Origin of the sequence: Bradyrhizobium sp. SSBR45G (genome assembly GCF_030159255.1) — a bacterium.
Taxonomy (GTDB): domain Bacteria; phylum Pseudomonadota; class Alphaproteobacteria; order Rhizobiales; family Xanthobacteraceae; genus Bradyrhizobium.
Genome location: NZ_BSCT01000007.1, coordinates 114876 through 172546, shown reverse-complemented (window position 1 = coordinate 172546; position 57671 = coordinate 114876). Strand labels below are relative to the sequence as shown.

The 57671-nt window shown below is 65.1% G+C and carries 50 protein-coding genes (2 of these 50 cut by a window edge); 25 read left to right on the top strand and 25 right to left on the bottom strand.

Annotated features, from left to right (window positions below):
- On the bottom strand, positions 1-709 hold the 5' portion of the coding sequence (locus QQL87_RS11870; protein ID WP_284418011.1) for a TRAP transporter substrate-binding protein. It extends 290 nt beyond the left edge of the window; 709 of the gene's 999 nt are visible here — the first part of the coding sequence; its start codon is at positions 707-709; the stop codon falls past the left edge of the window.
- A gap of 63 nt (positions 710-772) precedes the next feature.
- Positions 773-1459, bottom strand: coding sequence for a GntR family transcriptional regulator (locus QQL87_RS11865; RefSeq protein WP_284418170.1), 687 nt, complete (start codon positions 1457-1459; stop codon positions 773-775).
- 423 nt (positions 1460-1882) lie between these two features.
- Here QQL87_RS11865 and QQL87_RS11860 point away from each other — a divergent pair, with 423 nt between their 5' ends.
- The 6 genes from QQL87_RS11860 (at position 1883) to QQL87_RS11835 (ending at position 9836) form a co-directional block, all read left to right on the top strand.
- Positions 1883-3985: a molybdopterin oxidoreductase family protein gene (locus QQL87_RS11860; protein WP_284418012.1), complete on the top strand. Its 2103-nt coding sequence runs from the start codon at positions 1883-1885 to the stop codon at positions 3983-3985.
- Positions 3986-4163: 178 nt separating this feature from the next.
- A complete protein-coding gene (locus QQL87_RS11855) occupies positions 4164-4430 on the top strand; it encodes a hypothetical protein (RefSeq protein ID WP_284418013.1) in 267 nt (88 codons plus the stop codon).
- A gap of 103 nt (positions 4431-4533) precedes the next feature.
- A complete protein-coding gene (locus QQL87_RS11850; protein ID WP_284418014.1) occupies positions 4534-4710 on the top strand; it encodes a hypothetical protein in 177 nt (58 codons plus the stop codon).
- Between the two features lie 111 nt (positions 4711-4821).
- On the top strand, positions 4822-8247 hold the full coding sequence (locus QQL87_RS11845; protein WP_284418015.1) for an acyl-[ACP]--phospholipid O-acyltransferase: 3426 nt from the start codon (positions 4822-4824) through the stop codon (positions 8245-8247).
- Positions 8247-8984 carry an alpha/beta fold hydrolase gene (locus QQL87_RS11840; protein WP_284418016.1) on the top strand — a complete coding sequence of 246 codons (738 nt, stop codon included), beginning with the start codon at positions 8247-8249 and terminating at the stop codon, positions 8982-8984. Before QQL87_RS11845 ends, QQL87_RS11840 begins: the two co-directional genes overlap by 1 nt.
- Positions 8985-9056: 72 nt before the next feature.
- Positions 9057-9836, top strand: a complete 780-nt coding sequence (locus tag QQL87_RS11835; RefSeq protein ID WP_284418017.1) for an enoyl-CoA hydratase/isomerase family protein — start codon at positions 9057-9059, stop codon at positions 9834-9836.
- A 22-nt stretch (positions 9837-9858) separates the two neighbouring features.
- Here QQL87_RS11835 and QQL87_RS11830 read toward each other — a convergent pair whose 3' ends face one another.
- Positions 9859-11079 (bottom strand): DUF418 domain-containing protein, encoded by a 1221-nt coding sequence (locus QQL87_RS11830; RefSeq protein ID WP_284418019.1) that lies wholly within the window; start codon positions 11077-11079, stop codon positions 9859-9861.
- 137 nt (positions 11080-11216) lie between these two features.
- Here QQL87_RS11830 and QQL87_RS11825 point away from each other — a divergent pair, with 137 nt between their 5' ends.
- Positions 11217-12089 carry a GNAT family N-acetyltransferase gene (locus QQL87_RS11825; RefSeq protein WP_284418020.1) on the top strand — a complete coding sequence of 291 codons (873 nt, stop codon included), beginning with the start codon at positions 11217-11219 and terminating at the stop codon, positions 12087-12089.
- Between the two features lies 1 nt (position 12090).
- On the opposite strand, the gene QQL87_RS11820 is transcribed toward QQL87_RS11825, so the two are convergent.
- The 4 genes from QQL87_RS11820 to QQL87_RS11805 all read right to left on the bottom strand — a co-directional run bounded on the left by QQL87_RS11820 (position 12091) and on the right by QQL87_RS11805 (position 16977).
- Positions 12091-12453 (bottom strand): VOC family protein, encoded by a 363-nt coding sequence (locus tag QQL87_RS11820; RefSeq protein ID WP_284418021.1) that lies wholly within the window; start codon positions 12451-12453, stop codon positions 12091-12093.
- Between the two features lie 134 nt (positions 12454-12587).
- Complete coding sequence (locus tag QQL87_RS11815) at positions 12588-13016, bottom strand: GlcG/HbpS family heme-binding protein (protein WP_284418022.1); 429 nt, start codon at positions 13014-13016, stop codon at positions 12588-12590.
- Between the two features lie 121 nt (positions 13017-13137).
- Positions 13138-16092, bottom strand: coding sequence for an FAD-binding and (Fe-S)-binding domain-containing protein (locus QQL87_RS11810; protein WP_284418023.1), 2955 nt, complete (start codon positions 16090-16092; stop codon positions 13138-13140).
- 117 nt (positions 16093-16209) lie between these two features.
- Positions 16210-16977, bottom strand: coding sequence for a GntR family transcriptional regulator (locus tag QQL87_RS11805; protein ID WP_284418024.1), 768 nt, complete (start codon positions 16975-16977; stop codon positions 16210-16212).
- Positions 16978-17104: 127 nt separating this feature from the next.
- Between QQL87_RS11805 and QQL87_RS11800 the strand changes: the two genes are divergently transcribed.
- The 6 genes from QQL87_RS11800 to QQL87_RS11775 all read left to right on the top strand — a co-directional run bounded on the left by QQL87_RS11800 (position 17105) and on the right by QQL87_RS11775 (position 23853).
- Complete coding sequence (locus QQL87_RS11800) at positions 17105-18310, top strand: pyridoxal-phosphate-dependent aminotransferase family protein (protein WP_284418025.1); 1206 nt, start codon at positions 17105-17107, stop codon at positions 18308-18310.
- A 208-nt stretch (positions 18311-18518) separates the two neighbouring features.
- The gene (locus QQL87_RS11795; protein ID WP_284418026.1) at positions 18519-19712 is read left to right on the top strand and encodes a pyridoxal-phosphate-dependent aminotransferase family protein; all 1194 of its coding nucleotides are present in this window, start codon (positions 18519-18521) and stop codon (positions 19710-19712) included.
- A complete protein-coding gene (locus tag QQL87_RS11790) occupies positions 19712-20509 on the top strand; it encodes an enoyl-CoA hydratase/isomerase family protein (protein WP_284418027.1) in 798 nt (265 codons plus the stop codon). The genes QQL87_RS11795 and QQL87_RS11790 overlap by 1 nt, the downstream gene beginning before the upstream one ends.
- Before the next feature lie 132 nt (positions 20510-20641).
- Positions 20642-21628: a Bug family tripartite tricarboxylate transporter substrate binding protein gene (locus QQL87_RS11785; RefSeq protein ID WP_284418028.1), complete on the top strand. Its 987-nt coding sequence runs from the start codon at positions 20642-20644 to the stop codon at positions 21626-21628.
- A gap of 27 nt (positions 21629-21655) precedes the next feature.
- Positions 21656-22198 (top strand): tripartite tricarboxylate transporter TctB family protein, encoded by a 543-nt coding sequence (locus QQL87_RS11780; RefSeq protein WP_284418029.1) that lies wholly within the window; start codon positions 21656-21658, stop codon positions 22196-22198.
- Positions 22199-22332: 134 nt separating this feature from the next.
- A complete protein-coding gene (locus QQL87_RS11775; RefSeq protein WP_284418030.1) occupies positions 22333-23853 on the top strand; it encodes a tripartite tricarboxylate transporter permease in 1521 nt (506 codons plus the stop codon).
- Between the two features lie 217 nt (positions 23854-24070).
- On the opposite strand, the gene QQL87_RS11770 is transcribed toward QQL87_RS11775, so the two are convergent.
- From QQL87_RS11770 to QQL87_RS11725, 10 genes are all read right to left on the bottom strand, one after another.
- Positions 24071-28012, bottom strand: coding sequence for an autotransporter domain-containing protein (locus QQL87_RS11770; protein WP_284418031.1), 3942 nt, complete (start codon positions 28010-28012; stop codon positions 24071-24073).
- A gap of 561 nt (positions 28013-28573) precedes the next feature.
- Positions 28574-28735, bottom strand: coding sequence for a hypothetical protein (locus QQL87_RS11765; protein WP_284418033.1), 162 nt, complete (start codon positions 28733-28735; stop codon positions 28574-28576).
- A gap of 165 nt (positions 28736-28900) precedes the next feature.
- Entirely contained in the window at positions 28901-30091 is a 1191-nt protein-coding gene (locus QQL87_RS11760) for a CaiB/BaiF CoA transferase family protein (protein ID WP_284418034.1), read from the bottom strand.
- Positions 30092-30223: 132 nt separating this feature from the next.
- Complete coding sequence (locus QQL87_RS11755) at positions 30224-31447, bottom strand: phenylacetate--CoA ligase family protein (RefSeq protein WP_284418035.1); 1224 nt, start codon at positions 31445-31447, stop codon at positions 30224-30226.
- 191 nt (positions 31448-31638) lie between these two features.
- Positions 31639-32478 carry an ABC transporter ATP-binding protein gene (locus QQL87_RS11750; protein WP_284418036.1) on the bottom strand — a complete coding sequence of 280 codons (840 nt, stop codon included), beginning with the start codon at positions 32476-32478 and terminating at the stop codon, positions 31639-31641.
- 117 nt (positions 32479-32595) lie between these two features.
- On the bottom strand, positions 32596-33882 hold the full coding sequence (locus tag QQL87_RS11745) for an ABC transporter substrate-binding protein (protein ID WP_284418037.1): 1287 nt from the start codon (positions 33880-33882) through the stop codon (positions 32596-32598).
- 53 nt (positions 33883-33935) lie between these two features.
- Positions 33936-35009, bottom strand: a complete 1074-nt coding sequence (locus QQL87_RS11740) for a branched-chain amino acid ABC transporter permease (protein ID WP_284418038.1) — start codon at positions 35007-35009, stop codon at positions 33936-33938.
- Between the two features lie 3 nt (positions 35010-35012).
- Positions 35013-35906, bottom strand: coding sequence for a branched-chain amino acid ABC transporter permease (locus tag QQL87_RS11735; RefSeq protein ID WP_284418039.1), 894 nt, complete (start codon positions 35904-35906; stop codon positions 35013-35015).
- A gap of 328 nt (positions 35907-36234) precedes the next feature.
- A complete protein-coding gene (locus QQL87_RS11730; RefSeq protein ID WP_284418040.1) occupies positions 36235-38166 on the bottom strand; it encodes a long-chain fatty acid--CoA ligase in 1932 nt (643 codons plus the stop codon).
- Complete coding sequence (locus QQL87_RS11725) at positions 38163-39032, bottom strand: ABC transporter ATP-binding protein (protein ID WP_502871155.1); 870 nt, start codon at positions 39030-39032, stop codon at positions 38163-38165. The genes QQL87_RS11730 and QQL87_RS11725 overlap by 4 nt, the downstream gene beginning before the upstream one ends.
- A gap of 288 nt (positions 39033-39320) precedes the next feature.
- Between QQL87_RS11725 and QQL87_RS11720 the strand changes: the two genes are divergently transcribed.
- From QQL87_RS11720 to fcl, 3 genes are all read left to right on the top strand, one after another.
- Positions 39321-39995, top strand: coding sequence for a Crp/Fnr family transcriptional regulator (locus QQL87_RS11720; protein WP_284418043.1), 675 nt, complete (start codon positions 39321-39323; stop codon positions 39993-39995).
- 129 nt (positions 39996-40124) lie between these two features.
- Positions 40125-41210: a GDP-mannose 4,6-dehydratase gene (gmd, locus tag QQL87_RS11715; RefSeq protein ID WP_284418044.1), complete on the top strand. Its 1086-nt coding sequence runs from the start codon at positions 40125-40127 to the stop codon at positions 41208-41210.
- Complete coding sequence (gene fcl / locus QQL87_RS11710) at positions 41191-42147, top strand: GDP-L-fucose synthase (protein ID WP_284418046.1); 957 nt, start codon at positions 41191-41193, stop codon at positions 42145-42147. Before gmd ends, fcl begins: the two co-directional genes overlap by 20 nt.
- 130 nt (positions 42148-42277) lie before the next feature.
- Here the strand turns inward: fcl and QQL87_RS11705 are convergent, their stop codons facing one another.
- Positions 42278-43120, bottom strand: a complete 843-nt coding sequence (locus tag QQL87_RS11705) for a uroporphyrinogen-III synthase (RefSeq protein ID WP_284418047.1) — start codon at positions 43118-43120, stop codon at positions 42278-42280.
- A 154-nt stretch (positions 43121-43274) separates the two neighbouring features.
- Between QQL87_RS11705 and purU the strand changes: the two genes are divergently transcribed.
- Positions 43275-44138, top strand: coding sequence for a formyltetrahydrofolate deformylase (gene purU / locus QQL87_RS11700; protein WP_284418048.1), 864 nt, complete (start codon positions 43275-43277; stop codon positions 44136-44138).
- Positions 44139-44151: 13 nt separating this feature from the next.
- Here purU and QQL87_RS11695 read toward each other — a convergent pair whose 3' ends face one another.
- Positions 44152-44406 carry a hypothetical protein gene (locus QQL87_RS11695; protein ID WP_284418171.1) on the bottom strand — a complete coding sequence of 85 codons (255 nt, stop codon included), beginning with the start codon at positions 44404-44406 and terminating at the stop codon, positions 44152-44154.
- 321 nt (positions 44407-44727) lie between these two features.
- On the opposite strand from QQL87_RS11695, the gene QQL87_RS11690 reads away from it, so the two are divergent.
- The 6 genes from QQL87_RS11690 (at position 44728) to QQL87_RS11665 (ending at position 51117) form a co-directional block, all read left to right on the top strand.
- Entirely contained in the window at positions 44728-45909 is a 1182-nt protein-coding gene (locus QQL87_RS11690) for an ABC transporter substrate-binding protein (protein WP_284418049.1), read from the top strand.
- 242 nt (positions 45910-46151) lie between these two features.
- Complete coding sequence (locus QQL87_RS11685) at positions 46152-47021, top strand: branched-chain amino acid ABC transporter permease (protein ID WP_284418050.1); 870 nt, start codon at positions 46152-46154, stop codon at positions 47019-47021.
- Between the two features lie 7 nt (positions 47022-47028).
- The gene (locus QQL87_RS11680; RefSeq protein ID WP_284418051.1) at positions 47029-48066 is read left to right on the top strand and encodes a branched-chain amino acid ABC transporter permease; all 1038 of its coding nucleotides are present in this window, start codon (positions 47029-47031) and stop codon (positions 48064-48066) included.
- Positions 48063-48809 carry an ABC transporter ATP-binding protein gene (locus tag QQL87_RS11675; RefSeq protein ID WP_284418053.1) on the top strand — a complete coding sequence of 249 codons (747 nt, stop codon included), beginning with the start codon at positions 48063-48065 and terminating at the stop codon, positions 48807-48809. Before QQL87_RS11680 ends, QQL87_RS11675 begins: the two co-directional genes overlap by 4 nt.
- Positions 48809-49525: an ABC transporter ATP-binding protein gene (locus QQL87_RS11670; protein ID WP_284418055.1), complete on the top strand. Its 717-nt coding sequence runs from the start codon at positions 48809-48811 to the stop codon at positions 49523-49525. Before QQL87_RS11675 ends, QQL87_RS11670 begins: the two co-directional genes overlap by 1 nt.
- Before the next feature lie 473 nt (positions 49526-49998).
- Positions 49999-51117, top strand: coding sequence for a cobalamin-independent methionine synthase II family protein (locus QQL87_RS11665; protein ID WP_284418056.1), 1119 nt, complete (start codon positions 49999-50001; stop codon positions 51115-51117).
- Positions 51118-51211: 94 nt separating this feature from the next.
- Here QQL87_RS11665 and QQL87_RS11660 read toward each other — a convergent pair whose 3' ends face one another.
- The 5 genes from QQL87_RS11660 to QQL87_RS11640 all read right to left on the bottom strand — a co-directional run bounded on the left by QQL87_RS11660 (position 51212) and on the right by QQL87_RS11640 (position 54413).
- Entirely contained in the window at positions 51212-51679 is a 468-nt protein-coding gene (locus tag QQL87_RS11660; RefSeq protein ID WP_284418057.1) for a hypothetical protein, read from the bottom strand.
- 2 nt (positions 51680-51681) lie between these two features.
- A complete protein-coding gene (locus QQL87_RS11655; protein ID WP_284418058.1) occupies positions 51682-51981 on the bottom strand; it encodes a hypothetical protein in 300 nt (99 codons plus the stop codon).
- 71 nt (positions 51982-52052) lie between these two features.
- Positions 52053-53177 carry an acyltransferase family protein gene (locus QQL87_RS11650; RefSeq protein ID WP_284418059.1) on the bottom strand — a complete coding sequence of 375 codons (1125 nt, stop codon included), beginning with the start codon at positions 53175-53177 and terminating at the stop codon, positions 52053-52055.
- 107 nt (positions 53178-53284) lie between these two features.
- Positions 53285-53977: an SGNH/GDSL hydrolase family protein gene (locus QQL87_RS11645; protein ID WP_284418061.1), complete on the bottom strand. Its 693-nt coding sequence runs from the start codon at positions 53975-53977 to the stop codon at positions 53285-53287.
- 58 nt (positions 53978-54035) lie between these two features.
- Entirely contained in the window at positions 54036-54413 is a 378-nt protein-coding gene (locus QQL87_RS11640) for a DUF2147 domain-containing protein (protein ID WP_284418062.1), read from the bottom strand.
- Positions 54414-54631: 218 nt separating this feature from the next.
- On the opposite strand from QQL87_RS11640, the gene QQL87_RS11635 reads away from it, so the two are divergent.
- Positions 54632-55765 (top strand): class I SAM-dependent methyltransferase, encoded by a 1134-nt coding sequence (locus tag QQL87_RS11635; RefSeq protein ID WP_284418063.1) that lies wholly within the window; start codon positions 54632-54634, stop codon positions 55763-55765.
- Positions 55766-55817: 52 nt separating this feature from the next.
- Here the strand turns inward: QQL87_RS11635 and QQL87_RS11630 are convergent, their stop codons facing one another.
- Positions 55818-57476: a caspase family protein gene (locus tag QQL87_RS11630; protein ID WP_284418064.1), complete on the bottom strand. Its 1659-nt coding sequence runs from the start codon at positions 57474-57476 to the stop codon at positions 55818-55820.
- 155 nt (positions 57477-57631) lie between these two features.
- Here QQL87_RS11630 and QQL87_RS11625 point away from each other — a divergent pair, with 155 nt between their 5' ends.
- A protein-coding gene (locus tag QQL87_RS11625) for a hypothetical protein (RefSeq protein ID WP_284418065.1) crosses the window boundary here: on the top strand, positions 57632-57671 show its beginning. The gene runs 1310 nt beyond the window's last position; the window shows 40 of its 1350 coding nt (coding positions 1-40); it begins with the start codon at positions 57632-57634; its stop codon lies off the right edge, out of view.

Genomic DNA, 57671 nt, shown 5'->3' with positions numbered 1-57671 from the left:
TCAGCGAATAATATTTCGCAGCCGTATAGTGATTGCTGAAGACGTAGCTTGGAGGATTGTTCTCGGCTCCATCGATCACGCCGGTCTGCAGGGCGCTGAAGACCTGATCGTAGCCCATCGCCACGCCGTTGCCGCCGAGCGCGTTCATCATGTCGATGAAGATCGGATTCCCGATCACGCGGATCTTGAGGCCCTTGACGTCCTCGACCGTCCTGATTGGCTTCTTGGTGTTGTAGATGCTGCGCGCGCCGGAGTTCATCCAACAGAGTGCGACGAGGTTCGCATTGGCATTGGCACTCACGCGATCAAGCAGATCCTGCCCGATTGGACCGTCCATCATCTTTTCGGAGTGTTCGATGCTCTTGAACAGGAAAGGCATGTTGACGACGTTGACGTCGTCGACGATCGGGCCCAGCGCGCCGGCGCTGACGCGCAGCATCTGGATGGCGCCGATTTGAGTTTGCTCGATAGTCTCTTTCTCGCCGCCAAGCTGTGCGGACGGATACATCTGGATCGTCAGTCGGCCATTGGTGGCCGCTGCGAGCTTCTTGCCGAGGCTTTCGGTCGCTGCGACTGTCGGGTATCCGGGCGGTTGCACGTCGGATGCCTTGAAGACGGCCTTGGATTGTGCGAGCGCGGCCGAAAATGGCGGAAGTGCCGTTGCGCCGGCAATGCCTGCTGTCAATTTGATGAAATCACGTCTCTTCATGGCGTCCCTCCCACGGGCTATTGCCTGATCGTCAGACCGCAGTAGATGCCGCGGCTGTCGCTCCTAGGTTGGCTGGTCGAAATACTCTGGATTGAGCGTCTGAATCTCGGAAATGTCGTCGAGCAGTCGCTCCAGATGACTGGCCATGGCAGCGCGAGCGCCGTCCGGATTGCGCCGCTCGATTTCCGCCAGGATCGGCTCGTGCTCGGCGATGACTTCCGACATGCGTCCGATCTGAGGCAAGGTGAGGCGTCGATAACGGTCGACGTGAACCTTCACTTGCAGGATCAGCTTCCATATTCCAGGATAACCAGCCACCTCAGCGATGCCCGCATGAAACATCTCGTCCGCTTGGTGAAAGGCTTCGCGATCCTTCGCAGCGCACGCCTCGCGCTGTCGCTCGATGATCGCGTGCAGGGTGAGGAGTTGGCTGGACGTGGCGTGCTCTGCAGCCATCCGCGCGGTGGTCTCCTCGAGGGACTTGCGGATGATGATCGTTTCGGGGAGCGCGGCAACCGGAATGCGCGATACAAAAATGCCGGACTGAGGAAAGATCTCCACGAGCCCTTCATCCGACAGCTTGAGGATGGCCTCGCGGACCGGCGTTCGACTCACTCCATAGGCCGTTGCGATTTGTGCCTCCGAAATGGGCTCTCCAGGCCGGCGCACCAACGACACCAGTTCGGCCCTGAGATCTGCATAAATGCGCGACGCCGCTGTCGCGCCACGCGGCCGGCCATTGCGGCGCATGCGAGCGACGACGGGACGTGGCGCGGGGGCCAGTTTCCTTGGAGCGCGGCTGGGCATCTACGTTTCCTCAACTAATATACTAATATATGAATTTGCGTTGGCAACAGGAAATGCCGGTTACCCGAAGCTTTGTTATGGTGCGGTGCGAAGCCGAGTCGCTTGTTCGACGAAAGGTCAGGTTGAACCCGAAGACGTTCAACAACGAAGCCACACGCTTCACGTGAAGCTGCTCGATCAACGCGTGGTATTCTCTGGTGAACGCAATCTTGGGTCGGCGCGGATCGACGCACTCTTAGAATTTCCGCTTGTGATCGACGCTATCGAGATGATGGTGGGGCGGGGGCGGGGACTCACGCCGTTGTTTGTGCAAATGCCTCGCGAAGGCTCTCGGCTGCTGGGGCCTTTGATGGTACGAGTCAACGCATGATCCAGCAGCCTCGCGTCGATATTCGTCACTCCACCTGTCCGCACGATTGTCCGTCGGCGTGCGCGCTCGACATCGAAGTGATCGACCGGAACACAATCGGACGCGTTCGCGGCTCGAAGCGGCAGACCTATACGGCCGGGGTGATCTGCGCCAAGGTTGCCCGATATGCCGAGCGTATTCATCATCCCGAACGACTGACGCATCCGATGCGTCGCGTGGGATCGAAAGGCTCCGGGCGGTTTGCGCGCGTGTCCTGGGACGAGGCGCTCGATGATATCGCTGAGCGGTTTCTGCAGACCGAGCGCGAGTTCGGTTCCCAGGCGGTCTGGCCTTACTATTATGCCGGTACCATGGGATTGGTGATGCGCGATGGCCTCAATCGCCTGACCCACGTGAAGAAATATTCCCGCTTCTATTCGACGATCTGCGCCAACGTCGCGCGCATCGGATTCGCGATCGGGACGGGAAAGATTGCAGGGGTTGATCCGCGCGAAATGGCCCTTTCCGATCTGGTCGTGATCTGGGGCACCAACCCGGTGAACACGCAGGTCAACGTCATGACCCATGCCGCGCGTGCGCGAAAGGAGCGCGGCGCCAAGATCGCTGTTGTCGATATCTACGACAACGAGACGATGAAGCAGGCCGATATCAAGGTCATCCTCCGCCCCGGCACCGACGGCGCGTTCGCCTGCGGTGTGATGCACGTGCTGTTTCGCGATGGTTATGCCGACCGGGCCTACATGGCGAAATACACCGACTGTCCCGGCGAGCTCGAGACGCATCTGGAGACACGGACGCCCGAATGGGCGGCGCAGATTTGCGGCGTTCCGGTCGCCGAGATTGAGGCGTTCGCGAAGCTGGTCGGTGAGACCAGGCGAAGCTTTTTCCGTCTCGGCTATGGTTTCACCCGCAGCCGGAACGGCGCAGCGCAGATGCATGCTGCGTCCTGCATTCCGGCAGTGACCGGTGCCTGGCAGTATGAAGGGGGCGGTGCCTTCTTCAACAATGCTGCGTTGTGGCATTTCGACGAGTCGATCATCGAAGGCCATGACGTCATTGATCACTCGACCCGTTTTCTCGACCAGTCGCAGATCGGCCGCGTCCTGACGGGAGATCGCCAGGCATTGTGCGGCGGCCCACCGGTCAAGGCGATGCTGATCCAGAACACCAATCCCATGACGGTGGCGCCCGAGCAGGATCTTGTTCGTCAGGGCTTTGCACGCGAGGACCTGTTCGTCGCGGTCCACGAGCAGTTCATGACCGAGACGGCTCAAATGGCTGATATCGTGCTGCCGGCGACCATGTTCATGGAGCACGACGATCTCTACTACGGAGGCGGCCACCAGCATATTTCGGTCGGACCGAAGCTGGTCGATCCTCCCGGCGAGTGTCGCTCGAACCACGAGGTGCTGCAGGGACTGGCGCGGCGGCTTGGTGCCGTTCACCCCGGCTTCGAGATGGCGCCGCGCGAGCTGATTGACGCAACCTTGAAGAAGAGCGGCCATGGCGACATCGCCGCGCTCGAGGCGGATGGCTGGCGCGACCTGCAGCCGGACTTCCGCACCTCGCATTATCTCGACGGCTTCGCGCACAAGGATGGCAAGTTCCATTTCAAGGCCGATTGGCTCCATCCGCCATTCGGGCGCGTGATGGGCAATCCTGAGCGCATGCCGTCGCTGCCCGACCACTGGGCCGTCACCGAGGAGACTGATCAGCAGCATCCGTTCCGGCTTGCGACGAGCCCGGCGCGCTCGTTCCTCAACACCTCCTTCAACGAGACGCCGTCCTCCCAGGCGCGCGAAGGTGCGCCAACGGTGATGATCCATCCGCTCGACGCGGCCGCGCTCGGCATCGCTGACGGCGACATCGTCATGCTCGGCAATGCGCGCGGAGAGACTTCGCTGGCCGCCCGGCTGTTCGACGGGGTCCGGCGCGGGGTGCTGATCGCCGAATCGATCCATCCCAATCGCGCCCATGTCGGCGGTCGCGGCATCAACTCGCTCACGGCCGCCGATACCGTCGCGCCGATCGGGGGCGCGGCCTTCCATGACAACAAGGTCTGGTTGCGCAAATCGGTGGAGCGCCCCGCCATAGGCTGAGCGGGGCTGACGGAATATCCCTCTAATTCAATGACTTGCCTTCCGGTCGCGGCGTCCCTGCCGACGGCCGGCAAGACCTTTTTTACCAAATCGTTCCGTTCGTCAGATTTTTCTTGAGCGACGCTCATTTTTGCGATACTAATTTTGAGCGATGCTCAAAAACTCAAGGAGTGATCTTATGCAGGTTCTCAGCTTTCGTGGTCCGCAACTTTTTCCCGCCGACGCTCAGGCTTTGCTGAACGGTTTGGCCCGGGCAGCGTCTCACCTTGTGGCGGCGCGCGTTGAGCGTATCGCCAATGCCTGTGACGTCGCGGGTCTGTTGGCCGCTCGGCGGGCACGGCGGGTGGCGGGAGAAGAGCTGTTTCGCGCCGCGGGTCGTGAAGGACGCCGGCTTCGTCGTGGTGGCCTGTTCGGCTGCTTCCACTACCTGAGTGAACTGAGCTGACCACAGCTCAAATCTCCCGCCCATTGGCAACGAAGCGGTCACCATGTCTTCCCGTCTCATATCGTCCGGGCGACTGCCCACGGTCTGGATAAGCTTTTTGCATATGACCTTCGCGGTATGCTTCGCGCTGGTCGGCGGCGGCATCGTTGCGCTGCCGCTCGACTGGCAACTGCGCGGTGGCTTCGCGGCAGGGCTCGTGGCGCTGGTGTGGTCGTCCTGCACACTGGCCGACACGATGGCGCTGCTGTCGCGAGGTGGCCGACGGGAAAAGCCAGACTAATTACCTCACCCAAGAGGGATCTCGCCCCGCTACGAGCTTTGATTTCAGCACCAATCCCCGACCGTCTCGCGATCATTGCGGCCAGGCCGCCGCACACACCAGGAAACGACCATGATCAAGCAGTTGATGTCGTCGCGCCGCTTTGCTCCATTGTTCTGGGCGCAGTTCGCCTCGGCGCTGAACGACAACGTTCTGAAGAATGCGCTCGTCATCATGCTGCTCTACGGCGCCGTGGCGGCGCATGGTGATGCGCTGGTGACTGTGGCTGGAGCCGTCTTCATCTTCCCGTTCTTCATCCTGTCGGGGCTGGGCGGCGAACTGGCCGACCGATACGTCAAGGGTGTCGTCGCGCGCCGATTGAAGTTCGCGGAGATCTTCGCCGCCGGCTTTGCAGCGCTCGGCTTCTTCCTGCATTCGATCCCGCTGCTGTTCGTGGCCTTGGGCATGTTCGGGATCATCGCCGCGCTGTTCGGCCCGGTGAAATACGCCATGCTGCCTGATCAGCTGACGGTTGGTGAGCTCGCCACCGGCAATGCGCTGGTGGAAGGTGCGACCTTCATGGCCATCCTGATCGGCACGATCGCCGGTGGCCAGCTGGTCTCGGGCTCTTCCCACATGGGCTGGGTCTCGCTTGCAGTGATCGGTCTTGCGGTGATCTCCTGGGCGTCGACGTCGCGTATCCCGCATACTGTGCCGTCCGCACCGGATCTGCGGATCACGACCAATCCCTGGACCTCGACGTCGCATCTGTTGAAATCGCTCCACGCCGCGCCCCGGCTGTGGGACGGCATGGTGATCGTGTCCTGGTTCTGGCTGGTCGGCGCCGTCGTGCTGTCGCTGCTGCCGGCGCTGGTGAAGGATGTTGTCGGCGGCACCGAGGGCGTCGTCACGCTCTGCCTTGCCACCTTCGCGATCGGCATTGCGATCGGCTCGCTGTTCGCGGCGCATCTCAGCCATGTCAGGCCGAACCTCGCGCTGGTGCCGATCGGCGCCATCATCATGGGTGTGTTCGGCCTCGATCTCTCCCTGGCGATCGGTACCACGGAAACCGCGAAGGACCTGACGCCTTTGGCCTTCATCGGCTCGTGGGCCGGTGCGCGCATGCTGCTCGACTTCGCCGTGTTCGCCTTCGGCGGCGGCCTGTTCGTGGTCCCGGCGTTCGCGGCTGTGCAGGCGTGGTCGGAGCCGACCGAGCGTGCCCGTGTCATCGCCGCCGGAAACGTGCTGCAGGCCGCCTTCATGGTGGTCGGTTCGCTGGGTGTCGCCGGCCTCCAGGCCGCAGGCGTCGCGGTTGGCTGGATCTTCTTTGGTCTGGCGCTGGCGAGCTTCGGCTCGGTCTGGTTCGTGCTCAACAAATGGGGCCGGGAAGGCGTGCGCGATTTCGGCGCGATGCTGTTCCGCGCGCTATTCCGCACCGAGGTGCGCGGGCTGGAAAATCTGCCGCCCGCCGGCACCCGCATGCTGATCGCGCCGAACCATGTCAGCCTGATCGACGGACCGTTGCTGCATGCCGTGCTGCCGATCGACGCGACCTTCGCCGTCGACACCGGCATTTCCAAGGCCTGGTGGGCGAAGATCTTCCTCAAGCTGGTGAGCCACATCACGATCGACCCGACCAAGCCGCTCGGCGCGCGCGATCTCATCAAGCTGGTTGCCAGCCAGGAGCCGGTGGTGATCTTCCCGGAAGGGCGCATCACCGTGTCCGGCTCGCTGATGAAGGTCTATGACGGCACCGCGATGATCGCCGACAAGGCCGATGCCGTCGTCGTGCCCGTCCGCATCGAGGGCGCGCAGCGCTCGCATCTCAGCTATCTCAAGGACGGCCAGATCAAGCGCTCGTGGTTTCCCAAGGTGACGGTGACGATCCTGCCGCCGGTGAAGCTCACCATTGATGCGGCACTCAAGGGCAAGACCCGCCGCAACGCCGCCGGCGCGGCGCTGCAGGACGTCATGATCGAGGCCATGGTCAAGAACGCCATGCTGGACCGGACACTGTTCGAGGCGCTGGCCCATGCGCATCGCGATCACGACACCGGCAAGGTGATGATCGAGGATCCGCTCGGCACCAAGCTGACCTACCGCAAGCTGCTGCTCGGCGCGCAAGTGCTCAGCCGCAAGCTCGAACACGGCACGATGGTCGGCGAGAACATCGGCGTCCTGCTGCCGAACTCGGCCGGTGTCGCCGTCGTCTTCATGGCGCTGCAGTCGATCGGCCGGGTGCCGGCGATGCTGAACTTCTCCGCCGGACCGGTCAACGTGCTGGCGGCGATGAAGGCGGCGCAGGTCACGACGGTGCTCACCTCGCGCGCCTTCATCGAGAAGGGCAAGCTCGACAAGCTGATTGCCGCGATCGAGGGCCAGGCGCGCCTGGTCTATCTCGAGGACGTCAAGGCCTCCGTCAGCCTGGGCGACAAGCTCAAGGGCATCCTCGACGGCACCAAGCCGCGCGTCGCCCGCAACGCCGACCATCCCGCCGTGATCCTGTTCACCTCGGGTTCGGAAGGCACGCCGAAGGGTGTCGTGCTGTCCCACCGCAATATCCTGGCCAACGCCGCACAGGCGCTGGCACGGGTCGATGCCAACGCCAACGATCTCGTGTTCAACGTCCTGCCGGTGTTCCATTCGTTCGGACTCACCGGTGGCATGATGATGCCCATGTTGGCGGGTATCCCGATCTACATGTACCCGTCGCCGCTGCATTACCGGATCGTGCCCGAACTGATCTACCAGACCGGCGCCACCATTCTGTTCGGCACCGACACCTTCCTGACCGGTTATGCGCGCTCGGCCCATGCCTATGATTTCCGGACTTTGCGGCTGGTCATCGCCGGCGCCGAGCCGGTCAAGGATCGCACCCGCCAAGTCTACATGGAACGCTATGGCATCCGCGTGCTCGAGGGCTATGGCGTCACCGAGACCGCGCCCGTGCTGGCGATGAACACGCCGATGGCCAACCGCGTCGGTACCGTCGGCCGTCTCTCGCCGCTGATGGAGGCCCGGCTCGACAAGGTGCCGGGGATCGAGGAGGGCGGCCGGCTCTCGGTCCGCGGGCCCAACGTGATGCTCGGCTATGTCAGGGCCGAAAATCCCGGCGTGCTCGAAGCGCTGCCCGAGGGCTGGCACGACACCGGCGACATCGTCACCATCGACGCGCAGGGCTTCATCACGATCAAGGGCCGCGCCAAGCGCTTCGCCAAGATCGCTGGCGAGATGGTGTCGTTGACGGTCGTCGAGCAGATCGCTGCGACGCTGTGGCCGCAGGCCGGCTCCGTCGCCGTTTCGCTCCCGGACCAGCGCAAGGGCGAGCGCATCGTGCTGATCACGACGCAGAAGGATGCCGAGCGATCCGCGATGCAGCGCCAGGCCAAGGCGCAAGGGGCGCCGGAGCTCGCGGTGCCGGCCGTCGTGATGGTGGTCGACAAGATCCCGCTGCTCGGCTCCGGCAAGACCGACTATCTCGGTGCGAGGGCGCTCGCCGAGGAGACTGCACCGGCGGCTGTTCAGGAGCGCGAGCCGGAGGGGCGGGAGGTCGCGTAATGACATCGCTGCGCCGAAGTCACCAGCAGAGCAGCCCCCGCGACGCGGGGATTGTCCTGCTGCATGGCATCGCCAGCCGCTCATTGATGCTGCGTCCCCTCGAAAAGAAGCTGCAGCGCGCAGGCTTCGCCACGCTCAATCTCCACTATCAAAGCCGTAAGAAGCCGCTCGATCGTCTTGCAGAGGATATCCGGCCCGCCGTCGCCGAGTTCGCGGCGGGTCTCGATGGTCCGATCCATTTCGTGACCCATTCCATGGGCGGACTTCTCGCGCGTGTGCTGATCGCCCACCATCGTCCGGCGCGTCTCGGCCGCGTCGTCATGATCGGCACGCCCAACGGCGGCAGCGAGCTGGCCGACCGTCTGCAGAACGTCGGACTCTACCGCGCCTATTTCGGCCCGGCCGGCCTGCAACTGGTGACGACCAAGGACGTCACGCTCGCCGCGCTGCCCCCGGCCGATTATGAGATCGGCATCATCGCCGGGAACCGCTTTCTCGATCCGATCGCTGGCTTGTTCGTGCTGCCCTGGCCCAACGATGGCCGCGTCTCGGTCGAGAGCTGCAAGCTGGTGGAGATGGCGGACTACACGACCGTCAAGGCCTCGCATATGGGCCTGCTGATGCATCCGGCCTCGTTCCGGCAGACCTTGGCTTTCCTGCGCAACGGCCAGTTCGAGCCGGTTCGGCCGCTGCTGCGCAGCGTCATCGCCGACATCGGCCGCCGCGCGGCCAGCTGACGCAAGTTTTCCTTGCTGCCTGCGGCTATCCCGCGACAATCTCGCATCCGACATCAAGAGGCAGGCAAGGCGATGACCGACGACAGCGTGATTCTCGACAAGCGCGGGCAGGCCCTCTGGATCACCATCAACCGCCCGGAGAAGCGCAACGCCCTCAATGGCGATGTCATCGCCGGGATCTCGCGCGGCTATCGCCAGGCGCATGACGATCCCGAGGTGCGCGTGATCGTGCTCACGGGCGCGGGGGACAAGGCGTTCTGCGCCGGCGCCGACCTGCAGAACTCGGGCGCGGCTTTCGCGATGGATTTCTCCCGACCCAATGTCGACTATGCCGACCTGATGCGGCTGTCGCAGAATTCCACCAAGCCCGCGATCGCGCGCGTTGGTGGCGTCTGCATGGCGGGCGGCATGGGCCTGCTCTGCATGACCGACATGGCGGTGGCGGCCGATCACGTCGTGTTCGGCCTGCCGGAGGTGAAGGTCGGCGTGTTTCCGATGCAGGTTCTGAGCCTGCTGCAGACCATCGCGCCGCCGCGGCTCGTCAACGAATGGGCGCTGACGGGCGAGCCGTTCGATGCCAGGGCGGCGCAGGCCGCAGGCCTGCTCAACTACGTGGTGCCGGCCGCCGAGCTCGACGCCAAGATCGACTGGCTGATCGGCCGCCTCGTCGACAAGTCGCCGACGGCGATCCGCCGCGGCAAATACGCGATGCGCGCCATCGCCTCGATGTCGTTCGACGAGTCCATCGCCTATCTCGAAAGCCAGATCGCGCTGCTGGCCATGACCGAGGATGCCAAGGAAGGCCTGAAGGCGTTCGCCGAGAAGCGCAAGCCGGTCTGGCCCGGGAAGTAGGCAAGCTGCAGGAGATCTCTGGTCAGGACCGTGCGCGAACCCGCATCGGCTGAACCTGATTGTACATCAGGCTGCGCCACAGCCATTCAACCGGGCCGAACTGAAACATCCTCAGCCAGCACCAGCTCACGATCACCTGAAGCCCGTAGACGGCGATGCCGATGCCGAGCGCGAGCGAGACGCTGACCCGGCCGAACAGACCGAGGCAGTAGCCGTAGAACACGAAGCCGAAGATGACGGACTGCATGAGGTAGTTGGTGAAGGCCATGCGCCCCACAGGGGCCGCCCAGCCGAGCAGGCGGGCGCCCCATGCGGTGTTCGCCACAGCCAGAACCAGCGCGCCATAGGCGAGCGCGAGGCTGACGGTCACGAGCGAGGGTCCGGCATCGACCGTCACAACAAGTGCGGCCAGCGCCATCAGCAGCCACGACGCGCGGTGATCGCGCGCGTCGCGCAGAATTCCGCAGCGCCAGATGACGATGCCGGCGAGAAAAAGACCGATCGTGCGCGGAAACACCCACAGATGCAGCGGAGCGATGGCGCCGATCTCGGACAATCGGACAGCGAGCACCTGAGAGAAGCTGCCGCCGGCATAGACGAGGCTGGCGTCGCTCACATGCTGCATCATCCACGCTGAGCTGGGCAGGGGCATCAGGCGCATCAGCCAGCCGGTGAAATAGAGGCCGAGCAGCGCGAGGCTGGCCGCGATCACGAGCCACCTCCGCGCAAACAGGAACGGCAGGACGATCAGGCCGGCCAGCGCATATTCGGTCAGGATGTCGCCGTTCCACAGCAGCGTCAGGTGCAGGAGGCCGATCGCGAGCAGGATCAGCAGGCGCCGGAGCAGCAGGGCGACACGCCGGTCCGGTGCGATCCGATCGAACTGCATCGCTAACCCGATGCCAAACAGCAGCGAGAACAGGGCGAACGCCTTCATCGAGACGGCGCGCTCGAGGAAATCTTCGATGGCGCGATTGAACGGCGAGTCACCCATCAAGGCCCACAACAGCGCGAACGTGTCCGGCGACGGGGATCCAGCGAAGAAGGTCGTTCCCGGCTCGTGCGTCCTCAACGCAGGCAGGAACTGTCGGAAGATCGAGATGCGGAATTCGAACGCGACGTTGATGGCCATGACGCCGAACAGCGCGAGGCCACGCAGGATGTCGAGGCTGATGAGACGGTCTGTGGCCGCAACAGGGAGGGTTGGTCCGTATGCACTGTTGGTATCTGCAAGAGCCGGCAAATCGACCTCAGCCGCTCCGATGCCTTACCGCCGCAGCAAGGAAAATCGAGGCCGGCGACAAGTTGGAGCAGCCGCGATAGATCAGTCAAGGCTCGGTTGTTGATGCGCGACGTCGCTTCCTGAATTAGGATGGAGGCATGATGCAAGGCGACACAACTGCAACCGGAAGCCTGACCATCCGGGCCATGCGCCCCGATGAGATGCCTCTTACCGTCGACTGGGCGGCAGCGGAAGGTTGGAATCCGGGCCTATCCGATGCGGCCTGCTTCGGTGTGGTCGATCCCGGCGGCTTCCTCGTCGCCGAGCGCGACGGGGAGCCGGTCGCGACCGTGTCCTGCGTCAACTACGACGACCACTTTGCCTTTCTCGGCTTCTACATCGTCCGTCCCGGGTTGCGCGGGCAGGGCTACGGCTTGCGGCTCTGGCAGTCGGCGATGGCGCATGCGGGATCGCGCATCGTCGGGCTCGATGGCGTGGTCGCGCAGCAGGACAACTATCGAAAATCTGGCTTCAGCTACGCCTATGCCAATATCCGCTATGGTGGGCGACCTGCCGCCTTGCCGCCACCGGCTGATCGATCAGCGATCGTCGCTCTTGCCGATGTGCCGCTCGCCGACGTCGAAGCGTCCGATGCGACCGTGTTTCCCGCGCCGCGCCGGGCATTCCTGCGGGCCTGGATCGATACGCCCGGACATGTCGGTCGGGCGCTGATCCGCGATGGCGCGCTGGTCGCCTGGGGCGTGATCAGGCCGTGCCGCACGGGCCACAAAATCGGTCCGCTGGTTGCTGAAAGGCGCGGTGATGCCGAGGCCGTGGTCTCGGCTCTGCTGATGGCCACAGGCGACTCCGAGGTATTCCTCGACGTGCCCGCCATCAATCCGGAGGCGGTGGCGCTCGCCGAAAGCCTCGGATTGAAGCCGGTGTTCGAGACCGCACGGATGTACACCGGGCCGATCCCGCCGCTGCGGATCGAGCGGGTGTTCGGCGTCACGACCTTCGAGCTCGGCTAGCTCAGCGCCTAAGCGGCCGCGCGAAGCTCAGCTCGTGGCCGTCGGGATCGGTGAGGTGGAAATAGCGCTCGCCCCATTCGGCATCGCGCGGCGTGGTCGACGGCGAGAATCCGGCCGCCAGCGCCTTGGCATAGACGGCATCGACATCGGCAACGTGGAAGATGATGCGGCCCCACCAGCTCCATTGCTTGTCCTCAGGCGTGGCGATCAGGTTGAGGTAGCCCGCGCCGGCGCGGAAGGTGGTGAACGCCGAATCCGCGCCGCCATAGGGCATGTCGTCGAAGCCGAGCGCGCGGTAGAACGCGACCGCGCGGGCCATGTCATGGGTGGCGATCGTGATCGCGCTGATGCTCTCGATGGTCATTTGGCTCTCCGAACGCGTCTGGACGCCGCGAGGCAGAGAAGCGCAGATCGCAGCGGGCGCGCAAGCGCAACTGCCCGTGGCCCGGCCATCCATGCGCTCCGGCCATCGCGGGCGCATGGATGCCTGATTGCGCATCAGCCCGGATTGGCCTTGAGACCGGCAGCCTCGATGCCGGCGATGGCGCAGATCTCGTCATTGTCGGAGGTGTCGCCGGAGACGCCGACGGCGCCGAGCAGAGTGGTGCCGTCCAGAATCAGCACGCCGCCGGGGACCGGGACCATGCGGCCCTGCGCCAGCGTGTTCACGGCGTCGATGAAGAAGGCCTGCTCCTGGGCGCGCTGGAACAGCGCGCGCGAGCCGAGGCCGAGCGCGAGCGCGCCATAGGCCTTGCCATGCGCGACCTCGGCCCGCATCAGGCTGGTGCCGTCCTGGGCGGCGGCCGCCTTCAGGCAGCCGCGTGCGTCGAGCACCATGACGGCGAGCGGCTTCAGCTTCTTCTCGACGCCCTTGGCGAGCGTGGCGTCGAGGATCTTGCGGGCGGTGTCGAGCGTGAGGTCGGCCATGTCGGTGTCCTTTGTGTTGTCGAGCTGCGTAGGGTGGGTAAAGCGCAGCGTGCCCACCATCTTGCGAAGCGGAAGGGAGGCGGTGGGCACGCTGCGCTTTGCCCACCCTACGAACTACGAACTACGTCGATGCTTGCGCCCGCTCCAGGCTCATCGCTAGGAGCTGCGCGGCATGAACGGCACCACGGTCGGCGCCGTCCTGGATCTGGTGGCGGCAGGACGTACCGTCGGCGACGATGAAGGTCGAACTGTCAGCCCTGCGTACGGCCGGCAGCAACGACGCTTCCGCCATCTGCAGCGAGACCTCGTAGGTCTCGGCGCCGTAGCCGAAGGCACCGGCCATGCCGCAGCAGGACGACTCGATCGTCTCGACCTCGAGCTCCGGAATGAGCCGCAGCACCTGCTCGACCGGCTTGAACGCGGCGAAAGATTTCTGGTGGCAATGGCCGTGCAGCAGCGCCCTGCCGGGCAGCGCGCCGAGCGGCAGCGCCAGCCGGCCGGTCTCGGCCTCGCGGGCTAGAAACTCCTCCAGCAGCAGCGCGTGGGCGCTGATGCTCTTCGCCGTGGTGTCGTTGCGCAGCGACAGCAGCTCGTCGCGCAGCGTCAGCAGGCAGCTCGGCTCCAGGCCGATGATCGGCACGCCGCGCGAGGCAAAGGGCGCGTAGGTCTCGACCAGGCGCTGCAGCTCGGACTTGGCTTCGTCGACGAGACCCGCCGAGAGGAAGGTCCGGCCGCAGCACAGCGCGCGGCCGCCATCGGCCGGCTTGGGAACGTAGACGCGATAGCCGCCGGCGATCAGCACGCGCAGCGCGGCGCCGAGATTTTCGCGCTCATAGACGCGGTTGAAGGTGTCGCCGAACAGCACGACCTCGCGGCCGTTCTCCGGCCCGAAGGCCTCGGCGTCGGCGCGGAAGGTGTCGCTGCGGAACGCGGGCAGCTTCCGCTTGGCACTGATGCCGGCGACACGCTCCATCAGGGCGCGCAAGAGTGCGCTGTGATTGCGTAGGTTTGCGAGCGGCGCGAAGCGCGCGGCGAGATCGGCATAGCGCGGCAGATAGGCCACGAGCTTGTCGCGCAGGGTGAGGCCATGCGTCGTTGCGCGCGCGGCCAGCACCTCGATCTTCATCTTGGCCATGTCGACGCCGGTCGGGCACTCGCGGCGACAGGCCTTGCAGGAGACGCACAGTTTGAGCGTTTCCATCATCTCGTCGGATGACAGTGCGCCGGGACCGAGCTGGCCTGAGATCGCAAGCCGCAAGGTATTGGCGCGTCCGCGCGTGACATCCTTCTCGTCGCGGGTGGCGCGATAGGACGGACACATCACCCCGCCGTCGAGCTTGCGGCAGGCGCCGTTGTTGTTGCACATCTCGATCGCGCCCTGGAAGCCGCCGGAGGCGCCGGGATAGGCCGACCAGTCCAGCACGGTCTTGATGTCATCGATGCGATAGTCCGGCGGGTAGCGGAACAGCGAGCGGTCGTCCATTTTCGGTGGATCGACGATACGGCCGGGGTTGAGGACGTTGCCGGGATCGAAGCGCTGCTTGATCTCCTTGAAATCGGCGACGATGCGGCTGCCAAACATCTGCGCGTGGAATTCCGAGCGCACGATGCCGTCGCCATGCTCGCCGGAATGCGAGCCCTTGTACTCGCGCACCATGGCGAAGGCGTCCTCGGCGATGGCCCGCATCGCCTTGACGTCCTTCTCCAGCTTCAGGTTCAGCACCGGGCGAACGTGCAGGCAGCCCTCGGAGGCATGTGCATACATCGTCCCGCGGGTGCCGTGCTTCGCAAACACCTCGTTCAGCCGCGCGGTATAGTCGGCGAGATGCGGCAGCGGCACCGCGCAGTCCTCGACGAACGACACCGGCTTGCCGGCCTCCTTCATCGACATCATCACGTTGAGGCCGGCCGCACGGAAGTCGGCGACGGCGGTCTGCAGGGCGGGGTCTGATATCTCGACGACACCGCCCCATTTGCGCGGCTCATTGGACCATGCGAAGCCGAGGTCGCCCATCAGCTCGCCGAGCTGCTTCAGCTTGGCGAGGTTCTCATCCTTGGTTTCCTCGGCGAACTCCACCACCAGGATCGCATCGGGGTCGCCGCGCACGGCAGCCGCGATCACCGGCTGGAACATCGCGATGTCGCGGCCAAGCCCGATCATGGTGCGATCGACCAGTTCGACGGCGATCGGCTTCAGCTTGACGAGATGCTGGGCCGCGTCCATCGCCTCATAGAAGCTGCCGAAATGGCAGACACCGAGCACCTTGGTGCGGATCAGCGGCCAAAGCTTCAGCTCGATCCGGGTGGAGAAGGCGAGCGTGCCTTCGGAGCCGACCAAAAGGTGTGCGAGATTGTTGGCGGCGTTGCGCGGCGTCAGCGCATCGAGATTGTAGCCGCCGACCCGGCGCTGCACCTTGGGAAACCTGTCGGCGATCTCCGCGGCCTCGCGCTCTCCCAGCGCCAGCATGTCGCGGAATAGCGCGCGGGCGTTCTCCGGCGCGTCGACGCCGCTGATATCGCGCGGCACCTCGCCGAAGCGCGCCTGGGTGCCGTCGGCGAGCGCCGCGTCGATCGCGATGGTGTTGTCGCGCATCGTGCCGTAGCGCAGCGAGCGGCCGCCGCAGGAATTGTTGCCGGCCATGCCGCCGATCGTGGCGCGCGATGCGGTGGAGACATCGACCGGAAACCACAGGCCGTGCTGCTTGAGCTGGCGGTTGAGGTCATCCAGCACGATGCCCGGCTCGACCATGCAGGTCCGCGCCTCGACGTCGAGCGAGACAATCCGGTTCAGGTGCTTGGAGACGTCGATGACGATCCCTTCATTGACGGTCTGCCCACATTGCGAGGTGCCGCCGCCGCGCGGGGTGACGATGCGGCCGTCATCGCGGGCGATGGCGAGCGCGCGCAGGGCCTCGTCCATGGTGCGCGGCACCACCACGCCGGCCGGAATGACCTGGTAGAACGAGGCGTCGGTGGCGTAGCGGCCGCGGTTGAAGCGGTCGAAGAAGACGTCGCCCGTGATCTCGGCGCGCAGCTTCTGTTCGAGACGGGACGGACCGGCTTTGGCGTTCGGCATGGATGGTTCCTGGTCGGTCGCGGTTATCCCTTAACGGGGGCGCTCCTCAGCCTTCGTGTCATGCATTTCTGGAAATGCGTCAATCCGATTGCATTCAATATAGAGCAGCCTGCTGCGCTATTCCATCCTGTTCGGTTTACTGCCTGTGTGCGGTGCAGCTGTCAGTTGAGTCTCGGCAAAGTAGTCGATCGCCGCCGTGCCCTTGTTGCGCAGGTGCTGGAACAGGATATCGGACAGCTCGCTCCCGGCGCGCCGGCGCAGGGCTTCGAGGATCTGCTCATGCTCGCGCATCGCCTCGCTCCAGCGCTCGCGCTTGTGGGCGAAATTGGCTGAGAAGCGCACCCGCCGGATCCGTCCCGCAAGGCTCTCATAGGTTGCATGAAGCGTCGCATTGGCGGCGGCATCGACGATCGCGCGATGGATCAGCTGGTTCATGCGGAAATAATTCTGCATGTCCTGCCGCATGTAGAAACCATACATATCATGATGAAGCTGCTCGATTTTTTCGATCTCTTCATCCGAGATGCGTTCGCAGGCGAGGCGCCCGGCCAGGCCTTCGAGCCCTCCCATCAGGTCGAACAATTCCTGGATGTCGGCCGCGCTGAGGGCGCGAACCCGCGCGCCGCGGTTGGGCAGCAGCTCGACCAGTCCCTCCGCCGCCAGGACCTTCAGCGCTTCGCGCAAGGGCGTGCGCGACACCCCCAGCATCTCGCACAATTGCCGCTCGGAGAGGCGGCCGCCATCGGCCACGTGACCCTCGACGATGTAGTCGCGCAACCGCGCCAGGATCTCGTCATGCAGCGAGGTCTCGTCACGCGCGGGGGCGGGGCGGTCCTCAGGTTCTGCCGCAAGGGCAGTTTCGATATCGGGAATCGTGGAGTTCATGCGGGAGGAGTGTAGCGGGTGTTACAGATGTGGTCGACCTTATATATGAATGCGTTATGTTGTTGTGTTCATCAAAAATGCATGCAATCATTGGTGCTCGAATGCCGTTGAGCTCCGGAGATCTGCCGTGACCCGTCACCAAGGCCGTCATTTCTTGCATATTCCGGGCCCGAGTCCCGTGCCCGAGCGGGTTCTGCGGGCGATGGATATGCCGGTGATCGATCACCGCAGCGCCGAGTTCGCCGAACTCGGCAAGGCCGTGCTCGCTGGCTCGCAGGCCATCTTCAAGACCACGAGCCCGGTGATCATCTATCCGTCGTCCGGCACCGGTGCCTGGGAGGCGGCGATCGTCAACACGCTGTCGCCGGGCGACAGGGTCTTGATGGTGGAGACCGGTCACTTCGCCACGCTGTGGCGGCAGATGGCGGCGCGCTGGGGCATCGAGGTCGATTTCATCCCGGGCGACTGGCGGCGCGGCGTCGATCCCTCGGCCATCGAGGAAAAGCTCACGGCGGACACGGCGCACCAGCTCAAGGCGGTGATGGTCGTGCACAACGAGACCTCGACCGGCGCGACCAGCCGGATCGGCGAGGTGCGCGCGGCGATGGATCGTGCGGGGCATCCAGCGCTGCTGATGGTCGATACGATCTCCGGTCTCGCCTCGGCCGACTTCCGCTTCGACGAATGGAAGGTCGATGTCGCGGTGTCATGCTCGCAGAAGGGCTTGATGCTGCCGCCGGGGCTCGGCTTCAATGCCGTCTCGGACAAGGCGCGCGCGGTGGCCAGGACCAACAAGATGCCGCGCTCGTTCTGGGATTGGGAGGACATGCTGAAGCTGAACGCGAACGGCTTCTTCCCGTACACGCCGGCGACCAACTTGCTTTACGGCCTGCGTGAAGCGATTGCGATGCTGCTCGAGGAAGGGCTCGACCAGGTGTTCGCGCGTCACCTGAGGCTCGCGGCTGCGACCCGCGCCGCGGTCGAGCATTGGGGCCTCGAGGTGCTGTGCCAGGAGCCGAAGGACCATTCGCCGGTGCTGACCGCGGTGCTGATGCCGCCGGGTCATAATGCCGATGAGTTCCGTCAGGTCGTGCTCGACAATTTCAACATGTCGCTCGGCTCGGGGCTGTCCAAGGTCGCCGGCAAGGTGTTCCGCATTGGCCATCTCGGCGAGTGCAACGAGCTGACCCTGATGGCTGCGCTGAGCGGTGTCGAGATGGGGCTGCGCGTGGCCGGCGTGCCGCATCGGGCCGGAGGTGTCGATGCCGCGATGGCGCTCTTGGAGCAGCCGCTTCCGGGCAATGCGCCGCGGCATCTTGCCGTGGTGAAATGAGGCTGAATCGCGTGCGGCGCCTGGGGCCATCGGGTCATGCCGCACTGCACCGACGAGGGAGATTGGTGTGCATCTGAGGGATGTCAGCCCGAAGCGATCGGTGCCTGCGTCTTCTTTATTGACGCCAGCGGTCTGGCGGGAGAAAAGCGCGGCGAGCGCGTGGGATGCCACGTCCGCGCACCAACCAAATGACCGGGGATGGACGCCAATGACTGTGCACACAGGACGGCATTTTCTTCAGATTCCGGGGCCGACCAACGTGCCCGATCGCGTGCTGCGCGCGATGGACATGCCGACGTTGGATCACCGGGGTCCCGAGTTCGCCGAGCTCGGTTTCGCCGTGCTGGCGGCCAGCCAGCGCATCTTTCGCACCAAGCAGCCGGTGGTCATCTATCCGTCGTCCGGCACCGGCGCGTGGGAAGCTGCGATCGTCAATACGCTCGCGCCTGGCGACAAGGTGCTGATGGCGGAGACCGGCCAGTTCGCCGTGCTCTGGCGCGGCATCGCCGACAAGTTCAAGCTCGACGTCGACTTCGTTGCCGGCGACTGGCGCCATGGCGCCGACATCGCCGCGATCGAGCAGCGCCTCGTCGATGACAAGGCGCACAAGATCAAGGCCGTCTGCGTCGTGCACAACGAGACCTCGACCGGCTGCCTGACGCCGCCGCTCGAAGTGCGCAAGGCGCTCGATCGCGCCGGCCATCCGGCGCTGCTGATGGTCGACACCATCTCCGGCCTGGGCTCGATGGAGTATGAGCACGATGCCTGGGGCATCGACGTCTCCGTCGCCGGCTCGCAGAAGGGCCTGATGCTGCCGCCGGGCCTCGGCTTCAACGCCGTCTCCGAGAAGGCGCTGGCCGTTGCCAAGGCCAATCCTGGCATGCGTTCCTACTGGGACTGGCAGGAGATCATCACCTTCAACAAGCTCGGCACCTTCCCCTATACGCCGGCGTGCAATCTGCTGATGGGTCTCAACGAGGCGCTGAAGATGCTGGAGGAGGAGGGCCACGAGAACGTATTCGCGCGCCACCGCCGCCACAGCCTGGCTACCCGCGCTGCCGTGAAGGCCTGGGGCCTCGACACGCAGTGCGCCGATCCGCAGGCGCATTCGCCGGCGCTGACCGGCGTGGTGATGCCCGAGGGGCATGATGCCGATCAGTTCCGCAAGCTCGTTCTCGAGAATTTCGACATGTCGCTCGGCACCGGCCTCAACAAGATCAAGGGCAAGGTGTTCCGCATCGGCCATATCGGTCATTTCAACGACCTGATGCTGATGGGTACGCTCTCCGGCGTCGAGATGGGTCTTGCGCTTGCTGGCGTTCCGCATCGCGCCGGTGGCGTGCTTGCGGCGATGGATGTCCTGAAGGCGCGCGAGACGGCGCCGATCTCGAAGGTGGCCTGATGAACGCACCTGTGACCGGCTCCGACGATCTCATCTATGCCGTCGACGACGGCATCGCCAAGATCACCTTCAACCGGCCGCAGGCGCGCAACGCGATGACTTTCGCGATGTACGACCAGATGGCCTCGATTTGCGAGGCCATCAATGCCGACCGGTCGATCAAGGCGCTGATCCTGACCGGCGCCGGCGACAAGGCCTTCGCCTCCGGCACCGACATCTCCCAGTTCCGTGCCTTCAAGACCGCTCAGGATGCGCTCGACTATGAGGCGCGGATCGACCGCGTGCTCGGCACGCTCGAAATGTGCCGCGTGCCCGTGATCGCGGCGATCGCGGGCGCCTGCACAGGCGGCGGCGCCGGCATCGCGGCCTGCTGCGACATCCGCATCGGCACCGAGACGACCCGTATGGGCTTTCCAATCGCGCGCACGCTCGGCAACTGTCTGTCGATGTCGAACATTTCGCGCGTGGTGTCCCTGATTGGACCGGCGCGCACGAAGGACCTGATCTTCAAGGCGCGGCTGGTCGAAGCGCCGGAGGCGCTCGCGCTCGGCCTGCTCAATGAAATCGTGCCTGACGTCGAAACCCTGCAGACGCGGGCGCTGGAGACGGCAAAACTCATTGCCTCGCATGCGCCGATCACGCTCGAAGTGACCAAGGAGGCGGTGCGCCGCATCCGCCGGACGCTGTCGCGTGACGAAGGCGAGGACCTGATCCTGCGGGCCTATATGAGCGAGGATTTCCGCGAGGGCATGGACGCGTTCCTCAACAAGCGGACGCCGAACTGGAAGGGCAAGTAGTCCGATGCTGGTGTTGCGACCTTATGCCGATGTCATGAGGCCGCATCTCGCTTGTGTTCTTGAAGTGACCACAATAAGCCGGCAGTATCCTGGTAGGATACAAGCTGGCGCTTCGAACGGGGATGAAAACACGTGCGTAACCTGATCAAGATCGCGGCCACCACTGTGGCCCTTTTCGCAAGTGCGCCGGCCTTCGCCGGCTGGGAGCCGACCAAGCCGGTCGAGATCGTCGTTGCCGCCGGCGCCGGCGGTGCATCCGACCAGATGGCGCGGATGATGCAAGCCGCGATCCAGAAGAACAATCTGCTGAAGCAGCCCGTCGTCGTGTCGCTCAAGGGCGGCGCATCGGGTGCGGAAGCGCTGATGTACATGAAGTCCAGCGATGGCGATCCGAACAAGGTCCTGATCGCCTATTCGCTGATCTACATGCTGCCGCTGTCGGCCAAGCTGCCGTTCGACTGGCGCGAGTTGTCGCCGGTTGCGGTGATTGCGCTCGACCAGTTCGTGCTGTGGGACAACGTCAACGGCCCGAAGACGGTGAAGGAGTTCATCGAGGCCGCCAAGGCGTCGAGCTCGCCGTTCAAGATGGGCGGCACCGGCTCCAAGCGTGAGGACCACGTGCTGACCGTCTTCATGGAGAAGAAGACCGGCGCCAAGTTCTCCTATCTGCCCTACAAGTCGGGCGGCGAGGCCGCGACCCAGCTGGTCGGCGGCCACACCGAATCCAACGTCAATAATCCTTCCGAGAATCTCGAGGTCTGGCGCGCCGGACAGGTGCGGCCGCTCTGCGTGTTCGACAAGGAGCGCATCTCCTACACGACGAAGGTCACGGAGACGCAATCCTGGAACGACATTCCGACCTGCAAGGAGCAGGGGCTGGACGTGCAGTACCTGATGCTGCGCGGCATGTTCCTGCCGGGCAAGGTCACGCCGGAGCAGCAGGAGTTCTATGTCGACCTGTTCAGCAAGCTGGTGCAGACGGCAGAGTACAAAGACTACATGGAAAAGCAGGCGCTCAAGCCGATCTTTCTCACCGGCAAGGACATGCTGCAGTTCCTCGAAGAGGACGGCTCGCTCAACAAGCAGCTGATGACGGAAGCCGGCTTCGTCGCGAAGTAGGACGAGGCCGTGGGGGACGGAGGATCGATGTCAAACGCCGAGCTCGAAATCGCCGTCGATGATCCGACCGCTCCGGAGGAGAATTCTCCGGCCGTGACCAACAGCCGCACGGTCGACGTGGCCGTGTCGCTACTGCTGCTCGCGCTGGCCGTCGTGCTCGCCTGGGACAATTGGCGGACCGGCGCCTCCTGGGACTCCACCGGTCCCGAGCCTGGCTACTTTCCGTTCTATCTGTCGGTAATCCTCGGCGGCGCCAGCCTTTACGGAATCGGCGCGGCGTTCCTGTCCGGCAAGGAAGCGGTCGAGACCTTCGTGACGCGGGCGCAGCTGCGCCGCGTGATGGCGGTGTTCGTGCCGACGCTGCTGTTTTGCATCGCCATGCAGTTTCTCGGCATCTACGTCGCGAGCTTCCTGCTGATCGCCGGCTTCATGCGCATCGTCGGCAAGATCGCGATCTGGAAATCGCTGCTCACGGCGTTCCTGTTCAGTGCCGTGATGTTCGTGACCTTCGATATCGTGTTCGACGTGCTCATGCCAAAGGGACCGCTCGAAGCGGCGTTCGGGTACTGACCAATCCTCTCACCAACCGTCATTGCGAGCGAAGCGAAGCAGTCCAGGGCAGAGCCTGACAACTCCTGGATCGCGTCGTCGCTTCGCTCCTCGCGATGACGGAGCAAGTGGAATTGACTGATGGAAGCCAAGTAATGGAAGCTCTGGGTCTCCTGCTGCACGGGTTCGCGGTCCTCCTGACCTGGAAGACGCTGGCGCTGATGATGGTCGGGCTGGTGCTCGGCGTCTTTGTCGGCGTGCTGCCGGGGCTCGGCGGCCCCAACGGCGTCGCGATCCTGCTGCCGCTGACTTTCTCGATGGACCCGACCTCGGCCATCGTGATGCTGTCCTGCATCTACTGGGGCGCGCTGTTCGGCGGCGCCATCACCTCGATCCTGTTCAACATTCCCGGCGAGGCCTGGTCGGTGGCGACCACGTTCGACGGCTATCCGATGGCCCAGCAGGGCAAGGCGGCTGAGGCGCTGACGGCGGCCTTCACCTCGTCCTTCATCGGCTCGCTGGTCGCGGTGCTGCTGATCACGTTCCTGGCGCCGTGGATCTCGTCCTTCGCGCTGAAGTTCGGCCCGCCCGAGTTCTTCGCGGTCTATCTGCTGACCTTCTGCTCGTTCGTCGGGCTGGGGCGCGAGGACAAGCACAAGACGGTCATCGCGATGTCGCTCGGGCTGCTGCTCGCCGGCGTCGGCATGGACACCGTGTCGGGTCAGCTGCGCATGACCTTCGGCTCGACCGATCTGCTGCGCGGCATCAACTTCCTGGTCGCCGTCATCGGTCTGTTCGGCATCAGCGAGATACTGCTGACGATGGAGGAGCGCCTGGCGCTGCGCGGCCACGCCGCCTCGATCTCGCTGCGCACCGTGCTTGCGGTGTGGAAGGACCTGCCGAAATACTGGTTGACCCTGCTGCGCTCCTCGGTGATCGGCTGCTGGCTCGGCATCACGCCGGGCGGCGCGATCGCGGCTTCCTTCATGGGCTACAATCTCGCCAAGCGCTTCTCGAAGGACCCGGACAGTTTCGGCAAGGGCCGCATCGAAGGCGTGTTCGCGCCTGAGACCGCCGCGCATGCGTCCGGCACCGCGGCGCTGCTGCCGATGCTGGCGCTCGGCATTCCCGGCTCGGGCACCGCGGCGATCCTGCTCGGCGGCCTGATGGTGTGGGGGCTCAACCCCGGACCGCTGCTGTTCGTGGAGCACAAGGATTTCGTCTGGGGCCTGATCGCCTCGATGTATCTCGGCAATGTCGTCGGCCTCGTGCTGGTGCTGTCGACCGTGCCGATCTTCGCCTCGATCCTGCGGGTGCCGTTCGCAGCCGTCGCGCCGATGATAGTGGTGTCCTGTGCGATCGGCGCCTATGCGATCCAGAACGCGATGTTCGACGTCTGGCTGATGCTCGGTTTCGGCGTCGTCGGCTACGTCTTCAAGAAGATCAAGATTCCGCTGGCACCTTTCACCTTGGCGCTGGTGCTCGGCAGCCGCGCCGAGGACGCGTTCCGGCAGTCGATGATCATCTCCGGCGGCAACATGAAGGTGTTCTGGGCCAACGGCCTGGTCGGCACGATCACGACGCTGGCGATCCTGCTGCTGTTCTGGCCGTTGATCGATCGGCTGGTGGCGAGTTTTGGCAAGGCGAGCCCGCCGGCCGCGAAGGCCGAGGCGTAGTAGGCGCAGAGCTGCTTTCTTCTCGCGACGACAGCGGTGCTAGTTAGTGACCTCGTCATGCCCGGGCTCGTCCCGGGCATCCACGTCGTCCTCAGCGTGCCGAACGGCGTGGATGGCCGGGACAAGCCCGGCCATGACGGCCTTGAGGAGATGTGAGAGAAACTTAGTCAGGTGCGATCGTCTTTGGACGCGGGCGAAGTGAGCGCCAAACCAGCTCTCACCACGCGTAGCGCACCGTCCCCTTGCCCGCGTAGGATCGTGTCACGTTGGAGACTTCGCTCTCGAACGTCGCCATCGCACTCCAGCCGTTCAGCCAGCTCATCTCAATCGATGTCGTCGTCAGCGCCGAATCGCGGGCCTGCGCTGCGCCGTTCACGACGAAGCTCGCGCCGGGCAGCGTCTGGAACGTCGCCGTCGCCGAACGATCCGGATTGAAGTCGTGCGCCCAGGCGAGGCGGCCGCGCAGGGTGATGGTGCCGTCTGCCAGGGCGTAGAACTTGTCGGTGCGCAGGCCGAGCTCGCTGCGCGTCGCGGTGACGGTCTTGCCGGCGTAGCTCAAGGCGAAGGTGGAGGCGCCCGCTGTGGCCTGCTCGACGTAAGCGGGCAGGCGCAGGCTGGTGACTTGCGCGGCCGCATACGGCGTAATGCCGATTCCGCCGAGTGGCGCGACGACACGCGTGCCGCCCTCGATCCGGCCGGTCCAGGCATTGGCCTGATAGCTCGCGCGCAGCCGGTCAGTGCCCGAGATCGTCACGTTGCGGTCCGTGGTGACGTCCTGCCAGCCATAGGCCAGCGCCGCTCTCAGATAGCTCGGGCCTGCATAATGATGCAGATAGGCACCGGCCTGGAACAGGTCGGAGCGGCCGGAGCCGAGGCCGTTGACGCTGAAGCTGGTGCCGCCTCCGCCGAGCGCAAAGCCCGCGATGGTTTGCGGCGCGATCCGATAGTCGGCGCCGACGGCGGTGCCGGCGATGCGGCTGGTGGTGTCGTTAGACCCCACAGCTGAATTGCCGCCGGTGGACTGCGAACCGCCGAAGCCAGCCGCCCACACGTTCCAGCGCTGCGCGAAATCCGCCGGTCGTTCCTCGGGCAGCATGGCGAAGGCGTCGGTGCGCTTGCGGGTCGTGTCGGCGTAGCTGGCGGCGCCGCCGCCTTGGCGTTGTGCGAAGGGATCGGTCAGCAGCCCGGCGAACTGGCTCATCGCGTTGAAGGTGGTCTGCTGGACGCCCGTGGCGCTTTCGCCGGAGGCCTGGGTCAGGCCGGCCTGGTTCAAGCGGCCGAACACCAGCGGAATGTCGCCGGTGCGATCGAAGAACGCCGACAGCGTATCACCCACTGCCTTCTGATTGCCGTTGAGACCGCCGGGCAGGGCGAAAGCCAGCATCAGATCGAGATAGACGTTGTCGGCGTCGTAGCTCAGGCTGGTCTTGAAGCCGGACGGCAGGTTGGTCTTCACAACAGACCCGAAGCTGCCGGAGATGCCGCCGCTGGTGGTCAGGATCGTGTAGCGCTTGTCGACATAGCCGCCAGTGCCGAACACGGCATTCACGGTGGCGCCGCCGAGCGTGGCCGATCCCGTGACGCTTGCGAACGAGGCCGTCGTCGGATCGAGCTGCACCAGATAGGACGCGCCCGACTGGAAGGCGAGATTGCCGACGATGCTCATCGACGAGCCGGCCGTGCCGTTGCCGGGCGCCAGCGTACCGCCATTGTTGATGCTCACCGTCATCGGCGGATCGACGAGGCCTGCGCCCATCAGCGTGCCGCCGGAATTGACGGTCACGCCCGACGTGTTGGTGATCGCGCCCTCGACGTCGAGCACGCCGCCGTTAATGATCGTCGCACCCGTATAGCTGTTGGTGCCGGTCAACGTCATCCGGCCGCTGCCGGTCTTGGTGAAACCGCCGCTGCCGGAGATTGTGCCAGAAAAGGTCGAACTGCCGTTGTTGCCGCCCGCCGTCAGCGTTCCAGCACCGAGCAGCACGCTGCCGCTGCCGGCGAGCGAGCCGATGGTCTGGTCGAAGCCGTTGAGGTCGAGCGTGGCGCCGTTCGCGATCATGAACGCGCTGGCCGAGGCGAGCACGTTGGATGCTCCGGCGCGCAGGGTGCCGGCGTTGATCGTGGTCGCGCCAGAGTAGCTGCTGCTGCCGGCAAAGGTCATTGTGCCGGTGCCGGCCTTGGTGACGCCGCCGCTGCCGGAGATCGTGCCGGAGAATGTCGTGCCGGTGTTGTCGCCGCCTGTCGTCAGCGTGGCCGCGCCGAGCAGGACGGCGCCGTCGCCGGCGAGCGAACCGATGGTCTGGTCGAAGCCGTTGAGATCGAGAATGCCGGCATTGACCTGGACGGAGCTCAGGGGCGCGAACGCACCAGCGGCGCCGGCCCGCAGTGTGCCGCCCTCGAGGGTGGTCGGCCCGGTATAGGTGTTCGTGCCGCTGAGGGTGAGGTCTGCGGTGATGATCAAGCTGCCGCTGCCCGAGATCGTGCCCGAGAACATGGTGCTTCGGCCATCGTGGCCGGTCTCGAGCGATCCCGCGCCGAGCAGCACGTTGCCGCTGCCTGCGAACGAGCCGATCATGCTGCTGAAGCCATTGAGATCGAGCGTGGCGCCGCTCGCGATCATGTAGGCGCTGGCGAATGACAACACGCCCGGCGCGCCTGCCTGCAAGGTGCCGGCATTGATGAAGGTGTCGCCGGAGTAGGTGACGTTGGAGGTGTTGGTCAGAGTGAGGGTGCCGGCACCGAGCTTGGTGAAGCTGCCGGTGCCGCTGATGGCGCCGCCGAGCGTGGCGTTGTTGCCATTGGTGTCGAAGCTGCCGCCGCCGGCATTGAGCGTCACGTCCCGATTGGAGCTGAAGCCTGAGAGATAGCGCAGCGTGCCGCCGCCGAATGTGAGGGCCCCGGAGCTGTCGCCCAGGCTGGCATCCGTCGAAACCGCCAGCGTGCCCTGGTTGATCGCCCAGGGTGTCACCGCCGTGGTGGTGCCGGTCAGGGTCCAGGTGCCGGCGCCGGTCTTCTCGAAAGCTGAGAAGCCCCGATATTGCGCGGACGCACCAACGCTGGACACGTCGAAGCTGCCGTTCGCCGCGCCGCCGAGCCGGAACGTGTCAGTGCCGGTGCCGACGACGTTGCCGTTGATGATCGAACTGGCCCAGATCTCCAGCACATTGCTGCCGCCGGTGAAGGTGATGGCGTTGGCGTCGACCACCCAGGCGCTGCCCAGGTTCAATCCCGCAGAGATCGCGCCGCTGTTGATGATGGTGAGATTGGCCCCGCGCACGCCGTCCCCGGCTGACCCGAAGGCGCCATCAGGCGAACTGCCGCCGACCTGGCCGACGCCGCGGACGCCTGTTGCGCCTCCAGTGATTGTGCCGGAATTTATCAGCGTTCCGCCGGTCGCGAAGACGACGCCCGCACCACCATTGCCGCCGTCGCCGCCGGCGTGGTTCTGGTTGCTGTTGAGAGCATTGCCGCCATCGCCGCCGTTGCCGCCGGTGATCGAGCCGGAATTGGTGAGGATGCTCGGGCCGGTCAGATAGGCTCCGTAGCCACCGTCTCCGCCGCTGCCGCCATGCCCGTTGTTGTTGGCCGTCCCGCCGGCACCGCCGCTGCCACCGCCGATCGCGCCGGTGTTCGTGTAGTTGAGGCCGCTGCCATCGATGACGAGGCCGTAGCCGCCGGCGCCACCGCCGCCGCCTCCCCAGCTCAGGCTGGCGGAGCCGCCGCGGCCGCCATAGCCGCCGGTGATCGTCGTCGCGTTGCTGCCGTCTGTGGTCGCGACGGCGCCATGGGCGCCGCCACCACCGCCACCGCCGCTCGAGCTTCCGCCACCGTCCTGGCCGCTATGCCCGCGTTCGCCAGGAGCCGCGCCGCCCTGGCCGCCGACGAATTGGCCGGAGTAGTCGCCCCCACCGTCACCGCCAACCGCGCCCGCGCCACCGCCGCCGCCGCCGCGCGTGATATTGTTTCCCGCAGCACCGTTAGCTCCGGTGCCGGTGGCCGAACTGGTGCCGCCGTTGCCGCTGATATTGCCGCCGGAGCCGCCATTCGTTGCCTGCGCAAATGAGGGGCTTGTCAATGCGAGCGTCAGCAGCGCCGTCGTGGCTGTCAGCCGGCCCAGTCGCGCGTGGCGGATCGGGTCGGCCGGACAATCGGTCCTCACTCTGTGTGGAATCAGCACGTCAGCCCTTTGCGCAACTCGGGTGTCCAAGCCGGCGCCGGTCGGAAGCGCAGGCTGTCACGAAGAGCACGCAAAACTGCGGGGCCGGGAACTGTGACTTTTTGGGCGGATTGGAACTAGCGCTATTCGGCGGCTTACTGTGGCACCGTTACCACGCTGCCGGAGACGAGTTGCGAGCCGATCGGACCGTTGTTCGAAGAGCCGCGGCGCTTCTCCAGAGGTTGTGTCTTTGCGATGACAGCTTTTTAGGCAGAGTGGTGGTAGGCTTCATTCATGGGCAGTTCTTGTGCTGCTCACGCGTGGTGCCTGATCTCTGGTCATCACGCCCTGATGTTTCCTCCCGAGACGATCACCTCGCCCGGCGCTTGCGTCGGGCTTTTTTTTGCGTTCGTCTTGTAGGGTCAGGCGCGCACGCGTTGCCGCTTCAGTCCATCCCGAAGCTGAAAAAGCAAAAGCCTTCGTCCGGTTTGTCGGAACGAAGGCTTCGAGCAAGAGAGAGCGGACTACAGTTGAGAGAGTGTGCGACCTCGCAGCAGCTCAGTCTCAGTTGGCGTTCTCCGCGACCGGCATGTGGTACCAATCGGAGTCGTTGTCGAGCGAGGACTCATCGAAGGGCAGAGCGCCACCATGATTTAGTGCGGCCGCGTTGGCGTCGCGCACGATGTTCATCGCCGTCAGAAACTCGTTCAATTCTGTCGCGCTCATGGAAGGCTACTCCTTACACGCGCGGGCCCTCGGGTCCGCGATCAACTCATGCAAAGAGATTAACGTGGTCTTGCCTTGGCCTCAATCCCGCCAAGTCTGAAGTTCCAAAGTGGTGACATCTGGGCCACAGTGTGAGTGCTGTGCAGCAAAATGTGCTGCATTTGCTCACACCACCCGATGCAGCCGGAGATCGGTGATCTCGCCGTCGGTGAAGCCGAACTCGGAGAGGATCTCCTCGGTCTGCTCACCGAACTCCGGCGGCCGCGCCGCCATGTGGCTCGGTGTGCGCGACAATGTGAAGGGTTGCGCCACCAGCGTGATGTCGCGGCCGTCGTCGCTGGCGACCTGCTGCGCCATGCCGAGATGCTTGACCTGCGGGTCGTCGAACATCTGATCGATGGCGTAGATCGGCCCGCAGGGCACGCCGGCGGCGTTGAGTTCGGCGACCCATTGCTCGCTCGTTTTCGCCAGCGTCCGTGCGTTGATCTCGGCGTTGAGTGCGTCGCGGTTCTTCGAGCGCGCCGGCGCCGTGGCATAGTCCGGATTATCGATCCATTCGGGCGCGCCGAGCGTCTGGCACAGCCGCTCCCAGATGCGACCGCCGGTCGCGGCGATGTTGATGTAGCCGTCCGACGTCTTGAACACGCCGGTCGGAATGCTGGTCGGATGATTGTTGCCGGCCTGCGGCGCTACGTCCTTCTCCATCAGCCAGCGCGCGGCCTGGAAATCGAGCATGAAGATCTGCGCCTGCAGCAGTGACGTCTGCACCCACTGGCCTTCGCCGGAGACTTCGCGCTCGAGCAGCGCAGTCAGGATGCCCATCGCGCAGGAGAGACCTGCCGAGAGATCGGCGATCGGAATGCCCGCGCGCATCGGGCCCTCGCCGGGCGCGCCGGTGATCGACATCAGCCCGCCCATGCCCTGTGCGATCTGATCGAAGCCCGGCCGCTTGGCGTAAGGGCCGTCCTGGCCGAAACCCGAGATGCTGCCATAGACTATGCGCGGATTGATCTTGCGCACGGCCTCATAGTCGATGCCGAGCTTGGTCTTCACGTCCGGCCTATAGTTCTCGATCACGACGTCGGCCTGCCTGGCCAGCCGCATGAACACATCGACCCCCTTGGGGTCCTTCAGGTTCAGGCTCATCGCGCGCTTGTTGCGATGCAGGTTCTGGAAGTCGGCACCGCGGCGCGGGCCGCCGAGGGCCTCGCCGCCGTCTTCCATCATGGCGTCGATCTTGATGACGTTGGCGCCCCAGTCGGCGAATTGCCGCGCGCAGGTCGGGCCGGCGCGCACCCGCGTCAGATCGAGCACGGTGAAGCGGGACAGGGCTTTGGACGCGCGCGGGAAGGCCATGCGGACGAACTCCGAAAGTCGGGACATGGCTGTATAGGAGAGCGCGCGGGAGGCGACAATTGCGCTGGGGCCGTGCGCGCCGCGCCGCTCATGCCGCTGCTGCAGGGCTTCGCCTGGTGCGAGAAACCCGGCTCAGCGCTCGTCGGCGATGATCTTGCCGTCGTTGGGCAGCGTGCCCGGCGCGACCAGCTCGACGGCGCCGCCGAGCTTGGCGATGCTGCGCAGGCTCGCTGCGAGCGCGTCCTGCAGGCCATCTGACGGCGAGGCGCATTCGGCCTTCAACGTCATCGCGTCGGTCTCGCCGGCGCGGGTGACGACCAGGCGGAGCCGGCCGAGCTCGGGATGGCGCTTGCCGATCTCGGCGACCTGCTCGGGTCGCACGAACATGCCCTTGATCTTGGTGGTCTGGTCGGCGCGGCCCATCCAGCCCTTGATGCGCATGTTGGTGCGGCCGCACGGGCTGAGACCGGGCAGGGTGGCGGTGAGGTCGCCGAGCGCCAGGCGGATCCAGGGATGCTGCGGATCGAGCGAGGTGACGATGATCTCGCCGACGTCGCCGTCGGCGACCGGATCGCCGGTGCCGGGTCGCACGATCTCGAAGATCAGGTCTTCATTGACCACCATGCCCTCGCGCGCTGATGTCTCGTAGGCGATGATGCCGAGATCGGCGGTGCCGAACGCCTGGTAGGCATCGACGCCACGGGCCTTGATCTCCGCCTGCAGCGATGGCGGGAACGCCGCGCCGGACACCAGCGCGCGCTTGAGCGACGAGACGTCACGGCCGGCAGTGGCGGCGCCATCGAGCAGGATCTTCAGGAAGTCTGGCGTGCCGCTGTAGCCGACCGGCCGATAGGTCTCGATCAGCTCGAACTGCGCCTCGGTATTCCCAGGACCCGCCGGGATCACCGCGCAGCCGAGCGCGCGCGCCGAGGCGTCGAAGATGAAGCCGCCGGGCGTCAGGTGATAGCTGAAGGTGTTGAGCACGACGTCACCGCAGCGCAAGCCGGACGCGAACAGCGCGCGCGCGCCGCGCCAGGGATCGCTGTGCGTCGCTTCCGGCTCGAAGATCGGTCCGGGCGAGGTGAACAGGCGCGAGAACGCACCGGGGCTCTGCGCGACAAAACCGCCGAAGGGCGGGGCGGCCTTGTGCAGCGCCGGCAGCTCGGACTTGCGCAGCACCGGCAGTTGGGCCAGCGCAGCCCGGCTGGTGATGGCAGCGGGATCGATGCCCTGCAGCAGCGCGGCATAGGCCGGCGCTTTGATCGCGGCGCGCAGCACATCCGGCAAGCGGCCGAACAGATCCTGCTCGCGGATGGCGGGATCGCGGGTCTCGAGGGCGTCGTAGTGGGTGGTCATGTCAGGTCCCCAGGTGTCGCTTCACCTCTCCCCGCGTGCGGGGAGAGGTCGCATCGCATCGCCAGATGCGATGCAGGTGAGGGGGGCTCTCAGCGGGCGCGGTGCCCGGAGCTGCCCCTCACCCCGACCCTCACAGCGCGAGCGAAGCTCGTCGCGCCCCCGTAAGAACGGGGAGAGGGAGAAGAAAGAGGCTACAGCCAGCGCTTCCGCCGCTTGAAGCTCTTCAGGTTCTTAAAGCTCTTGCGCTGGTCGCCGGCGCCGCCGAGGTAGAACTCCTTGACGTCCTCATTGTCGCGCAGGCTGTCGGCCGTGCCGTCGAGCACGACCTTGCCTTGCTCCATGATATAGCCGTGGCTCGCGACCGACAGCGCCGCGCGGGCGTTCTGCTCGACCAGCAGTATCGTGACGCCGAGATCGCGGTTGATCTCCTTGATGATCGCGAACACTTCCTTGACCAGCAGCGGCGACAGGCCCATCGACGGTTCGTCCATCAGGATCATCTTCGGCCGCGCCATCAGCGCGCGCCCGATCGCCAGCATCTGCTGCTCACCGCCGGAGAGATAACCGGCGAGGCCGGTGCGCTCCTTCAGCCGCGGGAAATAGTTGAACACCATCTCGATGTCGCTGTTGACCTCGCGATCGTTGCGGGTGAACGCGCCGAGCTTGAGGTTTTCCAGCGAAGTCATGTCGGAGACGATGCGGCGCCCCTCCATGACCTGGAAGATGCCGCGGCGAACGATCTTCTCCGGATCGATGCCGTCGATGCGGGCACCATCGAACATGATCTCGCCGCGCGTGACTTCGCCGTCCTCGGTCTTGAGCAGGCCGGAGATCGCCTTCAACGTCGTCGACTTGCCAGCGCCGTTGGCGCCCAGCAGCGCGACGATCGCGCCCTTGGGCACGTCGAGGCTGAGCCCGCGCAGCACCAGGATGACGTCGTCATAGACGACCTCGATGTTGCGGACGGAGAGCAGGGGGGCGGCTGTCGCCGCTGCGGCCGTCGTCCGCGCATTTTCCAGTGTATCGGTCATGGCGACACTCCATCCGTCGTCATGCCCGGGCTTGATCCGGGCATCCACGCCTCTCGACGTGGGAGTAAGCACGTGGATGGCCGGGACAAGCCCGGCCATGACGCTGGGTGTAAGGAACTACCAACCCGCCCATTCGGCCTTGCGCGGCAGCTCGATGGTCTTGACCTTCTCGAGCTTGATCGTGCCCTTGGCCATGATGTCGTTGAGGTCGCCATCGGTCGGGCCCGTGACGCGGGCGCGATAGAGGTCGACCTTCATGGTGCCGCGGTGATCCTTCTCGGTCCAGGTCGAGGGGCTGCAGACGCCCTCCATGCCGGCCGGGACCCAGTCCTTCTTCTGGTGGAAGCCCTTCGCGACGTTCTCGCCGGTGGCGCCGCCGTTCTTCGCGGCCCAGTCGATCGCTTCCTTCATGTAGAGCGACGAGCAGACCGCGGCGACGTAGTGCACGGGCCGATAGATCTTGCCGGAGGGATCGGAGATCTTGGAGATTTCCTGCACCGTCTTCATGCCCGGCGCATCGCCGCCCCACGCCACCGAGGTGCGCAGCGGGAAGATGACGCCGTCAGCCGCGTCGCCCGCGGTCTTGGCGGCGTTCTCATCCATGCCCCAGACGTTGGACAGGAACTGGATCTCGACGCCGGCATTCTTGCAGGCTTTCATCACCGAGATGTTGGAGGCGGCGGTGTTGCCGAGATAGGCGTAATTGGCGCCCGAACTCTTCAGGCTCAGGCACTGCGCGCTGTAGTCGCCCGGCGCGAGCGCGAACACCAGCGGCGGCAGCACCTCGAAGCCGAGCTCGGTGGCGAGCGCCTCACCGGCGGCCTTCGGCGCGTTGGGGTAGGGGTGGTTGGCGCCCATGTGGACGAATTTCGGCTTGCCGGGCTTGCCCTTGGCCTTCCAATCCTCCGCCGCCCAGGTCAACTCGGCGCGCAGTGCGTCCGAGTAGCTCGGACCGTAGAAGAAGTTGTAGGGCGCGGGCTTGGCCTTGCCGCTGGTGCCTTCCGGATCGGTGAGCGCAGCCGCGTAGGAGCCGGACATGTCCGGGATCTTGTCGTTGGCGAGGAAGCCGGTCAGCGCCTCGGTGTCGGCCGTGCCCCAGCCCATGATCGCCGCGACCTTGTTGTCGGGCGCCGACCACTTCTTGTAGAGGTTGATCGCGCGCGGCACCTGGTAGCCATAGTCGTTGCTGTCGACGGCAAGCTGTTTGCCGCCGATGCCGCCGTTCTTGTTGACCCAGGCGAAGGTGTCCGCGACGCCCTGGCCGTAGGGCGTGCCGACGTCGGACGTGCCGCCCGACAGATCCTGCAGATGGCCGATCGCGATCTGCTGCGCCTGCGCCGTCGAGGCGAATGCGCCGGCGAGCAGCGCCAGGGCCGCCGAGCCGAGCAATGATTTCATCGTCATGGTGTTTCCTCCTGTGTCCGGGCCGGATTGTCACCGGTTCCCTTTGGTTGGGTTCAATGTGAGAACGGGTAGAGCTTCCAGTAGGTCTTGATCTGGCGCCAGCGATGCGCGAGCCCGTCCGGCTCGAACATCAGGAAGCCGATGATGATCAGGCCGATCGCGATCTCGCGCAGGAAGGTGATGTTGTTGTTGAGCGACAGCACCTTGTCGATGGCGCTGCCCTTCAGATTGTGGCTCAGCCACTCCATCGATTCCGGCAGCAGCACGACGAAGGCCGTCCCCATCAGCGTGCCCATGACCGAGCCGGTGCCGCCGATGATGATCATGGCGAGGAACAGAATCGAGCGCTCGATGCCGAAGCCTTCCTGCGAGATCACCAGCTGGTAGTGCGCATACAGCGCGCCGGCGATGCCCGCAAAGAAGGCGGCAAGGCCGAATGACAGCGTCCGATATTTGGTCAGGTTGATGCCCATGATCTCGGCCGAGAGATAATGGTCGCGGATGGCGATCAGCGCGCGGCCGTCGCGGGTGCGCATCAGGTTGGTGACCAGGAGGTAGCAGACCAGCACATAGGCCAGCACGACATAGAAGTACTGCCGGTCGCCGCGCAGCGTGTAGCCGAAGATCGAGAACGGATTGGCCGAAGCAGGCACCGAGCCGCCGGAGAACCATTCGGCGCGGGAGAAGAAGTCGAGCAGGATATATTGCGCGGCGAGCGTCGCGATGACGAGATAAAGCCCCTTCAGCCGCGCGGCGGGAAGGCCGAAAATCAGGCCGACGAGGGCCGTGATCACCCCGGCGAGCGGGATCGCGAAGAACACCGGGATCCCGTAGCTGTTGTTGATGTAGGCCGAGGTGAAGGCGCCGAGCAGGAAGAAGCCGGCCTGGCCGATCGAGATCTGGCCGGTGAATCCGACCAGGATGTTGAGGCCGAGCGCCGCGATCGCGAAGATGCCGATCTGGATCGAGACCGACAGCCAGTATTCGGAGAACACGAGCGGCGCGAAGCACAGCAGGATCACGCCGGCGATCGCGAAATTGCGGCTGGTCTTCGTGGGGAAGATCGTGGTGTCGGCCGCATAGGAGGTGCGGAAGTCACCGGCAGGTATCGTGGAGCGCGCAACCATGATTCAGATCCGCTCGATGTCTTTGGTGCCGAACAGGCCGTAGGGCTTGATCATCAGGATGATGATCAGGACGTAGAACGGCGCGATCTCGTACAGATTGCCCCAGTGCAGATACTGGCTGTCGACATATTGCGCGATGTTCTCGAGGAGGCCGATGATGATGCCGCCGAGCACGGCGCCGCCGACCGAATCGAGGCCGCCGAGGATCGCCGCCGGAAACACCTTGATGCCGTAGGCCGACAAGCCCGACGACACGCCGTTGACGACGGCGACCACGACGCCGGCCACGGCCGATACCGTGGCCGAGATCGCCCAGGCCATCGCGAACACGTTCTTCACGGAGATGCCGAGCGACTGCGCGACCTGCTGGTTGAAGGCGGTGGCGCGCATCGCAAGGCCATATTTGGAGGCCTTGAAGAACCAGGCCATGCCCAGCATCATCAGCAGCGAGACGACGAGGCTCATGACATAGACGGTCTGGATCTGCAGCCCGAACAGATCGACCGCTTTGCTCGCGAACACCGGTGGGAACGGCTGCGGATTGACGCCGAACATCCATTTCAGCGCCGCCTGGAACACGGTCGACAGCCCGATGGTGACCATGATGACCGAGATGATGGGCTCGCCGATCATCGGACGGAGAATCACGACCTGCACAGCGATGCCGAACGCGAACATGAAGACAAGCGTCAGCGGCATGCCGATCCAGAACGGCACTTGATACTTCGTCAGCAGCAGCCAGCACACCCAGGCGCCGATCAGCAGCAGCTCGCCTTGCGCGAAATTGACGACCTGCGTCGCCTTGTAGATCAGCACGAACGACATCGCCACCACGCCATAGAGCGTGCCGACCACGAGGCCGTTGACCAGGAGCTGGAGGAGGAAGGAGGTGTTCATGATCGTGCGGGCACGCTGTGAGTGACGTTCGTAGGGTGGGCTAAGCGAAGCGTGCCCACCATCGGCTGGACCGTGTTGGAGCCGGTGGGCACGGCGCTTCGCGCCTTTGCCCACCCTACGGATCTCGCGTCGATCTCCGGCACACCCTCTCCCCCTGCGGGAGAGGGTGGCTGCGCGCAGCGCAGCCGGGTGAGGGGTTGTCTCCGCGGGTGGGCAAGGGGAGAGAGACCCCTCACCCGACCGCGTGTGCGGCGACCGGCGGAGATGCCCTCTCCCGCAAGGGGAGAGGGCGCAGTCATGCGCAGCGCAGCTTGCTGAAGCATTCGCATCACTCCGCCGCCTCCGCCATCGGGCCATGCCCGCCGAGATCAACAACCTTCAGCGTCGTTCGGATGCGCTGGGTGGTGCCGTCCTGGAAGCGGATGATGGTGTCGACGGGGATGGCCGGCTTGCCGCCATAGATGCCGTCGATGATGTCGGCGTATTTCTCGTTGATGACGCTGCGGCGCACTTTTCGGGTGCGGGTCAGCTCGCCGTCGTCGGCGTCGAGTTCCTTGTAGAGCAGCAGGAAGCGGGCGATGCGCTGGGCCGGCGGCAGGTGCGCATTGACGGTCTCGACCTCCTTCTGCAGCAGGGCATAGACTTCGTTGCGCGAGGCGAGATCCGAATAGGTGGTGAACGCGATGCGGTTCTTTTCCGCCCATTTCGAGATGATCGAGTAGCGGATGCAGATCATCGCCGCCAGCTGCTCGCGGCCGGCGCCGAGCACGACGGCTTCCGCAATGTAGGGCGAGAATTTCAGCTTGTTCTCGATATATTGCGGCGAGAAACGCTCGCCGCGGGCGGTCTCGGCGAGGTCCTTGATGCGGTCGATGACGACGAGTTGCTTTGCGCCGTTGAAATAGCCGGCATCGCCGGACTGCATCCAGCCGTCCTTGACGTCGGCGGCCGAGGCTTCCGGGGCCTTGTAGTAGCCTAAGAACATGTTGGGGTGGCGCACCAGGATCTCGCCGATGCCCTGGCTGTCGGGCTGGTCGATCCTGATCTCAATGTCGTCGGACATCGGCACGCCGGTCGTATCCGGATCGACCTTGTCGGCCGGATGCAGCGTGTAGGCTCCGAGCAGCTCGGTCTGGCCGTAGAGCGTGCGCAACGGCACGCCCATGGCGCGGAAGAACTTGAACGTGTCGGGCCCGAGCGCAGCGCCGCCGGTCGCGGCCGAGCGCAGCCGGGAGAAGCCGAGCCGGTCGCGTAGCGCGCGAAACAGCAGCATGTTTGCAAGGCTCGAATGCTGCCCCTTCTCCAACGCGGCGAGGCCGGTCGTCATGCCCAGATGATAGAGCCGCTGCTTCAGCGGCGAGGCATCCATCACGCCGGCGCGCACGTCGGCCGCGATCTGCTCCCAGACCCTTGGCGCGAACAGCACGAAGGTCGGCGCGATCTCGCGGAAGTCGTTCATCATCGTGTCCGGCTCTTCGACGAAGTTGACCTTCATCCGGCAGAGCAGACCTTTGCCGAGCACGTAGACCTGTTCCATGATCCAGGGCAGCGGCAGCACCGAGACGTATTCGTCGTCCGGCCCCTTCGGATCGAACGCGAGATAGGTCGCGCAGTGTTTCAACACGCGCGCCGCCGAGAGCATCGCGAGCTTCGGATGCGATGTGGTGCCCGAGGTGGTGCAGAGAATCGCGACGTCGTCGCCGTTGGTCGCATCGACCATGCGGTCATACAGGTCGGGCTCGCGCGCAGCTCTGTTGCGGCCGAGCTCGGCCAGCTTGTCCGCCGGCAGCAGCCTGACATCGTCGTATTTGCGCATGCCGCGCGGGTCGGAATAGACGATGTGCTTCAGCGCCGGCACGCGGTCGGCGAGGTTCAGCAGCTTGTCGACCTGCTCCTCGTCCTCGGCAAACACCAGCCGCGCCTCGCCGTAGTTCAGGAGATAGGCAGCCTCATCGTCGAGCACGTCCCGATAGAGGCCGAGGCTGAACGCCCGGATCGCGTGGGTGGCGATTTCGGCGGCGACCCAGTCCGGCCGGTTGTCGCCGATGATGCCGATGACGTCGTCCTTGCCAAGCCCAAGCTCGACCATGCCGAGCGCGAAGTCGCGGACGCGCGCCTGGTAGTCTGCCCAGGTGAAGGTTCGCCACAGCCCGAGGTCCTTCTCGCGCAGCGCGATCTCCTGGCCGTGCTCCCTGGCGTTCAGCCGCAGCAGCTTCGGATAGGTGTCGGCCTGCCGGACCCGACCCGCATAGTCCATCATGCCGCGTCCTCCGCGATGGACGGTGCCTCGTCGGGATCGACCAGCAGCTCGTCCTCCTCGCCGAGATAGGCACGCTTCACGTGCGGATCGGCGAGCACCGTGGCCGGATCGCCCTCGGCGATCTTGCGGCCGAAATCGAGCACCATGACGCGATGGGAGATGTCCATGACGACGCCCATGTCGTGCTCGATCATCACGACCGTCATGCCGAACTCCTCGTTGAGGTCGACGATGTAGCGCGCCATGTCTTCCTTCTCCTCGAAGTTCATGCCGGCCATCGGCTCGTCGAGAAGAATGAGATGCGGCTCTAGCGCCATGGCGCGCGCGAGTTCGACGCGCTTGCGCAGGCCGTAGGAAAGGGTGCCGGCCGGTGCCTTGCGCACCGATTGCAGGTCGAGGAAGTCGATGATCTCTTCGACCTTCTCGCGGTGCTTCAGCTCCTCGCGCCGCGCGCCGGTCAGCCAGTAGAGCGAGCCGGTGAGGAAATTGTTCTTCAGGAGGTGATGGCGCCCGACCATGATGTTGTCGAGCACGCTCATGTGGTGGAACAGCGCGAGGTTCTGGAAGGTGCGGCCAATGCCGATATTCGCGCGCGCGTTCGGCAGCAGGCCGGTGATGTCGCGGCCGCGATGGAACAGGCGGCCCTCGGTCGGCTTGTAGCGGCCGGAGATGCAGTTGACGATCGAGGTCTTGCCGGCGCCGTTCGGGCCGATGATCGAGAACAGCTCGCCCTCGCGCACGCCAAAGCTGACGTCGGTGAGCGCACGTACGCCACCGAAACGCAGCGAAACTCCGCGCGCTTCCAACGTATAGTCCAAGTCGTCCTCCCGAACAGTCTTCGGCGCTTGGCGCGCTCTTCCAGGCATCGTGTCGTGCGACGTAGGATCGTCGCTTGGCTGCAATCCTATCCTGGAGCACGGTTCCGCGCCATCCGACGAATGACGGGCCACCCGGGACAGGTGCACTTTGCCGCATCCAAAGGCCGTCTGGCGTCATCCACACCGAGGATAGGCGCGAGTCGAATGCGGTGGTCCTCGATAGGGGAAAGCGCTATCAGGAACTGTCTTGTGCCTGACAATTGCCGGGCAAAATTCACCGAGGCGTGCTGCGATGCAATATGGTCGCCGTGAGATCCGACGAGACGAGATGACGGCTTGATCTCTTCTGAGACCCTTCTGCGCATCGCGCCCTGGTCGCGCCATCTGAAGCCCGAGGAAGTCGACACGGCTGCGGCCGGCATTGTCGAGCGATCCTTTGCGGCAAACGAGCACATCTTCGTTCGCGGCGACCAGTTCGATTACTGGACCGGCATCGTGACGGGGCTGGCGCGCATGAGCACGGTGTCCCGCGGTGGCAAGGCCACGACCTTTGCCGGCATGTCGGCAGGCGCCTGGTTCGGCGAGGGCAGCGTGCTGAAGAACGAGCCGCGCCGCTATGACGTGGTGGCGCTGCGCGACACGCGCGCGGCGCTGATGGAGCGGGCGACCTTCATGTGGCTGTTCGAGAACAGCGTCGGCTTCAACCGCTTCCTGGTGACGCAGCTCAATGAGCGGCTCGGCCAGTTCATCGGCCTGGTCGAGGTCGGCCGGACCCTGGATGCGACGGCGCGGCTCGCCCGCAGCATCGCCTCGCTGTTCAACCCGATCCTCTACCCGAATACGACCCGCCACCTGGAGATCACCCAGGAGGAGATCGGGGCGCTGTCGGGCCTGTCGCGGCAGAACGCGAATCAATGCCTGAAGACGCTGGAGCGCGACGGGCTGCTGCGCGTGGAATATGGCGGCGTCACGGTGCTCGATCTCGATCGCCTGCGCTGCTACGGCGACTGAGGCTGCCCCGGCGCTTGGACTGCACGTCATTGATCCGCCGTTGTTTTTGTTGAGCGTGCCCTGGTTTCCCGGCTGTGGATTGCCTGTCGGGGACTGGGGTCCCGACGGGGCGACGGTGTTGGGGTGGGTATGACGCGACGGGACTGCAGCGGGAGAGTGGCACTGATCACAGGTGTGACGGGACAGGACGGCGCTTATCTCGCCGAATATCTGCTCGGCCTCGGCTACACCGTGCATGGCGTCAAGCGACGATCATCATCCTTCAATACCGCGCGGGTCGACCATCTCTACAAGGACCCGCACGAAGGCAACGTGCCGTTCCTGCTGCATTATGGCGACATGACCGATTCCACCAATCTGATCCGGCTGGTGCAGCAGATCCGCCCCCACGAGATCTACAATCTCGCCGCGCAGAGTCATGTCGGCGTCAGCTTCGAGAGCCCGGAATACACCGCCAACGCCGACGGGCTCGGCGTTCTCCGGCTGTTGGAAGCCATCCGCATTCTCGGCATGGAGAAGGAGACGCGCTTCTACCAGGCCTCGACGTCGGAGCTTTATGGCCTCGTCCAGGAAGTCCCGCAGAAGGAGACCACGCCGTTCTATCCGCGCTCGCCCTATGGCTGCGCCAAGCTCTACGGCTACTGGATCACGGTGAACTATCGCGAAGCCTACGGCATGTTCGCCTGCAACGGCATCCTGTTCAATCATGAGAGCCCGATTCGCGGCGAAACCTTCGTGACGCGCAAGATCACCCGCGGCGTCGCCCGCATCGAGGCCGGCCTGGAGGACACGATCTATCTCGGCAATCTCGAGGCCAAGCGCGACTGGGGCCATGCCCGCGACTATGTCGAGGGCATGCACCGGATCCTGCAGGCTGATGAGCCGGATGATTTCGTGCTGGCGACCGGCGAGACGCATTCGGTGCGCGAGCTGGTCGAACTCGCCTTCGCCGAGGTGGATCGCCGCATCGAATGGCGCGGCGCTGGTGTCGAGGAGACAGGGATCGATTGCCGGTCCGGCAAGGCGGTGGTGCGGATCGATCCGACCTATTTCCGGCCGACCGAGGTCGATCTCCTGATCGGCGATTGCAGCAAGGCGCGCGACAGGCTCGGCTGGACACCGAAAACGACCTTCGCCCAGTTGGTCAGTGAAATGGTTGCAGGCGACCTCGTTGCCGCACGGCAGGAGGCGGCCCGTGGCGGCAATTCGCTTTGATCTCGCCGGCAAGCGCGTCTTCGTCGCCGGCGGCACCGGCATGGTCGGCAGCGCGCTGGTGCGACGGCTGTCGCGCGAGGAGGCCGAGATCACGACGGTGCCGCGCAGCGAGGTCGATCTGCGCGACCAGGCGGCCGTGTTCAAATGGTTTGCGAGCGCCAGACCGCAGGTGGTGTTTCTTGCCGCGGCCAAGGTCGGCGGCATCGTCGCCAACAACACGCTGCGCGCCGAGTTCATCTACGACAACATCGCAATCGCCACCAACGTCATCCACGCCGCTTATGTGAACGGCGCCGAGAAGCTGATGTTTCTCGGCTCGTCCTGCATCTATCCGAAGCTTGCGGCGCAGCCGCTGCGCGAGGACTGCGTGCTGACCGGCCCGCTGGAGCCGACCAACGAGCCCTATGCGATTGCCAAGATCGCCGGCATCAAGATGGTCGAGGCCTATCGCAGCCAGTATGGCGCCGACTTCATCAACGTGATGCCGACCAATCTCTACGGTCCGGGCGACAATTATCATTCCGAGTACAGCCACGTCGTCGCCGCGCTGATCCGGCGCTTCCACGAGGCCAAGGCGGCCGGCGCTCCCGAGGTCGTGGTGTGGGGCACCGGCACGCCACGGCGCGAATTTCTCTATGTCGACGATATGGCCGATGCCTGCGTGCATCTGATGAAGACCTATTCGGAGCCCGAGCTGGTCAATATCGGCACCGGTGAGGACATCACCATCGCCGATTTTGCCCGCGTCGTCGCGGCCACGGTGGGCTATCAGGGGCGCATCAGCTTCGATCCGTCGCGGCCGGACGGCACGCCGCGCAAGCTTCTCGATGTGTCCAGGCTGGCCAAGCTCGGCTGGCGCGCGACGACGTCGCTGGACGAGGGCATCGCGCGCGCCTATCGGGCGTTCCTGCAGGAGACGGGGCAGGCGGCAGCTTAGCCCTCCGTTGTCGTCCCGGCCTTGAGCCGGGACCCATAACCACCGAGCGCCATGAGTCGCGTGGAACGCGCGGCTTACCCATTCCAGACATCACGCGGTATGGGTCCCGGCGTTCGCCGGGACGACACCCTTAGTTGGGCGCAACCCGCTGCGCCTTCACACCCAGCGTGCTGGCCATCGCTGAGATCAGCGGCTTCATGAAATAGGCTTCGCCGACAGGCGTGATCGACGGCGTCAGCCCGTGCGCGGCCAGCTCCTCCGTCACCACCGGTCCGACCGAGGCGATCTGCGTCCGCGACAGACCCTGGCGCAGCCGATCTTCCACGCCGTGCGCCTTGGCAACATCGAACAGTCGCCGCGGCTGGCCGGAGCTCGTCAGTGCGATCGCATCGACATGGCCCGCGATCATCTCGTCGATCGCGGTGAGGATGTTCGCGTCCGCTGCCTTGGCGTCGTAGACGTAGGGCAGCACGGGATCGACTTCGGCACCCGCGGCCTTGATGGCGTCGATCAGCGCTGAATGGTCCTTGTCGGGATAAAGCTGCAGGCCAAGCCGATGGCCCTTGAGGTCGTGGCGGGCCAGCAGCTCGGCCACGCCTTCGGACGTCGGCTTCTCGGTCGTCACCTGCGGTTCGAGCCCCAGTTCGCGCAAGGCGCGACCCGGCTTCGGGCCACGCGTGAACTTGCGCGCTTTCCCGAGGGCCGCGACGAACTCCGCCTCGACGCCGATCCGGCGCACCACGGTCATCAGCCGCCGCAGGCCCTCGCCGGTCATCAGCACGAGATCGTCGAACGGCCGGTCGATGCTGCGGCGGATCCAGGCCTCGATCGGCGCCGGATCCGGCGCATCTTCGATGGTGAACATCGGACATTGCAGCACGTCCGCGCCTTGCTCTGCGAGCAGCCGCGAGAACTGCGCTTCCTCGCGTGTCTCCAGGATCAGAATGCGGTTGCCGGTCAGCCGGTCAGCCATGGCCATGCTCCACCATGAGAGGTGATCTTTTGTTCATCCTGCCTCCTCGCCGAACGTTGGCGCAAGGGCGTGGAGGGTGATAGAGCAGGGCGCGAACGGGCGCCAAGCCTGCTGCATGATTCATCCTTTCCAATCCGCCCGGTACCCCATCGCCATGTCTGACCACCAGTATGTCCTGACCCTGTCCTGCCCGGACCGTCCCGGGATCGTTTCGGCCGTCTCGACCTTCCTCGCCCACAATGGCCAGAACATTCTCGACGCCCAGCAGTTCGGCGACTTGGAGACGGGTCACTTCTTCATGCGCGTGGTGTTCACGGCCGCCGATCTCGCCGTCAACCTGTCGGCGCTGCAGACCGGCTTCGCCGCGATCGCCGAGCGGTTTGCGATGGATTGGCAGATGCGTGACCGCGCCGGCCAGCGCCGGGTGATGCTGCTGGTGTCGAAGTTCGACCATTGCCTGGTCGACATCCTCTATCGCTGGCGGACCCGCGACCTGTCGATGATCCCGACCGCGATCGTCTCCAACCATCCGCGCGAGACCTATGCCGGGCTCGATTTCGGCGACATCCCGTTCCACCACATGCCGGTCACGAAGGACACCAAGCGCGATCAGGAGCAGGCGATCCTGAAGCTGGCCGACGACACCAAGACCGATCTCGTCGTTCTGGCCCGCTACATGCAGATCCTGTCGGATGAGATGTCGGCGAGCCTGTCCGGCCGCTGCATCAACATTCATCACTCGTTCCTGCCGGGCTTCAAGGGTGCCAAGCCCTACCACCAGGCCCATGAGCGCGGCGTCAAGCTGATCGGCGCGACCGCCCATTACGTCACCCGCGATCTCGACGAGGGTCCGATCATCGACCAGGACGTCGAGCGCATCAGCCATCGCGACACGCCCGAGGATCTCGTGCGCAAGGGCCGCGACATCGAGCGGCGGGTGCTGGCGCGGGCGATCCGCTATCACCTCGAGGATCGCGTCATCCTCAATGGCCGCAAGACCGTCGTGTTCATGGACTGATCCGGCTGCGCCGTCAGCGGCCGGGCGCGGTTGCCTGGGCGCTGGCGGAGGACTGCGTCTCCTTGTCGCGCTCGGCGGCCGGCAGTTGCCGCTGGCGCTCGCGCTCCTGCATGAAGCGATCATATTCCGGGGTCCCGGGGCGGGGCGGGGCGTCCGCCGGCAGGCCGCCGGCCCATTGCGGCATCAGGTCGCCCATGCCCGCGCCGACCTTCTCGTTGATCGAGGAGCAGCCGCAAAGGCCGGGCGCCGCCGCCGCCAGAAGCATCATTGCCACGACGAATCTGATCCGCGATCGGGCCGGCATCGGCAGGTAACCTTTCGTGCTGCGGGTGATCCGCGGCCCGGACCCTAACGACTTGCCATCAAACGGCAAAATTTGGCCGATCCATGGTCGGAGTATCATTATACCTCAATTTTGGCGATGATCCGTTTCGGAAACCTACCGTCCACCAACGCTCCCATGAACGCCATTGACAAGATCGTGCCGAGTCCGCAGCGATGCGCCCGCGATATCGTGAACGACATCGCACGGTTAAGACAACAATGGCCGGGGGCTTTCGGTCCTGATCCGACCAGGGAGGTGGTTTCAATGTTCGTGCGAAACAAGACACTGACGCTCGCCGCCAGTGCGGCGTTCGCCGCGGCTGCGCTGGCTTCCGGTGCGGCGCGGGCCGAGGACGTGTTCAAGATCGGCTTGATCGTGCCGATGACCGGCGGCCAGGCGTCGACCGGCAAGCAGATCGACAACGCCATCAAGCTCTATATGCAGCAGAACGGCGACACCGTCGCCGGCAAGAAGATCCAGGTCATCCTCAAGGATGACGCCGCGCTGCCCGACAACACCAAGCGGCTGGCGCAGGAGCTGATCGTCAACGACAAGGTCAACGTGATCGCCGGCTTCGGCGTGACGCCCGCGGCGTTTGCGGCTGCCCCGCTTGCGACCCAGGGCAAGATCCCGGAGGTCGTGATGGCCGCCGGCACCTCGATCATTACCGAAAAGTCGCCCTACATCGTCCGCACCAGCTTCACCCTGCCGCAGTCCTCGACCATCATTGGCGACTGGGCGGTGAAGAACGGCATCAAGAAGGTCGCGACGCTGACCTCGGACTACGCACCGGGCAACGACGCGCTGGCCTCGTTCAAGGAGCGCTTCACCGCCGGTGGCGGCGAGATCGTCGAGGAGGTCAAGGTTCCGCTCGCCAACCCGGATTTCGCGCCGTTCCTGCAGCGCATGAAGGACTCCAAGCCGGATGCGATGTTCGTGTTCGTGCCGGCCGGCCAGGGCGGCAATTTCATGAAGCAGTATGCCGAGCGCGGCCTCGACAAGAGCGGCATCAAGGTGATCGGGCCGGGCGACGTGACCGACGACGACCTGCTCAACGACATGGGCGACGCTGTCCTCGGCGCCGTCACCGCGCACATCTATTCGGCAGCGCATCCTTCGGCGAAGAACAAGGAGTTCGTCGCCGCCTACAAGAAGGCCTACAACAGCCGTCCAGGCTTCATGGCGGTCGGCGGCTATGACGGCATCAACCTGATCTATGAAGCGCTCAAGAAGACCGACGGCAAGACCGATGGTGACTCCCTGATCGCGGCGATGAAGGGCCTGGCCTGGGAGAGCCCGCGCGGCCCGATCTCGATCGATCCGGAGACGCGTGACATCGTCCAGAACGTCTACATCCGCAAGGTGGAGAAGGTCGACGGCGAGCTCTACAACGTCGAATTCCAGACCTTCGAGGCCGTCAAGGATCCGGGCAAGGCGAAGAAGTGACGCAATAGCGTCGTGAGTGCGGAGCGCAATGCGGCTCCGCTCCCTTCCCCGCTTGCGGGGGAGGGCCGGGGTGGGGGCGCCCCACGGCACATTGTGTTTGTGTGGAGAGAATTCCCCCACCCGGATCGCATCTTCGATGCGATACGACCTCCCCCGCAAGCGAGGGAGGCGCTGACCGAGCGAAGCGTGACATGTGTGCCCTTCCCTGGAAGGGATGAGACCGGGGACAGACGTACACTTCCATGACCTCCATCCTCACCAACCTGTTCGACGGCGTCGCCTACGGCATGCTGCTGTTCGTGCTGGCCTGCGGGCTTGCCGTGACGCTCGGCCTGATGAACTTCGTCAACCTGGCCCATGGCGCCTTCGCCATGGCCGGCGGCTATGTCTGCGCCATCATGGTCAACCGGGTCGGCTGGCCGTTCTTCGCCGCGCTGCCGCTCGCCTTCGTCGCCAGCGCCATGATCGGTGCCTTGCTGGAACGGACGCTGTATCAGCATCTCTATGCGCGCAGCCATCTCGACCAGGTGCTGTTCTCGATCGGGCTCGTGTTCATGACGGTCGCCACCGTCGACTACATCATGGGGTCCTCCCGCATCTTCATCAAACTGCCGGACGTGCTGCAGGGCCAGTTCGACATCTTCGGCGTCGGCATCGGCCGCTACCGGCTGATGATCATCGCGATCTGCGGCCTGCTCACGGTGGGGCTGCAGCTTGTGCTCTCCAAGACGAGGTTCGGCAGCCGGCTGCGCGCCGCGGTGGACGATCCGCGCGCCGCCAGCGGCCTCGGCATCAACGTGCCGCAGGTGTTCGCCTTCACCTTCGCGTTCGGCTGCGGGCTCGCTGGCCTCGGCGGCGCGCTGAGCGCCGAGATCCTCGGTCTCGATCCGTATTTTCCGCTGAAGTTCATGATCTACTTCCTGATCGTGGTCACCGTCGGCGGCTCGTCCTCGATCACCGGGCCGTTCCTGGCCTCGCTGCTGCTCGGCATCGGCGACGTCGCCGGCAAGTATTACGTCCCGAAGCTCGGGCCCTTCGTCATCTACACCATCATGATCGTGATCCTGATCTGGCGTCCGAACGGCCTGTTCGGTCGCACGGCGACGCGGTGAGGATCGCATGACCACGAATGCACAAACCGACGTCGGCATCCTGGCCAGGCAGCACGGCCGCTGGCACTGGAGCGAGTTCGCCTTCTGGATCGTCGTGCTGGCGGTTGGGCTCGCGTTTCCGTCGCGCTATTTGATCATGACCGAGATCCTGCGGCTGGCGCTGTTCGCGCTGTCGCTGGATCTGATCCTCGGCTACGCCGGCATCGTCTCGCTCGGCCATGCCGCCTTCTTCGGCGTCGGCGCCTATTGCGCGGGCCTATTGTCGGTGCACGGCCTCATCAACGAGCCGGTGCTGGCGCTGATCGTCGCCGGCCTTGCCGCAACGGTGCTCGGCTTCGTCACCAGCTTCCTGGTGATCCGCGGCGTCGACCTGACGCGGCTGATGGTGACGCTCGGCATCGCGCTCCTGATGGAGGCGCTGGCGGAACGCTTCTCCAACATCACCGGCGGCACCGACGGCCTGCAGGGCATCGACATCCAGCCGATCTTCGGCGTGTTCGCCTTCGACATGTTCGGCAAGACCGGCTTCTTCTATTCGCTGGCGGTGCTGTTCGTGCTATTCCTGCTGGCTCGGACAATCGTGCACTCGCCGTTCGGCCTGTCGCTGCGCGCCATCAAGAACAACCCGCTGCGCGCGGCGGCGGTCGGCATTCCCGTCAACAAGCGCCTGATCGCGATCTACACCGTCGCGGCGTTCTACGCCGGCATTGCCGGGGCGCTGTTCACCCAGACCACGGCGCTCGCCTCGCTCGACGTGTTCTCCTTCGAGCGCTCGGCGGATCTCGTGCTGCTGCTGGTGATCGGCGGCTCCGGCTATCTCTATGGCGGGCTGATCGGTGCGGCCGTGTTCCGGATGCTGCAGGAGCTGTTCCAGTGGATCACGCCGCAATACTGGATGTTCTGGATCGGCCTGGTGCTGGTCGTGATCGTCATGGTCGGCCGCCATCGTATCCACGCCTACGCGCTGTGGCTGCCCAACCTGATCCTCCGCCAGATCGCCGGCCGCAAGGCCGCGGTGGTCCTCACCGATAACGAGGCGCCATGACCTATGCATTGGAAACAAGCGGCCTCGACAAGCATTTCGGCGGCCTCCACGTCACCCGCGACCTGTCGCTGAAGATCGTGCCGGGCGCGCGGCACGCGTTGATCGGCCCGAACGGCGCCGGCAAGACCACGGTCATCAACCAGCTCACCGGCGTGCTCGAGCCGAGCGCAGGACGCATCCTGCTCGAAGGCCAGGACATCACCGACCTGCCGGTGCACAAGCGCGTGCTGCGCGGCCTGTCGCGCACCTTCCAGATCAACCAGCTCTATCCGGATCTGACGCCGCTCGAGACCATCGGCCTTGCGGTGTCCGAACGGCTCGGCGGCGGCGGCAATTGGTGGCGGCGCATGGGCACGCGTGACGACATCAACGCCGAGATCGCCGAGACCCTGGAGCGCTTCCGCCTGCTCGACGTGATGAACGACCGCACCTCGACCTTGCCCTATGGCAAGCAGCGTCTGCTGGAGATCGCCGTCGCGATCGCCGCCAAGCCCCGCGTGCTGCTGCTCGACGAGCCCGCCGCCGGCGTGCCCGAAGGCGAGCGCAAGGACATTCTCGCCGCCGTCGCAGCGCTGCCGCGCGACGTTACGGTGCTGCTGATCGAGCACGACATGGACCTCGTCTTCTCCTTTGCCGACCGCATCTCGGTTCTGGTCTCCGGCGCATTGCTCGTCGAGGGCACGCCCGAGGAGGTCGCACGCGATCCGCAGGTCAAGGCCGTCTATCTCGGCGAGGCCGCGTGATGACCGATCTGCTCACCATCGAGAACCTGCGTGCGGGCTATGGCCAGGCGGTCGTGCTGCCGAACATGTCGCTGAAGCTGCCCGAAGGGCAGGTGCTGGCGCTGCTCGGCCGCAACGGCACCGGCAAGACGACGCTGATCAACTCCATCGTCGGCGTCACCCGCCGCTTCTCCGGCAAGCTCGCGCTCGATGGCACCGACATCACGTCCTTGCGCGCCGACCAGCGCGCCCGTGCCGGCATCGGCTGGGTGCCGCAGGAGCGCAACATCTTCCGCTCGCTCACGGTGGAGGAGAACATGACCGCGGTTGCGCAGCCCGGCCCCTGGACGGTCGAGCGCGTCTACCAGATGTTTCCGCGGTTGAAGGAACGCCGCACCAATTTCGGCAACCAGCTCTCCGGCGGCGAGCAGCAGATGCTGGCGATCGGCCGCGCGCTCACGCTGAACCCGAAGGTGCTGCTGCTGGACGAGCCGACCGAGGGCCTCGCCCCGATCATCGTCGAGGAGCTCCTGGCCGCGATCGGCACCATCAGCCGCGCCGGTGGCCTGTGCTCGATCATCGTCGAGCAGCATGCGCAGAAGCTGCTCACGCTGGCCGACCGCGTCGTGATCCTGGAGCGCGGCACCATCGTGCACGATGCATCGTCCAGCGCCTTGAAGGCCGACCCGGCGCCGCTGGAGCGGCATCTCGGCGTGTCCAGCGCAGCGGCGCATTGAAGCCGGTCGAAAGGCTTGAAGCGCGACGGGTTAAGCGTCATCTTCGGTTGCGGAAGTGATCGTTCTCGCGCGTTCAGCAGAAGGTTGCGCCGCAGGTTGCGCGGTAATGTGTGCCCGTCGAGCAGTATGCAGGATTTGGCCGACGCAGGTCCGTTGAGCGAGGCGCCGACCACGGCTCGCGCCTCCATTCCCGTAACCTGCGGTCCACGGGAGACCGATTTTGATGGGTTTAACCTCAGGATTCCCTGTTGACGAGGTTGGGGCGGCCAAAAAAATCGACTCGAGCGGGGATCACGGGGTGTCCCTAGACGATCTCGGTTCCGACAGAATTGTATACCGATCGGATACGGAGTAGGGGTGGACGCCCACGGCGCCTTGCCCCGATCGCGCACCAGAGCAGATCGCGGCAGGGCAGATCGCAACCGGTCCAACAACCCTATCCAACAAATCGACGCCTTCCAAGGAGTGAGCACATGCAACGCACCAAGCCCCCATTCCGCGCCGACGAAGTCGGCAGCCTGCTGCGCCCGCAGAAGATCAAGGAGGCCCGCGCCAGACTGGAGAAGGGCGAGATCTCGGCCGACGACCTGCGCAAGGTCGAGGATATGGAGATCGAGAAGGTCGTGCACCGTCAGGCCTCGACCGGCCTCAAGCTCGCGACCGACGGCGAGTTCCGCCGCTCCTGGTGGCATTTCGACTTCCTGGCCAAGCTGACCGGCTGCGAGCTGTTCCACCCCGACGCCGGCATTCAGTTCACCGGCGTGCAGACCCGCCATGACGCGGTGCGCGTGATCGGCAAGCTCGACTTCCCGGCCGATCACCCGATGCTCGACCATTTCCGCTTCCTGAAGAAGCATGCCGACACGGCGCATGTGACGGCGAAGATGACGATTCCGTCGCCCGCGGTGCTGCACTTCCGCGGCGGCCGCAAGTCGATCTCGAAGGACGTCTATCCGGATCTCGACGCCTTCTACGAGGATCTCGGCAAGACCTACCGCAAGGCCGTGAAGGCGTTCTACGACGCCGGCTGCCGCTATCTGCAGTTTGACGACACCGTGTGGGCCTATCTGTGCTCGCAGGAGGAATTGCAGAAGGCCAGGGAGCGCGGCGACACGCCGGACGGTCTGCAGGAGATCTATTCCCGCATCATCAACTACGCGATCGCCGAGCGTCCGGCCGACATGACGATCTCGACCCACGTCTGCCGCGGCAATTTCCGCTCGACCTGGATCTCCTCGGGCGGCTACGAGCCGGTCGCCGAGACCATGCTCGCCAAGACCAACTACGACGGCTACTTCCTGGAGTACGACAGCGAGCGCGCCGGCGGCTTCGAGCCGCTGCGCTTCCTGCCGAAGGGCAACAAGGTCGTCGTCGTCGGTCTCGTCACCTCGAAGGTCGGCGAGCTCGAGAAGAAGGACGACATCAAGCGCCGCCTGGAGGAGGCCTCGAAGTTCGCCCCGCTTGACCAGCTCGCGCTGTCCCCGCAATGCGGCTTCGCCTCGACCGAGGAGGGCAACATCCTCTCCGAAGAAGAGCAGTGGGCCAAGCTGCGCCTCTGCGTCGAACTCGCCGAGGAGATCTGGGGGAAGTAGGCGCGCCGGGCAGCGTGAAAGAGCTGGATCGGTCTTGCCCGGTCCGGCTCAGGGGGACGAGACAATCCGTCTGTTGAAGCGGCTCTATCGGTCGTCAAGGCCTCTTCTTGAAAAGGATCGCAGCAGCGAAGGCTCTGCGGTCCTTCATCGCAGTGGCTTCGAAATCCGCCAAAACGGTCTCGACGCCGTTGATGTCTGCCAGGACCGCGGACTTGAAGACGGAGCATTGCGGGTCATAGTCCGCGTCGTGCCGCTTCTTCTGCATCGTTACGAACGTATTGCCGAAGTCCTGGATGTGCTGCGGGAAAGCCCGCATGGTTTGACTGTTCGAGCAGACGTTCCGAACTGTGCCATGATCGAGGGCGCGATAAACCAGCGCCCAGGCCTCCTCACTGCGTTGCGCACCAGTGCCGCCGATCAGCAGATCCGCGCAATTCTTCGCAAGGCAGTGAAACATGGCATAATAAGCCGTGCCGACAGCGCGCCTGAGAAAGGCTTGGCGTGGCTTTCCTGTCCGCGACGCCAGATGCCTAGCTGCTTCCAACAGGTCATCGGCATCCACGTCTAGAGATCCGCGCTCGATACGAAGTAGATGACCGGAAACTTCATTTCGTGCAGCTCGAATAGGCGCGGACGCAGATGCCGGACGAAGCTTGTCGTTGCTTTCGGATCGAGCGATTTCCCGTCATAAACGACGTCGATATGCAGCACGTCTTCTCCGAACTGATCGGTGTCCGGCTTGATGTTGACGTCACGCACCTTGACCGACCTGAATTGGTCGGTCATCGTTTCGCGGACGGCCTTTTCGATACGTTGGTCCACGCCAGAGAGGGACATACGCGTGTCTTCCAGTGAATCTTTCACGGAAAGAATCTATTCTCTCCGACAGCAATTGCAAGTTGGGTAGCGTTGCCGGGGCGGCTTCGACTGGCTGATCAGGGCCGGGATGCCGGAGCCATCCGCGCAGCTTCGCTTTTGCGCTGCAGCGCCCGGCGGATTAGCCGCTGGGCCGGGGCCTCGAACCAGACGTAGGTGAGATACGCCGCGGTCAGGGTCAGGCCCATGAAGCCGATCCAGAACGAGGGGCTGCCGTAGGGGATTGCTCGTCCCCACGCACCGAAAGCCAGCGCGATCGCGAGCTGGATCGGGAAGTGCAGCAGATAGCACGAATAGGTCATGTTGCCGGCTGCCTGCAGCAGATCTTCGATGCGTTTTGGCAGCGTGAGCGGCGTTGCGCAGACGAATAGCAGGATCGGTGTATAGACGAGCAGGACAGCTGCCGATCGCTCGGCGAGCTCGACGCCGGAGAGCCAGAGCGACGCCGGAATGCCGACGACGGCGCACGCGGCCAGCGCCTCCAGCTTCGGTCGATACCAGGCATCGGCAACGCCCTGCCGCGCCATCGCGGCTAGTCCGCCGGCATAGAAGAAGACAAAACATTTGCCGACCAGCGTGCCGCTCGCGATCCCGGCCAGGATCATCGCCAGGTTCAACAGCGGCGACGTGGTGACGAAGCGCAGCCCGACGAAGAACGCGGCATAGACCAGCACCTCGATCGAGACCGACCAGATCGGGCCGTTGAAGCTGACGCCGGTCGGCGGCAGCCAGTCGCTCGCCATGAACAGCTGCGCGACGAAATGGCCGAGATCGTTGCTCTGGTAGACGAAGGCGAAGCCGTGCTGCGCGACGTAGATCGCCTGCAGCCCCGCGACCAGCAGCAGCGTTGCCAGATGCAGCGGATAGAGCCGCGACAGCCGGTTCACGAAAAACGTCCAGCTGTCGACCGCGCCGTCCGGGATGAGCGCACTGTATTTCCAGAAGAAGATGAAGCCCGAGATGCACCAGAAGATCACGACGCCGTATTCGCCGAGCTCATAGAACGGGAACAGGACGCGGTAGAACGGCAGCTCGCTTCTGACGAGATCGACCGGCGCGTCGGCCACATAGGCGAAGTGCGGGTAGTGCCACAGCAGCACCGAGATGGTGGCGAGGAAGCGCAACAGCTCCAGTCCGAGGAGCTTGTGAGTCCCAGGCGATGTCGAGGTTCGGGGCAGGGCCATGCAGGGCTTCGTTAACCGTCGCGAGGGGATGCGCGGGCCGATCCTAGCGGGGACGAGGTGAAGGATTGTTTTCGCAAGCGTCAGAGGAATCAGTGCCGCGCGGCTGATCAGCGGCAGGCAAGCTCTGTCCCTTGCTGAATGGCCTGGTCCCAGGACCGGTAGCCGGCCGAATTCAGGTGGATGCCTTCGAGCGTGAACGGCGACTCCATGGGTGGCAACGGCAGGAATGTTGCACCGGCTCGTTTCGCGAGGTCCGGCAGCGCCGCGCGGTAGCCGGTGATGCTCGCCATCGCGGTCTTCTCCATCGCCGCCGTGAACGGCCCGCGCACCTCGACGGGGGGAAACTCGACGATGAAGAGGCGCGTGGTGAGTTTCGCCAGTTCGCGCAACAGCGCCTCATAGCGCCCGGCGAAGACTGCGGCCTGATCGGGCTTGTCGGTCAGCGCATCGTTGACGCCCAGCGAGACGATGATGGCGAACGGCTGCTTCGGTCCGAGCGCCGGCTTGAGCCAGCCGGCGAGATCGCTGCGCGTCCCGGCGCCGGCGAGGCCGGCATTGACGATCGGATGCCCGCAGGCGCTGGCCGGCAAGGTCGCGGCCTCGACGATGCTGTCACCGAGCACGACGATCGGATCGTCGGGGCGAGCTTGCATGTTGTAGTGGACGACGAGCTGGCGAACGGTGCGGTGATCGCTGCCGGACGGCGCCGCAGAGCGGCGCGACAGCACGAATGTCGCGGCGGCTGCGGCGATCACCGCAAACACCACGAATCCCAGCCGCGCCTGCGTTTTCGCTGCCATCTGGACGATTGATGCCTTTCGATCCCGTGGACACTAACGCGGAGTCGCGAACGGACCCCTAATTCGCCCGCGTCCAGGTCGAGGAGCGGCAGATCACGCCGCCGAACGCGCAGCCCGAGGTCGTCAGCGTGTTGCCGGACAGGGTCATCTTGGCGTCGTAGGTCTTGCCATCGTCCGGGTTGCTGTAGCTGCCGGCCCAGGCGTTGGGCCCGGTCGACTTCATGCCGGAGAACAGCCGCTGGCCGACCTTGGCCGGCGTATCCGTGCCCTCCTTGATCCAGACCACCGTGCCGCAGACGGCGCCGCCACACGGCGCGAACCTGACCTTGGACGCGCCGCTCTCGCGCAGCCAGACCCCGGTGACGTCGTCGGCGAGCGCGGGGCCCGCCACCAGCGCGAGACCAAATCCGAGGGCCAGACCAAATCGACCAGACAAAGGTAACCTCCCCTATAGGTTCGAGACGGCCACGTTGCAGGCCGATCGTGTCGGCGCGGCGGCATGTCGAGGGCGTTCCGCGTCGTCTCTGTTGGACGCGACAATAGCAGGATTCGCGCACGCTGCATTCGCTGCTGGCGGTTCCGCGTGCTGCTCGGGCGCGGCGCAGGCGCCGGCCCGCACCGCAGGCAGGCCTGCCGGATTGTTTGCGGGCGCGCATGCCGATCCCCCGATCGGTATCCAAATCTAAAGGCTCTCCGCACAACCATGCTGCGGCGATTGACCGGCACGCCGGGTTGAGAAACCCTGCCGTCGTCGAAACCGGGGCATCGAGCATGATCACCGATCCCGTCTGCCCTGCCTGCAGCGGGCACAGGACAGCCGCTCGCTTCGTCGTTTCCGCCGAACAGGCCGCCCAGCACTTCGTGCAGCAGCAGGAGCATCCCGATATCAACCGGAAGCTCCGGTCCCATATCGAAGAGCTTTGGGGCGGCAGGAGCTGTCAGATCCGGGCCTGTGAATCCTGCGGGTTCGGCTTTTCCTGGCCGTTCGTCGCCGGCGATCAGCTGTTCTACAATCTCGCCTATCCCTATGTCGCCTATCCCAGTGACCGGTGGGAGTTCGGCAGGACGCTCGAGGCTCTCCGCGGCCAGCAGTTGCAGGGCAAAACCATGCTCGAGGTCGGAGCGGGATTCGGTTACTTCCTCGACCTGTTGTGCCTGCATGGCGCCTCGGCGTCGCTGCTGACGGCCACCGAATATGGTCGGACCGCCAGCGCCAGATTGCGCGCCCTCGGCTATGAGGTCGTCGAGGACGATGTGCGAAGCGATGCCTTGCTTGCGATGTCGTCGCGCTTCGATTTTATTTTTCTGTTCCAGGTGGTCGAGCACATGGACCGGCTCGACGAGCTTTTTCAACGTCTGGCACGGCTCGGCAAGGCAGGAGCCCGCGTCTTCATCGCCGTGCCCAACACGGCGCATACCAACTATCAGGAAGCGCATGAATCGCTGATCGACATGCCGCCGAACCACATCGGACGATGGACGATCGAGGCGTTCAGGCGCATCGGTCCACGCCATGGCTTCGATGTGGTCGAGCACGAGACGCAGCCTTTCGATATGCGTCACTTTCTGAGGACCGACCTCGTCTTCAGCCATGTGAGACGGGCTCAGGACCACCCCGGCAGCCTGTCGGGGCGGGTGAGATCGCTGCCCAGATCACCCCTCAGGACGGTTCTGGAAGCCGCTGCGATCGCCGCCGGCAGCATCCGCCGCCTGCCGCATTGGCGTTCGGCCTATGCCGACCGGCAACGCCTCGGCCTCTCGCTCTGGGTCCAGCTGAAGCTGCTCTGACGTCGACAGGCCGGCCCGACGAGCCGGTGCTGGCGCGGCGGGTGGCTTCCGATCATTTGGCCGCCAGATAGACTTCGCCGAGCAGCGATGAGTTCGACCACGGCACCTGCTTGTTCCTGGTGCTCGCGACCACCTCGGCACGGACCCGCGTCAGCATCTGCTGCACTTCGAGGCCCGGGGTGCCGATGTGGCGCGACAGCGCCGCCGAGAACGGGCTGTTGTCGCCCTCGCCGTCGAGCGCGACCTTGCCGGGCGCCGTCGCGAACGCGATCAAGGTGCCGGCACCGGAGGTTGCGCCGGTGCCGAGCGCGGCGGGCGCGGCGAGGCCGGTGGCGCCGGTGAGCCCGCGCCCCGGTTCGGTCGCGCCGGCCTGCGGCGCAAACGGGTTGTTGCGGCAGGCATCAAGGATCAGGATGTTGGTGCGGACCTGGTCATCGAGCCCGGCCAGGATCTGGTCCATGTCGACCATGGCGCCGACGACGTCGCTGCCGGCGGACCACGCAATGTCGGTGGGCACGAGATAATTGCGGCCGTCGATCTGCACGCCGTGTCCGGCATAATAGACCACGGCGACCTGGGCGCGCGTGGCCTCGCGCAGGAAGTCGCGCGTCTTGGCCTGCATCGCCGCGCGGTCGAGGTCGATGCCCTCGACCACCGTGAAGCCGATGTCGCGCAGGCTCCTGGCGATCGCACGCGCATCGCGGGGCGGATTGGGCAGCGGCTGCACATGCGCATAGGCGCCGTTGCCGATCACCAGCGCCATGCGCTGCCCTGTCGCGATGGCCGCTGGTTGCGGCGTGTCAGCTCGCTGAGGCGGTTGCGCGACTGGCTCGGATAGCAGCGATAGCCGTACCTTGGCGGTCGCCTGGTTGGCCTTGCTGCCGGCGTCGGACGCGACCGGCTTCAGCGCCGCGGCATAGTCCGCCTTGGCGGCGTCGAATTCGCCCTTGGCCTCGTAGGCCAGCGCCCGGTGAACGTGGGCGGCGATGATCACGCTGCCGGGCGGCGTCATGATGTTGGCCGGAGGATTCTGCGCCAGGCGGACCGCCTCGGTGCCGTCGGCGATGGCGCGTTCGACATTGCCCTTGGCGCGCCAGATGACGCTGCGGTTGATCAGCGGCGAGGCCAGCGCCGGATCGAGCCGGATCGCCTCGTTGATGTCGGTGAGCGCGCCGTCGAGGTCGCCCGTCGCTTCCCTGGAGATGCCGCGGTTCTGCCAGGACAGCGCTGACTTCGGCGTCAGCCTGATCGCCTGATCGTAATCAGCGATCGCCTTGGCATAGTCGCCGGTGCCGCGATACGCATTGCCACGGTTGTGGAAGATGGTGCCGCTCGGTGGGCCACTTTTGACGGCGTCATTGAAGTCGGCGATCGCGATCTCGTACTCACCCTTGTCGTAATAGGCCGAGCCGCGCAGATTGTAGATGGCCTGGGCGGGCTGCAGCCGCAGCGCCTCGGTCGCATCCGCAATGACCCGGCCGTAGTCGCCCTTCTTGTTCCAGCCGACCGCGCGCCAGAAATAGATCGTCGCCAGCTGCCCGCCGGAAAACACCTTCAGCGCGATGATCTTGTTGCAGGCGGCGATCATCTGGTCGGCCGGCGTCGTGTCGGTGGTGCAGAGTGGCCCAAGCTCGGATTTCGACTGGGCGAGGCCCGGGGACGCCCAGAGGGCGGCCAGCAGCGGGAGCAGCAGCAGGAGCGAACGGCGCATCGGCAGAAACCGGAACGGGAAGAGCAGGGAAACCATATCCCGTTTGTTGCGTCCGGAGGGTTCCGGGTTCAGGCCCTTCCCATGGGTGGGCAGGAGGTGCTAGGAGGTTGGGCTAGGGGCGATCTGCCCACTCCGATTTCCCACCCATTGAGCCGATGAAGAACGACCAGCTGCTCGCCCAGATCACGGAGTTCT

Coding starts and splice junctions, on each gene's coding strand:
- QQL87_RS11725 (WP_502871155.1), bottom strand. CDS start 39,032: ATGCCTGGAAGAGCGCGCCAAGCGCCGAAGACTGTTCGGGAGGACGAC.
- QQL87_RS11750 (WP_284418036.1), bottom strand. CDS start 32,478: ATGACCGATACACTGGAAAATGCGCGGACGACGGCCGCAGCGGCGACA.
- QQL87_RS11820 (WP_284418021.1), bottom strand. CDS start 12,453: ATGACCATCGAGAGCATCAGCGCGATCACGATCGCCACCCATGACATG.
- QQL87_RS11865 (WP_284418170.1), bottom strand. CDS start 1,459: ATGCGCCGCAATGGCCGGCCGCGTGGCGCGACAGCGGCGTCGCGCATT.
- purU (WP_284418048.1), top strand. CDS start 43,275: ATGTCTGACCACCAGTATGTCCTGACCCTGTCCTGCCCGGACCGTCCC.
- QQL87_RS11635 (WP_284418063.1), top strand. CDS start 54,632: ATGCCGATCCCCCGATCGGTATCCAAATCTAAAGGCTCTCCGCACAAC.
- QQL87_RS11740 (WP_284418038.1), bottom strand. CDS start 35,009: ATGGTTGCGCGCTCCACGATACCTGCCGGTGACTTCCGCACCTCCTAT.
- QQL87_RS11665 (WP_284418056.1), top strand. CDS start 49,999: ATGCAACGCACCAAGCCCCCATTCCGCGCCGACGAAGTCGGCAGCCTG.
- QQL87_RS11745 (WP_284418037.1), bottom strand. CDS start 33,882: ATGACGATGAAATCATTGCTCGGCTCGGCGGCCCTGGCGCTGCTCGCC.
- QQL87_RS11685 (WP_284418050.1), top strand. CDS start 46,152: ATGACCTCCATCCTCACCAACCTGTTCGACGGCGTCGCCTACGGCATG.
- QQL87_RS11650 (WP_284418059.1), bottom strand. CDS start 53,177: ATGGCCCTGCCCCGAACCTCGACATCGCCTGGGACTCACAAGCTCCTC.
- QQL87_RS11730 (WP_284418040.1), bottom strand. CDS start 38,166: ATGATGGACTATGCGGGTCGGGTCCGGCAGGCCGACACCTATCCGAAG.
- QQL87_RS11850 (WP_284418014.1), top strand. CDS start 4,534: ATGACCTTCGCGGTATGCTTCGCGCTGGTCGGCGGCGGCATCGTTGCG.
- QQL87_RS11860 (WP_284418012.1), top strand. CDS start 1,883: ATGATCCAGCAGCCTCGCGTCGATATTCGTCACTCCACCTGTCCGCAC.
- QQL87_RS11695 (WP_284418171.1), bottom strand. CDS start 44,406: ATGATGCTTCTGGCGGCGGCGGCGCCCGGCCTTTGCGGCTGCTCCTCG.
- QQL87_RS11855 (WP_284418013.1), top strand. CDS start 4,164: ATGCAGGTTCTCAGCTTTCGTGGTCCGCAACTTTTTCCCGCCGACGCT.
- QQL87_RS11815 (WP_284418022.1), bottom strand. CDS start 13,016: ATGGCCGACCTCACGCTCGACACCGCCCGCAAGATCCTCGACGCCACG.
- QQL87_RS11630 (WP_284418064.1), bottom strand. CDS start 57,476: ATGCGCCGTTCGCTCCTGCTGCTGCTCCCGCTGCTGGCCGCCCTCTGG.
- QQL87_RS11680 (WP_284418051.1), top strand. CDS start 47,029: ATGACCACGAATGCACAAACCGACGTCGGCATCCTGGCCAGGCAGCAC.
- QQL87_RS11765 (WP_284418033.1), bottom strand. CDS start 28,735: ATGAGCGCGACAGAATTGAACGAGTTTCTGACGGCGATGAACATCGTG.
- QQL87_RS11690 (WP_284418049.1), top strand. CDS start 44,728: ATGTTCGTGCGAAACAAGACACTGACGCTCGCCGCCAGTGCGGCGTTC.
- QQL87_RS11835 (WP_284418017.1), top strand. CDS start 9,057: ATGACCGACGACAGCGTGATTCTCGACAAGCGCGGGCAGGCCCTCTGG.
- QQL87_RS11840 (WP_284418016.1), top strand. CDS start 8,247: ATGACATCGCTGCGCCGAAGTCACCAGCAGAGCAGCCCCCGCGACGCG.
- QQL87_RS11795 (WP_284418026.1), top strand. CDS start 18,519: ATGACTGTGCACACAGGACGGCATTTTCTTCAGATTCCGGGGCCGACC.
- QQL87_RS11675 (WP_284418053.1), top strand. CDS start 48,063: ATGACCTATGCATTGGAAACAAGCGGCCTCGACAAGCATTTCGGCGGC.
- QQL87_RS11755 (WP_284418035.1), bottom strand. CDS start 31,447: ATGACCACCCACTACGACGCCCTCGAGACCCGCGATCCCGCCATCCGC.
- QQL87_RS11805 (WP_284418024.1), bottom strand. CDS start 16,977: ATGAACTCCACGATTCCCGATATCGAAACTGCCCTTGCGGCAGAACCT.
- gmd (WP_284418044.1), top strand. CDS start 40,125: ATGACGCGACGGGACTGCAGCGGGAGAGTGGCACTGATCACAGGTGTG.
- QQL87_RS11705 (WP_284418047.1), bottom strand. CDS start 43,120: ATGGCTGACCGGCTGACCGGCAACCGCATTCTGATCCTGGAGACACGC.
- QQL87_RS11825 (WP_284418020.1), top strand. CDS start 11,217: ATGATGCAAGGCGACACAACTGCAACCGGAAGCCTGACCATCCGGGCC.
- QQL87_RS11780 (WP_284418029.1), top strand. CDS start 21,656: ATGTCAAACGCCGAGCTCGAAATCGCCGTCGATGATCCGACCGCTCCG.
- QQL87_RS11735 (WP_284418039.1), bottom strand. CDS start 35,906: ATGAACACCTCCTTCCTCCTCCAGCTCCTGGTCAACGGCCTCGTGGTC.
- QQL87_RS11645 (WP_284418061.1), bottom strand. CDS start 53,977: ATGGCAGCGAAAACGCAGGCGCGGCTGGGATTCGTGGTGTTTGCGGTG.
- QQL87_RS11810 (WP_284418023.1), bottom strand. CDS start 16,092: ATGCCGAACGCCAAAGCCGGTCCGTCCCGTCTCGAACAGAAGCTGCGC.
- QQL87_RS11845 (WP_284418015.1), top strand. CDS start 4,822: ATGATCAAGCAGTTGATGTCGTCGCGCCGCTTTGCTCCATTGTTCTGG.
- QQL87_RS11775 (WP_284418030.1), top strand. CDS start 22,333: ATGGAAGCTCTGGGTCTCCTGCTGCACGGGTTCGCGGTCCTCCTGACC.
- QQL87_RS11790 (WP_284418027.1), top strand. CDS start 19,712: ATGAACGCACCTGTGACCGGCTCCGACGATCTCATCTATGCCGTCGAC.
- QQL87_RS11670 (WP_284418055.1), top strand. CDS start 48,809: ATGACCGATCTGCTCACCATCGAGAACCTGCGTGCGGGCTATGGCCAG.
- QQL87_RS11760 (WP_284418034.1), bottom strand. CDS start 30,091: ATGGCCTTCCCGCGCGCGTCCAAAGCCCTGTCCCGCTTCACCGTGCTC.